This is a genomic window from Rhodococcus sp. BP-261 (assembly GCF_019835205.1).
GTDB lineage: Bacteria > Actinomycetota > Actinomycetes > Mycobacteriales > Mycobacteriaceae > Rhodococcoides > Rhodococcoides kyotonensis_B.
Genome location: NZ_JABUCO010000033.1, coordinates 1 through 47,928, shown reverse-complemented (window position 1 = coordinate 47,928; position 47,928 = coordinate 1). Strand labels below are relative to the sequence as shown.

52 protein-coding genes, 1 tRNA gene and 1 riboswitch are annotated in these 47,928 nt (G+C 64.3%); of the genes, 31 read left to right on the top strand and 22 right to left on the bottom strand.

The window, feature by feature from the left end; genetic code table 11:
* Window positions 1–237: 237 nt before the first annotated feature.
* Both HQ354_RS23615 and HQ354_RS23610 read right to left on the bottom strand, forming a co-directional pair.
* Entirely contained in the window at window positions 238–927 is a 690-nt protein-coding gene (locus HQ354_RS23615; protein WP_222635754.1) for a hypothetical protein, read from the bottom strand.
* A 29-nt stretch (window positions 928–956) separates the two neighbouring features.
* Window positions 957–1,484: a general stress protein CsbD gene (locus HQ354_RS23610; protein WP_068425320.1), complete on the bottom strand. Its 528-nt coding sequence runs from the start codon at window positions 1,482–1,484 to the stop codon at window positions 957–959.
* A 115-nt stretch (window positions 1,485–1,599) separates the two neighbouring features.
* On the opposite strand from HQ354_RS23610, the gene HQ354_RS23605 reads away from it, so the two are divergent.
* Together HQ354_RS23605 and HQ354_RS23600 are read left to right on the top strand one after the other, a co-directional pair.
* Window positions 1,600–2,409 (top strand): alpha/beta fold hydrolase, encoded by an 810-nt coding sequence (locus tag HQ354_RS23605; RefSeq protein ID WP_222635753.1) that lies wholly within the window; start codon window positions 1,600–1,602, stop codon window positions 2,407–2,409.
* A 107-nt stretch (window positions 2,410–2,516) separates the two neighbouring features.
* Window positions 2,517–2,771: an MbtH family protein gene (locus HQ354_RS23600; RefSeq protein ID WP_068425313.1), complete on the top strand. Its 255-nt coding sequence runs from the start codon at window positions 2,517–2,519 to the stop codon at window positions 2,769–2,771.
* On the opposite strand, the gene HQ354_RS23595 is transcribed toward HQ354_RS23600, so the two are convergent.
* Window positions 2,768–4,255, bottom strand: coding sequence for a threonine/serine exporter ThrE family protein (locus HQ354_RS23595; protein WP_222635752.1), 1,488 nt, complete (start codon window positions 4,253–4,255; stop codon window positions 2,768–2,770). The genes HQ354_RS23600 and HQ354_RS23595 overlap by 4 nt on opposite strands.
* Before the next feature lie 89 nt (window positions 4,256–4,344).
* On the opposite strand from HQ354_RS23595, the gene HQ354_RS23590 reads away from it, so the two are divergent.
* Window positions 4,345–4,419: transfer RNA gene (locus HQ354_RS23590), tRNA-Thr, on the top strand.
* Window positions 4,420–4,571: 152 nt separating this feature from the next.
* Here the strand turns inward: HQ354_RS23590 and HQ354_RS23585 are convergent.
* Window positions 4,572–5,489, bottom strand: a complete 918-nt coding sequence (locus HQ354_RS23585) for an SDR family NAD(P)-dependent oxidoreductase (protein ID WP_222635751.1) — start codon at window positions 5,487–5,489, stop codon at window positions 4,572–4,574.
* Between the two features lie 98 nt (window positions 5,490–5,587).
* Between HQ354_RS23585 and HQ354_RS23580 the strand changes: the two genes are divergently transcribed.
* Window positions 5,588–6,199 carry a TetR/AcrR family transcriptional regulator gene (locus tag HQ354_RS23580; RefSeq protein WP_222635750.1) on the top strand — a complete coding sequence of 204 codons (612 nt, stop codon included), beginning with the start codon at window positions 5,588–5,590 and terminating at the stop codon, window positions 6,197–6,199.
* Here HQ354_RS23580 and HQ354_RS23575 read toward each other — a convergent pair.
* Window positions 6,179–6,991, bottom strand: a complete 813-nt coding sequence (locus HQ354_RS23575; RefSeq protein WP_222635749.1) for an MBL fold metallo-hydrolase — start codon at window positions 6,989–6,991, stop codon at window positions 6,179–6,181. The two genes, HQ354_RS23580 and HQ354_RS23575, sit on opposite strands and share 21 nt — an antisense overlap.
* A gap of 86 nt (window positions 6,992–7,077) precedes the next feature.
* Between HQ354_RS23575 and HQ354_RS23570 the strand changes: the two genes are divergently transcribed.
* On the top strand, window positions 7,078–7,377 hold the full coding sequence (locus HQ354_RS23570; RefSeq protein ID WP_222635748.1) for a CGNR zinc finger domain-containing protein: 300 nt from the start codon (window positions 7,078–7,080) through the stop codon (window positions 7,375–7,377).
* Window positions 7,378–7,629: 252 nt separating this feature from the next.
* On the opposite strand, the gene HQ354_RS23565 is transcribed toward HQ354_RS23570, so the two are convergent.
* From HQ354_RS23565 to HQ354_RS23540, 6 genes are all read right to left on the bottom strand, one after another.
* Window positions 7,630–8,079, bottom strand: a complete 450-nt coding sequence (locus HQ354_RS23565) for a hypothetical protein (RefSeq protein ID WP_222635747.1) — start codon at window positions 8,077–8,079, stop codon at window positions 7,630–7,632.
* Window positions 8,079–8,900: an ABC transporter permease gene (locus tag HQ354_RS23560; protein WP_222635746.1), complete on the bottom strand. Its 822-nt coding sequence runs from the start codon at window positions 8,898–8,900 to the stop codon at window positions 8,079–8,081. Before HQ354_RS23560 ends, HQ354_RS23565 begins: the two co-directional genes overlap by 1 nt.
* The gene (locus tag HQ354_RS23555; protein WP_222635745.1) at window positions 8,890–9,753 is read right to left on the bottom strand and encodes an ABC transporter permease; all 864 of its coding nucleotides are present in this window, start codon (window positions 9,751–9,753) and stop codon (window positions 8,890–8,892) included. Before HQ354_RS23555 ends, HQ354_RS23560 begins: the two co-directional genes overlap by 11 nt.
* Window positions 9,750–10,766, bottom strand: a complete 1,017-nt coding sequence (locus HQ354_RS23550) for an ABC transporter ATP-binding protein (RefSeq protein WP_308115282.1) — start codon at window positions 10,764–10,766, stop codon at window positions 9,750–9,752. Before HQ354_RS23550 ends, HQ354_RS23555 begins: the two co-directional genes overlap by 4 nt.
* Before the next feature lie 71 nt (window positions 10,767–10,837).
* Entirely contained in the window at window positions 10,838–11,926 is a 1,089-nt protein-coding gene (locus HQ354_RS23545) for a PotD/PotF family extracellular solute-binding protein (RefSeq protein WP_222635743.1), read from the bottom strand.
* Window positions 11,923–13,236: an NtaA/DmoA family FMN-dependent monooxygenase gene (locus HQ354_RS23540; RefSeq protein ID WP_222635742.1), complete on the bottom strand. Its 1,314-nt coding sequence runs from the start codon at window positions 13,234–13,236 to the stop codon at window positions 11,923–11,925. Before HQ354_RS23540 ends, HQ354_RS23545 begins: the two co-directional genes overlap by 4 nt.
* 253 nt (window positions 13,237–13,489) lie before the next feature.
* Here HQ354_RS23540 and HQ354_RS23535 point away from each other — a divergent pair, with 253 nt between their 5' ends.
* Complete coding sequence (locus HQ354_RS23535) at window positions 13,490–14,230, top strand: GntR family transcriptional regulator (RefSeq protein WP_261769056.1); 741 nt, start codon at window positions 13,490–13,492, stop codon at window positions 14,228–14,230.
* 10 nt (window positions 14,231–14,240) lie between these two features.
* Here the strand turns inward: HQ354_RS23535 and HQ354_RS23530 are convergent, their stop codons facing one another.
* The 4 genes from HQ354_RS23530 to HQ354_RS23515 are packed head-to-tail and all read right to left on the bottom strand — an operon-like array spanning window position 14,241 to window position 17,771.
* Entirely contained in the window at window positions 14,241–14,927 is a 687-nt protein-coding gene (locus tag HQ354_RS23530) for a (2Fe-2S)-binding protein (RefSeq protein ID WP_222635740.1), read from the bottom strand.
* A complete protein-coding gene (locus HQ354_RS23525) occupies window positions 14,924–15,691 on the bottom strand; it encodes an ABC transporter ATP-binding protein (RefSeq protein ID WP_222635739.1) in 768 nt (255 codons plus the stop codon). Before HQ354_RS23525 ends, HQ354_RS23530 begins: the two co-directional genes overlap by 4 nt.
* Window positions 15,688–16,776: an iron ABC transporter permease gene (locus HQ354_RS23520; protein ID WP_222635738.1), complete on the bottom strand. Its 1,089-nt coding sequence runs from the start codon at window positions 16,774–16,776 to the stop codon at window positions 15,688–15,690. The genes HQ354_RS23525 and HQ354_RS23520 overlap by 4 nt, the downstream gene beginning before the upstream one ends.
* The gene (locus tag HQ354_RS23515) at window positions 16,776–17,771 is read right to left on the bottom strand and encodes an ABC transporter substrate-binding protein (protein ID WP_167675121.1); all 996 of its coding nucleotides are present in this window, start codon (window positions 17,769–17,771) and stop codon (window positions 16,776–16,778) included. Before HQ354_RS23515 ends, HQ354_RS23520 begins: the two co-directional genes overlap by 1 nt.
* 118 nt (window positions 17,772–17,889) lie before the next feature.
* Window positions 17,890–17,967, bottom strand: a riboswitch (cobalamin riboswitch).
* A gap of 181 nt (window positions 17,968–18,148) precedes the next feature.
* Here HQ354_RS23515 and HQ354_RS23510 point away from each other — a divergent pair.
* From HQ354_RS23510 to HQ354_RS23500, 3 genes are all read left to right on the top strand, one after another.
* Window positions 18,149–18,349, top strand: a complete 201-nt coding sequence (locus HQ354_RS23510; protein WP_167675119.1) for a hypothetical protein — start codon at window positions 18,149–18,151, stop codon at window positions 18,347–18,349.
* A 76-nt stretch (window positions 18,350–18,425) separates the two neighbouring features.
* Window positions 18,426–19,712 (top strand): MFS transporter, encoded by a 1,287-nt coding sequence (locus HQ354_RS23505; protein ID WP_222635737.1) that lies wholly within the window; start codon window positions 18,426–18,428, stop codon window positions 19,710–19,712.
* The gene (locus HQ354_RS23500; protein ID WP_167675115.1) at window positions 19,688–20,248 is read left to right on the top strand and encodes a peroxidase-related enzyme; all 561 of its coding nucleotides are present in this window, start codon (window positions 19,688–19,690) and stop codon (window positions 20,246–20,248) included. The genes HQ354_RS23505 and HQ354_RS23500 overlap by 25 nt, the downstream gene beginning before the upstream one ends.
* Here HQ354_RS23500 and HQ354_RS23495 read toward each other — a convergent pair.
* Window positions 20,230–20,916 carry a GntR family transcriptional regulator gene (locus tag HQ354_RS23495; protein ID WP_167675113.1) on the bottom strand — a complete coding sequence of 229 codons (687 nt, stop codon included), beginning with the start codon at window positions 20,914–20,916 and terminating at the stop codon, window positions 20,230–20,232. The two genes, HQ354_RS23500 and HQ354_RS23495, sit on opposite strands and share 19 nt — an antisense overlap.
* 450 nt (window positions 20,917–21,366) lie before the next feature.
* On the opposite strand from HQ354_RS23495, the gene HQ354_RS23490 reads away from it, so the two are divergent.
* From HQ354_RS23490 to HQ354_RS23460, 7 genes are read left to right on the top strand one after another with little or no spacing between them, the layout of a single operon-like run.
* Window positions 21,367–22,035 (top strand): HAD family phosphatase, encoded by a 669-nt coding sequence (locus tag HQ354_RS23490; RefSeq protein ID WP_167675110.1) that lies wholly within the window; start codon window positions 21,367–21,369, stop codon window positions 22,033–22,035.
* Between the two features lie 31 nt (window positions 22,036–22,066).
* Window positions 22,067–23,278, top strand: coding sequence for a sedoheptulose 7-phosphate cyclase (locus HQ354_RS23485; RefSeq protein ID WP_068425280.1), 1,212 nt, complete (start codon window positions 22,067–22,069; stop codon window positions 23,276–23,278).
* Window positions 23,275–24,096 (top strand): O-methyltransferase, encoded by an 822-nt coding sequence (locus tag HQ354_RS23480; protein WP_206030501.1) that lies wholly within the window; start codon window positions 23,275–23,277, stop codon window positions 24,094–24,096. The genes HQ354_RS23485 and HQ354_RS23480 overlap by 4 nt, the downstream gene beginning before the upstream one ends.
* Before the next feature lie 6 nt (window positions 24,097–24,102).
* Entirely contained in the window at window positions 24,103–25,395 is a 1,293-nt protein-coding gene (locus tag HQ354_RS23475; RefSeq protein ID WP_222635736.1) for an ATP-grasp enzyme, read from the top strand.
* On the top strand, window positions 25,395–26,420 hold the full coding sequence (locus HQ354_RS23470; protein WP_222635735.1) for a D-alanine--D-alanine ligase: 1,026 nt from the start codon (window positions 25,395–25,397) through the stop codon (window positions 26,418–26,420). Before HQ354_RS23475 ends, HQ354_RS23470 begins: the two co-directional genes overlap by 1 nt.
* Window positions 26,417–27,127, top strand: a complete 711-nt coding sequence (locus HQ354_RS23465) for a TauD/TfdA family dioxygenase (RefSeq protein ID WP_222635734.1) — start codon at window positions 26,417–26,419, stop codon at window positions 27,125–27,127. The genes HQ354_RS23470 and HQ354_RS23465 overlap by 4 nt, the downstream gene beginning before the upstream one ends.
* A 21-nt stretch (window positions 27,128–27,148) precedes the next feature.
* Window positions 27,149–27,700 (top strand): TetR/AcrR family transcriptional regulator, encoded by a 552-nt coding sequence (locus HQ354_RS23460; protein ID WP_261769055.1) that lies wholly within the window; start codon window positions 27,149–27,151, stop codon window positions 27,698–27,700.
* A 93-nt stretch (window positions 27,701–27,793) separates the two neighbouring features.
* On the opposite strand, the gene HQ354_RS23455 is transcribed toward HQ354_RS23460, so the two are convergent.
* Complete coding sequence (locus HQ354_RS23455; protein ID WP_222635733.1) at window positions 27,794–28,612, bottom strand: Fpg/Nei family DNA glycosylase; 819 nt, start codon at window positions 28,610–28,612, stop codon at window positions 27,794–27,796.
* Between the two features lie 88 nt (window positions 28,613–28,700).
* On the opposite strand from HQ354_RS23455, the gene HQ354_RS23450 reads away from it, so the two are divergent.
* From HQ354_RS23450 to HQ354_RS23425, 6 genes are all read left to right on the top strand, one after another.
* Complete coding sequence (locus tag HQ354_RS23450; protein ID WP_222635732.1) at window positions 28,701–28,892, top strand: hypothetical protein; 192 nt, start codon at window positions 28,701–28,703, stop codon at window positions 28,890–28,892.
* Window positions 28,893–29,087: 195 nt separating this feature from the next.
* Window positions 29,088–30,179 carry a spore photoproduct lyase family protein gene (locus HQ354_RS23445; protein WP_222635731.1) on the top strand — a complete coding sequence of 364 codons (1,092 nt, stop codon included), beginning with the start codon at window positions 29,088–29,090 and terminating at the stop codon, window positions 30,177–30,179.
* A gap of 30 nt (window positions 30,180–30,209) precedes the next feature.
* Entirely contained in the window at window positions 30,210–30,551 is a 342-nt protein-coding gene (locus HQ354_RS23440; protein ID WP_222635730.1) for a DUF1801 domain-containing protein, read from the top strand.
* Between the two features lie 49 nt (window positions 30,552–30,600).
* Window positions 30,601–31,491 (top strand): DUF1295 domain-containing protein, encoded by an 891-nt coding sequence (locus HQ354_RS23435; protein ID WP_222635729.1) that lies wholly within the window; start codon window positions 30,601–30,603, stop codon window positions 31,489–31,491.
* 86 nt (window positions 31,492–31,577) lie between these two features.
* Complete coding sequence (locus HQ354_RS23430; RefSeq protein WP_222635728.1) at window positions 31,578–32,594, top strand: Gfo/Idh/MocA family oxidoreductase; 1,017 nt, start codon at window positions 31,578–31,580, stop codon at window positions 32,592–32,594.
* Window positions 32,591–33,376, top strand: a complete 786-nt coding sequence (locus HQ354_RS23425; RefSeq protein ID WP_222635727.1) for a TIM barrel protein — start codon at window positions 32,591–32,593, stop codon at window positions 33,374–33,376. The genes HQ354_RS23430 and HQ354_RS23425 overlap by 4 nt, the downstream gene beginning before the upstream one ends.
* 3 nt (window positions 33,377–33,379) lie before the next feature.
* On the opposite strand, the gene HQ354_RS23420 is transcribed toward HQ354_RS23425, so the two are convergent.
* Entirely contained in the window at window positions 33,380–33,946 is a 567-nt protein-coding gene (locus HQ354_RS23420) for a zeta toxin family protein (RefSeq protein ID WP_222635726.1), read from the bottom strand.
* Window positions 33,943–34,320 (bottom strand): hypothetical protein, encoded by a 378-nt coding sequence (locus HQ354_RS23415; protein ID WP_114328821.1) that lies wholly within the window; start codon window positions 34,318–34,320, stop codon window positions 33,943–33,945. The genes HQ354_RS23420 and HQ354_RS23415 overlap by 4 nt, the downstream gene beginning before the upstream one ends.
* 207 nt (window positions 34,321–34,527) lie before the next feature.
* Here HQ354_RS23415 and HQ354_RS23410 point away from each other — a divergent pair, with 207 nt between their 5' ends.
* From HQ354_RS23410 to HQ354_RS23380, 7 genes are read left to right on the top strand one after another with little or no spacing between them, the layout of a single operon-like run.
* Complete coding sequence (locus HQ354_RS23410; protein WP_222635725.1) at window positions 34,528–34,878, top strand: L-rhamnose mutarotase; 351 nt, start codon at window positions 34,528–34,530, stop codon at window positions 34,876–34,878.
* 44 nt (window positions 34,879–34,922) lie between these two features.
* Window positions 34,923–36,269: an MFS transporter gene (locus HQ354_RS23405; RefSeq protein ID WP_068425253.1), complete on the top strand. Its 1,347-nt coding sequence runs from the start codon at window positions 34,923–34,925 to the stop codon at window positions 36,267–36,269.
* Entirely contained in the window at window positions 36,266–37,435 is a 1,170-nt protein-coding gene (gene rhaI / locus HQ354_RS23400; RefSeq protein WP_068425251.1) for an L-rhamnose isomerase, read from the top strand. Before HQ354_RS23405 ends, rhaI begins: the two co-directional genes overlap by 4 nt.
* 3 nt (window positions 37,436–37,438) lie before the next feature.
* Window positions 37,439–39,496, top strand: a complete 2,058-nt coding sequence (locus HQ354_RS23395; protein ID WP_068425249.1) for a bifunctional rhamnulose-1-phosphate aldolase/short-chain dehydrogenase — start codon at window positions 37,439–37,441, stop codon at window positions 39,494–39,496.
* The gene (locus HQ354_RS23390) at window positions 39,493–40,965 is read left to right on the top strand and encodes a rhamnulokinase family protein (RefSeq protein WP_068425245.1); all 1,473 of its coding nucleotides are present in this window, start codon (window positions 39,493–39,495) and stop codon (window positions 40,963–40,965) included. The genes HQ354_RS23395 and HQ354_RS23390 overlap by 4 nt, the downstream gene beginning before the upstream one ends.
* Before the next feature lie 20 nt (window positions 40,966–40,985).
* Window positions 40,986–42,224, top strand: coding sequence for an alpha-hydroxy acid oxidase (locus HQ354_RS23385; protein WP_068426171.1), 1,239 nt, complete (start codon window positions 40,986–40,988; stop codon window positions 42,222–42,224).
* Between the two features lie 42 nt (window positions 42,225–42,266).
* Window positions 42,267–43,301: a LacI family DNA-binding transcriptional regulator gene (locus HQ354_RS23380; RefSeq protein WP_308115281.1), complete on the top strand. Its 1,035-nt coding sequence runs from the start codon at window positions 42,267–42,269 to the stop codon at window positions 43,299–43,301.
* A gap of 10 nt (window positions 43,302–43,311) precedes the next feature.
* Here HQ354_RS23380 and HQ354_RS23375 read toward each other — a convergent pair whose 3' ends face one another.
* Window positions 43,312–43,677: a RidA family protein gene (locus tag HQ354_RS23375; RefSeq protein ID WP_222635724.1), complete on the bottom strand. Its 366-nt coding sequence runs from the start codon at window positions 43,675–43,677 to the stop codon at window positions 43,312–43,314.
* A gap of 15 nt (window positions 43,678–43,692) precedes the next feature.
* On the bottom strand, window positions 43,693–44,646 hold the full coding sequence (locus HQ354_RS23370; RefSeq protein WP_222635723.1) for a LysR family transcriptional regulator: 954 nt from the start codon (window positions 44,644–44,646) through the stop codon (window positions 43,693–43,695).
* Window positions 44,647–44,735: 89 nt separating this feature from the next.
* Between HQ354_RS23370 and HQ354_RS23365 the strand changes: the two genes are divergently transcribed.
* Entirely contained in the window at window positions 44,736–45,662 is a 927-nt protein-coding gene (locus tag HQ354_RS23365; protein WP_243636627.1) for a DMT family transporter, read from the top strand.
* Window positions 45,663–45,667: 5 nt separating this feature from the next.
* Here HQ354_RS23365 and HQ354_RS23360 read toward each other — a convergent pair whose 3' ends face one another.
* On the bottom strand, window positions 45,668–46,810 hold the full coding sequence (locus HQ354_RS23360) for a MalY/PatB family protein (protein WP_222635722.1): 1,143 nt from the start codon (window positions 46,808–46,810) through the stop codon (window positions 45,668–45,670).
* 148 nt (window positions 46,811–46,958) lie between these two features.
* Between HQ354_RS23360 and HQ354_RS23355 the strand changes: the two genes are divergently transcribed.
* Window positions 46,959–47,651: a DUF3159 domain-containing protein gene (locus HQ354_RS23355; RefSeq protein ID WP_222635721.1), complete on the top strand. Its 693-nt coding sequence runs from the start codon at window positions 46,959–46,961 to the stop codon at window positions 47,649–47,651.
* Window positions 47,652–47,928: the final 277 nt, after the last annotated feature.

The window sequence follows — 47,928 nt, the reverse complement described above, 5'->3', positions numbered from 1 at the left end:
CGAACACCGACGCCGGATCCACTTTCTCCACCACTACCGCGATGAGGACAGCATCGATCAGTTGCATGAGGCGCGCACCCGTTCTGGCCATGGAATCTTCCCTAGCCGATTCAGGTGCCCCACACCTACGACGCCAGCAAGCGTGTCTCACATGTCCGTAGACATACGACTCTCATATGTCTATGGACTGGACATGCAGCGGAGACCGACTATCCGCGCACGGGCGCCGAAGGCGCACTACTGCTTGAACAACTTCTCGATCCGCTCGGCCTCTTCCTTCTTGGCCTCGGCTTCTTCCTGGTGCTCGGCGGCGTCGGCGAGTTCGGCCTCCGCGGGCGCGGAGACGATCTCCTCGACCTTGGCGATCTGCTCGCGCTGCTTCTCCTCGGCCTTGCGGGCTTCCTCGACGCGCGATGCGGCGAGCTCGTCGGCACGCTGCTTCTCTGCGGCCGCACGCTCTTCCGCGTCCTGGGCTGCCTGCTGCTTGCGCTCCTCGGCCTCGCGGCGAGCCTCACGTGCAGCGTCGTCGGCGGCCTCGGCCGCTGCCGCACGCTCCTTGTGCGCGGCCTCGCGGGCGGACTCCAACTTCTGATCCGCTTGGGCCTCGGTTTCGTCGGCGAGCTCGTCGAGTCGGCTCGCGCGGGCGAGATCGTCCGTTCGCTCGACGAGCTTCGACCCGCGCCGCTCGATGTCGCCGGCGCCGAGTGCGCCGCCGATCACCTTGTCCAACGTTCCGACCGTGCGCTCGTACGCGAGCCGCGCCGGGTCTTCCTTGTCCAACGTTCCGACCGTGCGCTCGTACGCGAGCCGCGCCGGGTCTTCGGTGTCACGTCGCTGAACGACGTTGGTCTCGAACAGCTGGAGTGGGATCCGAACGATCTTGTACTGCAGTCTCAGAATGGACATCGGAATGCTGAGCGCGTTCATGGCAAATCTCCTTGTCGACTTCAGGGGTGTCATGCGTTCCGACGCGCCCGATCGGCCTCGGCCCGCAGAGCGTCGGCGTCGGCGATGTCTTCGCTGTGCTCGCGCACGGCGTCGCTTTCTTCCTTGGTGGCCTCGGTCGCGTCGGACCGTCTTTCCGCAGCGGCTTCGATCTGCTCGGCCTGCGCGTCGATCTCGGCTTGCGTCGACGCGTCGGCGATGGCCTGGCTCTTGGCCTGTTCGGCGGCGAGGTGTTGCTCCTGTCGGACACGTCGAGCGTTCGCCTCGACCTCGTCCGCGCTCTCGCTCGCCGCCTCGCGCTGTTCTTCCGCGATGTTCTTCGCCGACGCCAATTCCTCGGCCGCGTCCTGTGCCTGCGCCTCGGCAGCGAGCTCGGCGGCCTTGGCTTCCTTGCGCTCGCGCGCCTGGGCGCTCTGCAGTTGGCCTTCGGTGGTCAGTTCGTCGTTACCGGTGACGGCACCCACGACCTCTTTGGCTTTCCCCTTGGCCGCGTCGAACAGGCTCTTTCGTGCCTGGTCGGATGCTCTGTCATCGCTCATCTGGGCTACTCCTCGCATGGTCGCGATCGGGTCGTGGCAGGACTACCCCGTGGTCGACGACAGAAACCAGCACTAAGCTCTTCGCGAGCACCAGGGACTTATTCGAAGGAGTTACATGCCGATTGCGACCGTGAACGGGATATCGCTGAACTACCAGGTCAAGGGGACAGGCGACCTGGTCGTGCTCATCATGGGCACCGGCAGCCCCGGCCGCGTATGGGAGCTTCACCAGGTTCCCGCACTCACGGCGGCCGGCTACCGCGTCTGCTATTTCGACAACCGGGGAATCGCGCCGTCGTACGAGAGCGCCCAGGGTATGACCATCGACGATCTCGTCGCCGATACCGCCGCGTTGATCGAGCTGGTCCGCGACGGTGACGAGAAGGCGTTCGTCGTCGGAACCTCGATGGGTGCGCGTGTCGCCCAGGAGCTGGCGCTGACGCGTCCGGATCTGCTGCGCAAGGCGGTGTTCCTGGCCGGTCATGCCCGTCTCGACGAGTTCCAGAAGACGCTGGGCGACGGCGAGCGCGCGCTCGCGGACTCGAAGACGGAACTGCCGCCCACGTATGCGGCCGCGGTCACCGCGGTGATGAACCTGTCGCCGACGACGCTCGCCGATTCGCGGGGCGCACGCGACTGGCTCGATCTGTTCGAGTTCTCGACTGCGCCTACATCGCCGGGCGTGCGGGCCCAGCTCGGCATGGACGACCGGTTCGATCGCAGTGCCGTCTACAGCCGGATCACGGTGCCGTGCCTGTCGGTCGGGTTCGAACACGACCGCATGATTCCGGCGTACCTCAGCGCCGAGCTCGCGAAGTCGATTCCCGGCGCACAGTACGTCGAGATTCCCGACGTCGGCCATTACGGCTATCTCGAGCGGCCCGACGCGATCAACGACGCGATCCTGGACTTTCTGCGCAGCTGAGCTGAAGAAGCTGGCGCCCCGGTGCGATACTGTGCGTTGCTAGGGTCGGGGGGCACTTCACAGTGAAGACTGCCGATAAACAACACGTTTGTGACGAGTGAGGCGAGATGAGCACCAATCCATTCGATGACGAAGACGGACGCTTCTTCGTACTGGTCAACGACGAAGATCAGCATTCGCTGTGGCCGACGTTCTCCGACGTCCCTCAGGGATGGCGAGTCGTCTTCGGTGAGGACAGCCGCGCGGCATGCCTGGAGTACGTCGAGAAGAACTGGACCGACATGCGTCCGCGTAGCCTCCGCGAGGCCATGGAGGCCGACGCAGCTGCACGTCAGTCCGCTGAAGGCAAGCCCGAGGCCTAGACCCGGCGCTCCTTCTGAGTGGTCTTTTCCGGAGAACCGCGTCGCCGACGAGTCGTCGGGCGGCGCGGTTCTTCTGTGCGTCGAAGAGTAGGACGCAGAAGCTCTTCCGTGCGCGCGAGAATGCGCGGACGCCGCAGCGTACGGGCTCCCCACTCACCGAGGGTCACCCCTGCGGCGAGTCCGCAGCCGATGCCGAAGGCGGCGAACAACGAGCTGATGCCGATGAGCAACTGCTCGTTCAACATGGCGTACAGGCCGCGGTAGAGCGACAGACCGGGCAGCAAGGGCGTGATGCCTGCGACCGCCACGATCAACGGTGGAATCAATGCTCGACGAGCCATCAGACCACCGGCGAACCCGACGACCGTCGCGGCGAATGCCGATGCGATGATCGGGCCAGTGTCGAGCTGCTGCACGATCAGATAGCCGAGCGCGCCCGCGAAACCGCCGAAGAACGCCGCCGTCAGTGCACGCCTCTCGGCGTAGCAGGCCAGCGCGTAGAACAGCGACGCCGCCGCACCTGCAAGCACTTTCGTCGGCACCTGCGTGATGTCCGGTGGTGGTGTGTTGCTGATCAGCGGCAAGTCCATACCGATGATGGCCGCCAATTTGAGCGACGTCGCCACGCCGGCGATGATGCCGCCCGTCATCATCAGAACTTCGAAGAACCTGGCCGACGCCGTGATCGGTGCCCCGGTGATCGCGTCCTGTACCGAGCCGACCAGCGACAATCCCGACAGCAGTACCGTCACACCGGCGGCGATGACCTGCGACGGGGAAATGGAGATCCCCAGCTGGTCCTGGAAGTTGTAGAGCGTGATGGCAGGCGTCGCGGCGACGAAGCCACCGACGACCTGCTGGAAGAAGAACGGAAGGCCGGCGCGATTCAGGACGCGGCCGATGCGGTCGATCACCATCGTCGTCAGGAAGCTCACGACCGCGACGAGGACGCCGCCACCGAGCAGCACGCCGATGGACGCGGCCATTCCAGCCCACGCGAACGTCGCGATCCAGCGGTTGTACGGGTGGGGAGCCGTCGTGATCCGGTCCAACGTCTCGCGCGCGATCGGTGGCGGAATCATCTTCATGCGGACGCCGCGGATCAGCCGGTCGACGGCCGCCAGACGCGTGAAGTCCATCGAGCGGTAGTGGACGATGCGCATCGTCGTCGACGGCGGACGCGTCGGGCCGCGGTGGGCGCTGAGAGTGATCGAGTTGTACGTGACATCCACATCGGTGCGAGCCAGACCGTACGTCGCGGCGATGAACTGCACCTGCGTTGCAGTATCCGTCGCAGAGGTGCCCGAGGCGAGAAGAACCTCGCCGACGCGCACCGCCAGGTCCAGCACCTCGGCGACGACCGCGTCGTCGGTGAGGTCGATCGGCTGCAGCGGCGACGGTGCTGCAGTGGGCGTATCGATGGTGGCGCGACGCTCACCCGTCAGACGGCTGAGCGTGGCCGTCAAGTCGTGCAGGAAGGTCATGTCCGTTTTCTGTCGCTGGGTTGATCCTCCGACAAGGTACCTGCTGGGACTGATAGTCACGTGAACGGCTATAGTGACTGACGCACAACGCCTCCTTAGCTCAGCGGTAGAGCACTCGCCTTGTAAGCGAGCGGTCAACGGTTCAATCCCGTTAGGGGGCTCCACGAAAAGGCCCCGACCAGGGAATCTGGTTGGGGCCTTTTCTTTTTGGCTTGTCTACAGCCGCTCGTTCCGGGTTCGAGCCGGATTTGGCGGTGGTCGTTCACCTGGGTTTTGCGATTCGCGCGACCCGGGATCTTGCCCGCGGATCGGCAGGTCACACGGAGAGTCGACCGAACTCGACGTCGGTGAGTTTTTCGGAGACGTCCCACAGCCGTTGTTGTGCTTCGAGGTCGTAGGAGGCTTGGGTGGAAGTGACGACGGTGGGGTAGCCGCGTTGCCCGAGGAAACCGTCGGGTCCGTAGAACTGGCCACCGAGGACGCCGGGGTCGGTTGCGGCTCGCAGGCTCGGGAGGGCGGCGCGATCAGCGGGCTGAGCAAGGAGGGGGGCGGTGAGGTTCGTCAGGATTCGAAGGGGAAAAGGCAGATTCCGCGCGAGGTCGGTGTTCGATCCGCCGGGGTGGGCGGCGACTGCGGAGGTGTCGGTACCGCGGAGTCGTCGCTGCAATGCGTAGGTGAACATGAGGTTTGCCAGTTTCGCCTGTCCGTACGCGCCGGTGCGCGTGTAGTCGCGTTCCCATTGCAGATCGTCGAAGCGGATGCCGCGAACGAAGCGGTGCCCCACGCTGCTGACGGTGACGATGCGTGAACCGGGCGCGGCGAGAATGCGGTCCATCAGCAGTCCGGTGAGCGCGAAGTGGCCGAGGTGGTTGGTGCCGAACTGCAATTCGAATCCGTCGGCGGTGGTTCCGTATGGCGTCATCATGATGCCGGCGTTGTTGACGAGCAGATCGATGCGGTCATGATCGGACCGGAGCTTTGCGGCCGCCGTGCGGACCGACGCTAACGAGGACAGGTCCAGTTGCTGCAGGCTGAGCGACGCTGCCGGGTATGCGGAGGTGATGCGGCCCAGGGCCTCGCGGCCCTTGTCGAGATTGCGGACGGCCATCACGACATGCGCGCCGTTCGATGCGAGAGCCTGCGCGGTTTCGAATCCCAGCCCGCTGTTGGCTCCTGTCACCACCGCGGTCCTGCCCTGTTGCGATGGAATGTCCGATGCGGTCCACGACGTCATGGTGTCCTCCGTAAGATGGCTTCATCCGGGGCGCTCGCCCCGCATAACGCCAATATACGGGGCGACCGCCCCGCTTAGTCAAGTCGAGGAGCTGAGAAGTGAGTTCGTCCGGTAAGCCTTTGCGTGCGGATGCGGCCCGTAATCGGGCACGTGTCGTCGAAGTTGCGTACGAAGCGTTCGCGGCCGACGGGTTGAAAGTCTCGCTCGACGAGATCGCGAGGAGGGCCGGTGTGGGAGCGGGTACCGTGCATCGGCACTTTCCTGCGAAGGACGATCTGTTCCGGGCTGTGGTGAGTGAGCGAATGGCCGGTCTGATCGCCGACGGCTATGCGTTGCTCGGCGGATCGACGCCGGGCGAGGCGGTGTACGACTTCGTTCGCGCCTTGGTGCTCCGGTGGGGTGCCTCGGACCGCGGCCTGGTCGACGCGTTGGCGGGCGTCGGGATCGACGTGACGGTGGTCGTTCCCGACGCGGAAGCCGACTTTCTGGCGTTGCTCGACGGTTTGCTGGCCGCAGCTCGGGCAGCGAACACGATACGGTCCGACATCGACACCGCTCAGCTCAAGGTGCTGGTCGTCGGATGTCAGGCCATGCACGGTTACGACCGAGAACTGGGCGCGGTCGCAACCGAAGTGGTGCTCGATGGGTTACGGCCGGTCGACATGGGTCGGCGAGTGTCGAATTCGAGGTCAGCGCGGAAAGAGTCTTAGGGCGCCGAGCCAGATCGCCCACGGGTTGACTCGATCGGGATCGATTGCTTTGACGTCTTGGAAGAAGTGGACAGCGTCGCCCGTGCGGTCGATGACCGGCGCGACACGGTCGAGGTAGCGGCGAGTGTCGTCGATGGTTGTCGGGTCGTCACCTCGGCGTGGGTCTTTGTGACCGGCGACGACGATGTCGGGCCGGAGGTCCGCGACCTGGTCGAGCGCGTGCTGCCACGACTCGAGGCCACCGTCGCGTGTTTCACCGAGGTACTGATGCACGTTGTTGTAGACGACGTCGCCGGCGACGACCAGGCCGAGGTCCGGGACGTGGAGCACGGTGGTGTCGTCGGTGTCCGAATGCCCGACATCCACCGAGAACACTCGACGTCCGTCGAGCTCGAGACCGGTGCCCGGGACGGGGGTTCCGTGAACAGTGACGGGCTCGGGCGGCAGATCGGAGCCGAAGAACGCTCGATACCGTTGCGACACTTGACCGTTCGGGGTCTCGCGCGCGATCCGGTCGAGAACGGCGCGACTCGCCACCACGACCGCATCGGGGAACGTGCGCCGGAGGTAATTCGTAGTCCCGAAGTGGTCGAAGTGAGCATGGGTCAAGTAGATGTAGCGCAACGCGACTTTCCGGCTCCGCAGCCACTCGATCAGTACGTCTGCCTGGGCGCGTGCGATAGGCGGGTCGGTCAGTAGCGCCTCGGATGGTCCGTGGACCAGTACGTGAGACAGCGGCGACCACCGGGATGGAGAGCCGTCGGGTGCAGGTGGGCTCGTGACCGGCGCCATGTCCGAGACAACTCCGCGACAACCTCAGGGCCGGTCTCGTCACGCGTGACGCCGGACGAGTCGACGCCGACACGTCGAATGACTCGATGCCCGAAGCTGATCTTCGAATCAGCCTGGCCCGCAACGGAACTGTCGAAGTGCACGCGTTCCCCGACGGATCGATCGCCGCTCTGACGGGTGTCGTCATGATGGCTGTGTTCGCGGCTCAGCAATCCCGGGAATGGTCGCGAATGAAGTTGTGCCGCAACCCTCGTTGCGCTGTCGCGTTCTGGGACCGATCACGCAACACCAGCGCCGCCTGGCACGATGTACGCACCTGCGGCAACGTCGAGAACCTACGTAAATCGCGCGCCCGCCGAGCCCCGTCGAACCCTGCTCACAAGTGACGCGAAGACTGGGCATTGGTGTTTCCATCCGGGTGTGCTCACGGCGGCTATGTGTTCATGCTGGCCGATAAGACATTCGCTATCTACGCCCCACTCGGTCGGGTGATGTGCTCGTCGCGAAATCCTTTGTGCCCGAAGAGCTATAGGCTTCAACGGAAATGTGAGAAGCAGTTCCAGAATGAGCGCAGGCGGGGTCCGATGAAAATCCTGGACGACGAAAGTAACCGATCGCGAAACTCGCCGGATCACCTGTCATTTCGGTTCCAGGCGCGCCAGATCGACATTACGGCGAGCCTTCACCACGACGTCGATGCGAGTCGTGGCGATCAGCGCGCGATAGATACTGCATTCCTGTGTGTAGAGGGCCGCGAGGTCGGCGGCTTCGGAGTCGGAAATTCCGTGGACTGTCAGGGTGAGGGTGATGGTTCCGAGCCCCGAGGAGTTCTCGTCTCGGTACAGCCGAGCGGAGCCCGCGACGTTGCGGCGCTCGGCGAGCGCAGGTTCGACGGCCCCACTGACGACATTCAATGCGCATGTCAGCAAAGCCCCGAGAAGCAAGTCGGTTGCGCCGGCTGCTTCGCCGGGGCCTCCCGCGGACGTGGAGGCGTCCGTTACCGTGTGGAACTTGTCGCCGCTCAGTATGAAACGTCCGGGGTCATTGGTGGTGTAGCCACCGACGGTGATGTCTGCAGGTCCTGCCATCATGTGTCCTTTGTCGTTGCATCGTGACGGCGACGTTCTCTACGCGTCCAGACCAGGACTCCCACCGCTACGAGGGCGACGGGCACGATGGTGAGGACCGATGAGACGGCCGCGGCCGTCGGATTCTGGTTTTCTTCCAGCTGTGCCAGCAATGTGACCGGAAGGGTGCTTGCGTCGGGAGGCATCAGAAAGACCGAGGCGTCGACCTCGTCGAACGATGCCCAGAAGCAGAACGCGAATGCCAACAGGGCCGGAATCCTGACCGTCGGTACAACCGCGGCCAGGACAGCACCGACCGCAGACTTGCCCAGATCGCGGGCAGCTTCTTCGATTCGGATCGACGACTTCCCGAAAGCTGGAGCCATGAGAGCAACAGCGAAGGGCAGTGTGATCAGCAGGTGAGCACTGACAACGGCGGTCATGGACCCGTGAAGTTCGGGCGCAAACAGTGCGTACGCCGCGAACATGCTGAAACCCAACACTACTCGCGGCAAGCTGAGCGGCGCCATCAAAACGGATTCGGCGGTGCGCGCGGCTTGTGTCGACGACCGGCTGATGCCGTAGCAGGCCAACCCTGCCAAGACAACGGCCAGCGCGGACGACAGGACAGCAATCGACACCGAGAATGCCAACGCATCCACGTATTTCGCGTCGGTGATTGCTTCCCGGTACCACTGGAGGGTAATTCCACGAATGGGCCACGCAGGACTGCTGACCGTGCCGAACGATGTGATGATCGGAACGGCAAGCGGCAGGAGGGAAAATGCAGCGGCACAGGTCAGGAGGAGCGTCCTCGGCCACGTCGAACGGCTAGTGCGCACCCGAATCACCGTCCGAAAGCAGTCGTTGCGTCAAGGATGCCGTGGCGCGCAGTACCGCCATGACGACGAGTGTGGTGAACAGCAGAATCAGGGCCTGGGCTGCAGCTGCGGGCCACGACAGCGTCTGAATGGATTGATAGATCGCCTGGGGCAGGAGATTCAAGCGCCCGCCGCCGAGCAGGGCAGGAACGGCGAAAGAACTGACGGCCATCGCGAAAACGAGTTGCGCTGCACTGAATGCGCCTCGAATGGCAAGCGGCGTCACGATGTCGAGACCGAGAGTGACCGGTCCGGCTCCCAGGTCGCGTGCCGCGTCGTACACGTTCGGCGGAATACGACGCAAGGCGATGTATATGGGTATCACGGCGAACGGCAGAAGCGTATGCACCTGTGCCAGCAGAACTGCAGGCCGGTGGTAGAGCCAATCGCTGAACGCCCCACCCAAAGGGCCACCGGTTCCGAGAATCAGCAGCCATCCATGCGCGCGGATCACGACTGCGACGAGAGTTGGCGCGACGAGTGCAGCGATCCACAATGCCGTGGCGACTGGGCTCTGTACTCGCCACAACGCAACTGCTACAGCCGCCGCTGGAACCAAGGTCAGGACGCTGGCATAGAGCGCCAGCACGACACTGTTCCAGAGTGAAGTAAGTGTGTACCCGTCGCCTAGAACCGACGACCAGGTCTGCAAGCCGAAGCCGGTGAACGGGCGACCACTCGGATCGGCGCTCAGTGAATAACCGATCAGCACCACCGCGAGGACGCCGAACACGGCGACGACAACTACTGTTCCGGGTCCGGTGGTCGACAGCGTTCGTGCCCATGCACGCGTCGAGACCGCCGACGGCGTCATACCGCCGCACCGACATCCATTGCGGCGGAACCGAGACGATGCAGCGCGCCGAATTCCGGAATAGTGATGTCGACGTCGTCGCCGACCGCGTACTGGGGCTGGTGGGCGTCGACGCTCACCGTGACCTCGACTGAGTCCGACTCGACCGAAACTCGGTAGACCACGCGATCGCCTTGGAACGCTGCAGTGGTGATCGTGCCCTTCGTGCTCCGATCTCCGGACACGTCTTGCCGTGTCGACGAGGTAATACCGAACTGGCCGGCCCTCACGACGATTTTCTCACCGCGCACCGCGTCCCCGGAGATTCGCCAGCCGCCCGACACGTCCATGACGCCGAGATCGCTCGAGGTGACCGTCAGCACGGTGTTCTGGCCGACGAATCCTGCCACCATCTCAGTGGAGGGCCGTCGCCAGACGTCGTCGGGGCGGCCTACTTGGACGATCCGTCCGGCATCGACGACTGCTACTCGGTCCGAAATCTCCAGAGCTTCGGCCTGATTGTGCGTGACCCAGACGAACGTCGTGCCGATACGTCGTTGCAGCGCACGCAATTCGGATCGCAATGAAATCTGCAACTGGAGATCGAGTGCGCTGAGCGGCTCGTCGAGGAGCAGGACGGACGGCTCGTTCACCAATGCCCGGGCGATAGCCACTCGCTGTCGTTGCCCACCCGATAGTTCGTGCGGCATGCGCTTGGCGAAACGTTGCAGATCGACGAGTTCGATCGCCTCGGCGGCGCGACGAGCGCTGTCGCGTCGGCGGACACCCGCTGCGCGCAAACCGAATTCGACATTTCCTTGGACGTTCAGGTGCGGAAACAGGGCGCCGTCCTGGAACACCAGATTGGTGGGTCGACGGTGCGGTGGCACTGCGGTGACATCGACTCCGTCGATCATCACCGACCCAGAGGTAGGACGTTCCAGGCCGGCGAGAATGCGCAGAAGGGTACTCTTGCCGCATCCACTTGGCCCGAGAATCGTAACCAGCGAACCACTTTCGATCTCCAGGTCCACGTCGTGCAGGACGTCTTGGTGTCCGTACGACTTCGACACACCCGAAAGCTCGCACCCGCCCCGAGGGCCCGTCACGATTGGCCCTTGACGTCGCGGTTCCAGATCTGTGTGGCGTTCTGGGCGCCTTCGGCAAGCTTGCCGTAGTCGAGCGTGATCGAGTTCTCGACCGCAGCAAGACCGAAACTGGCTCGACTGCGGTACTTTTCGGGCACTACAGCACCTTCGACCAACGGGATCACAGCCGTCGCCTCACTGTAAGCGCTGACATTCGACGGCTCGTAGAGCCGGTTCATCAGTTCGTAGACGACGTCCAGCTGTGCATCGGTGCTGCCCGCGACGATCTGGAAACTTTCCGGGAACGCCTGCAGTCCTTCTCCAGGTGCGACGAATTCGATGGGGTCGCCCTCGTCGATCCAGGGTACGAACAATCCCTGGCTGCCCGACGCGATGACAGCATCACCGGACTGAAGTAGCGATCGCAATTGCGTGTTGGAGGTGGAGTAGGCCAGGAACTGCCCGGACCGGGCAGCTTCGGCGAACAACGCGAGCCCTTTGGACAGGTCGTCTTCGTCCCCACCTTCGAGCTTGTTCAACACTGCGACACCGTTGGTGGAGAAAGCCGGTGCGTCGCCGACGACGATCTTTCCGCGATACTTCGGATCCAGCAGGTCGTACCACGAGCCAGGCGGGGTGGACAGTGCCTCGGTGTTGTACGCCAACCCCATCGCATCCATCACGACGTCGCCTGCCAGCCCGTCGGTCCGTCGATACGCCTCGGTGACTTTCGCGAGGTTGGGGACCTTCGCCAAGTCCGGTGTATGCCAGAGATTTTGCGCAATCCCCTGCGCCAAGCTCTGGCCGTTGAACATTCCGAGGTTGACCAGGGGCTTGCTCGGGTTCAACTGCACGGACGAGACGAGTTTGGGGAAGGTATCACCATTGGTTGCTTCGATCGCGTCGATCGTCACGTCCGGATGTGAAGCCAGATAGTCTTCGATAACTCGCTTGGGTACGACAGCTTGAGAGAGTGGCCAGTAGGCGGCAGTGACCGTTGTCCCGCTCGATCCGCCTGCCCCGCAGGCAGCCAGGAATGCCGCTGCGCCGGCTCCGAGTGCGCCGGTCGCGGACAGTTTCAGAAAATGACGCCGGTCGAGATTCATGCGGGTGCTCCCAGAATGTTGTGCCGTAGCGTGTCGGATCGGTAGTCCTCGCGAAAAATGCCCCACTGACGCAGAAGAGGAACGACGCCGTCGAGGAGTCCGGGCAACGAACCCGGCAAGTGACTGGCTATGACGATGAATCCGTCTGCGGCACGGGATTCGAAGCGTGCTCTCATCGCCGTTGCAACCTGCTCGGGATCTCCGATCGGTGTCCAGTGTCCACGATTGCGAGATTCCAGGTCGATCATCTTGCGAAGCGACCAGCCTTGGTCGACGATCAGTTCGCGGTAATGCTCGAAGCGGCTGCGGAATCCGGCGATACTCGTAGCGTCGGGCAGGAGTTCGGTCGGCACCGGCCGGTCCAGCGGAAGGCCGGAAAGGTCGATTCCGCCGAGTTTGGAAGACAGAGCTGCCAGACCGGTCTCGAGGTTGGACAGTTCGACGAGATCGTCGGCGAGTTTCTGCGCCTCCGTCTCGGTGTCTCCGATGATCGGTGTGATGCCTGGAAGGACGCGAGTTGCGACGTCGGCGCGCCCGGCCGCCGCGGCCTTGGCTTTGAACTTCTCGTAGAAACGACGAGATTCCTCCTCGCCGATCTGAGCAGTGAACACACCTTCGGCATGAAGGGCCGCGAAATCGGTTCCGGTGTCGGATGATCCGGCCTGAAGCAGAAACGGGCTGCCCTGCGGCATCGGTGTAACGTTCAATGGTCCTCGGACGGAGAAGTATTCACCGCGGTGGTCCAGCGTGTGTACCTTGGCTGGGTCGGCGTACCGTCCGCCTGCGACGTCTGCGACGATGGCGTCGGACTCCCACCCGCTCCACAACCCCTTGACGACATCCAGGTACTCGGTTGCTCGTGCGTACCGTTCCGAGTGACCGGGGAGTTCGTCGAGGCCGTAGTTCTCGGCACCCGACGTCGAGGTCACCATGTTCCATCCGGCACGGCCTCGACCGATGTGGTCGATCGAAGCGAACTGTCGCGCAACGGTGTACGGATCGGTGAACGTCGTCGAAAGCGTGGTGATGATTCCGATCTGTCGCGTTCTGGCCACAAGCGCGGACGCCAGAACAATCGGTTCCAACCTCGCACCGGGATAGGTGGCTAGGGAGGCGGCCGTGATGCTCAACGCGTCAGGCAGGACGACAGCGTCGAGCTTGGCGCGTTCAGCGGCCTCCGCGATCTCGACGTAGGGCTGCAAATCGTTGATCCGCTCGGCGAATCCTCCCGGCAATCGCCAGCCCGCATTGTGAAATCCGGTGCCGCTGGCGAAGAGCATCAAATTCATTTGATCTGTACGTGCGGACACTGCTGTGAGAGTTCCTCTCGAAATGGGGCACCACGGAATGCGCAGTGGTGCGAAGGCGTGACGAGTCCACCGGGCACGACACGGGCACGGGTCGTCAGCCGGGTATGGGAAAGAAGAATGTCAGCGCGGACAGCGCGCGGTGCTGTGCTGCATCAGGTCGACACTGATTCGTCGAACCAGCCGTGGCAGATGGACGGGAAAACGGGGCTCGAACACGACGTGTGACATCGAAACCCCTTCCTCGTATTGTCCAATGGTATTCCGCGGTATATCCCAGCATACCGGTAGGAAATATGGAAGACTACGGTGGGCTGAAACACAGGAAAGGGGCAGCGTGGAACATCGACGGGACACATCGGAGGTCGACGGAAACTCTCCGCATTACCTCCGGCTTCGTGCCGATGTAGTCGCTGCTACCTGGCCGGCGGGCACTGTACTCAACCCCGTGACCCTCGCTGATCGATACGGTGTGTCCAAGACTCCGATTCGCGAGGCGCTACACCATCTCGAACACGACGGGTTGCTCACCCGTGGCCCTTCGGGATTCACCATGCGGATATGGACACCGGAGGACGTCCTCGGAATTGTCGACGCCAGAAGCGCTCTCGAGGCCGAAACTGCCGCTGCTGCAGCGGAATACCGAAGCGATCTGGATCTCGAGACGTTACGCCTCATCCAGCACCAGGCTTCGATCGACGCAAGCGAAGCGGAGACGCGGAAACTGAACCACCGCTGGCATCTGACGCTGCGCACCACGGCACGCAGTTCGATCTTCACCGAACTCCTCGAACGATTGGACCTCCAACTCGCCTCGTTCGATGCGACCGTGGACTTCGCCAGCGCCGACCTGAGCGTCGACCTCACCGATCACGCGGACATCACCGACGCCGTCGCACAACGCGACAGCGAGGCGGCACGCGCTCTGATGACCGAACATCAACGTCGTAACCGGGCCCTACGCATCACCGCTCTGGCGTCACGCGCGGCCAGTTGACTTCTGGTCGTCAGACCACGGCTTCCAGCCGCGCCCGACGGTCCTCACGTGCCCGTCGTGGGCAGCTGCTGCATTTGTCGGCGCCGGAGGTTTCGTAGATGAGACAGCAGGAGCAGCGACGGGTGAATCGGCGACCACCTACGTCGACGAATCTGGGTGCAGGCAGAGACGAGGGCATGCTGTCGATCACGGTCGCGGCGAACGTGCTCCCACGCGTCCGATCGCCCAGGGCGGCACCGACATCGAGCGCTCGGTTGGCGATGGAGTCGGTGGTGATCGCCCACAACGCGCGCCTGCGCGCCCCCGACACGGACGCGAGGACATCGATCACAGCGCCCATGGTCTTGTCGAGTGCGGCAGGCAGTTCCGGAAGGCCCACGACATCGTCGGTGTGTACTCCGCCGAGGTACCCGTTCGGTCTCAGGAACGTCCGAGACGTGTGCAGGTCGGGGTTGGCTGCGCGGCCGGTCACCATCGCGGTGGCGACGGCGACGAACGCCAGAGTGGAGCTGGCCGAGTACCACCACAACGTCCCGTTCACACGGTCGTCGGCACAGTTCCACCGCCGCCCAGTGTCGTCGACACGTGCGCGGATCCATGTCGGGTCGAGCATGACCGTGGCGGGGAGGTCGAACGGACCGTCGAGGTAGTCCGCGAGCGCCGGTACCGTCGCGACGGTGGGCGCGTACACGGTCATGCCAGACCCTCGATATCGATGCGGGGGCGAGGGTCCGAGCACACGGTGGCCCGGATCCCGAACACCTCCGCCAACAATCGTTCACCGAGTACGTCGGCCGTCGGACCTGCAGCCACGACGGAGCCGCCGTCGAGAACGGCCAAGGACGTGCAGTATTCGACCGCAAGCCGTAGGTCGTGCACGGTGACCACGATCGCAAGACCTTCTGCTGCGAGCTGCCGAACCGCGTTCATGACGATGAGCTGATGACGGAGATCGAGATGGTTCGTCGGCTCGTCCAACAACAGAATTCGTGGTTGTTGCGCAAGCGCACGAGCGATGGCGACGCGTTGACGTTCGCCACCGGACAAGGCCGCCACGTCTCGGTCGGCCAGGTCTGTCAGATCCACACGCGACAGACATGTCGAGACGATGGCGTCGTCCGACGTGGTCGGGCGGTCGAACCAGCCGCGGTGCGGTACCCGACCCAGCGCAACCGACTCTCGAACGGTAAGGCCCGCAGATGCTTCCGGCTCCTGAGTCCCGACGCCGACTGCGCGGGCGAGCTCGGACCGTTTCATCGTGTGGGCATCGACGGCGTCGACCAGCACGGTCCCGGCCGTCGGGGTCAACGCGCGGTAGCAGCATCGAAGGGCGGTCGTCTTGCCGGATCCGTTGGGTCCGACGAGACCCAATATCTGGCCGGGCTGCACCTCGAAATCTATGCCGTGCAGCACTTCTCGATTGCCGAGACTGACGGCGACGTTGTGAACGGACAGAGTCACCGGACTGCCTTTCCGTACTGGCGGTAGAGCATGAACACGAAGATCGGTGCTCCGACCAGTGCCGTGACGACACCGACCGGCACTTCGGTGCTGCGTGCGATCGAGCGGGCGAGGGTGTCGGCGCCGACCAGTGCGATCGCCCCGAGCAAGGCCGCGACCGGTAGCAGTCTGATCGCGCGGGTGCCGACGATGTAGCCGGCCAGATGCGGGACGAGCAACCCGACGAATCCGATTCCGCCACCGACCGATACGGCTGCGCCGGCCAGCATCGAGACGGCGAGAAGCTGGATCACGCGGAAGCGTCGTACATTCAGACCGAGGGCGGCGGCCCCGTCGTCACCGGTCTTCAGCAGGTCCATGCGTGGCGCGCTGAGCAACAACAAGACGCCGATGACAAGCAGCGCGACGGCGGGGAAGGTGAGTGTCGCCCATCGCGCGTCACCGAATCCTCCCGCAAGCCAATGCAACACACCGCCCAGGGTGTGCTCGTCCGCGAAGACCAGCAGTGTGAACGTGATCAACGCCGAGAACACACTTCCCAGTGCGACGCCGACAAGAACGATCGCCGTCGACTGCGGGTACCGACCGCCGATCAGCAAGGCCAGGAAGAGCGGAATCATCGCTCCGATGAATGCGGCCGCAGGAATGGTGAACACGCCGAGCAGGCCTGCTCCGACGCCCATCGTCATCACCAGCACCACACCGAAACCCGCGCCCGAAGACACCCCGAGGAGATAGGGATCGGCCAGCGGGTTGCGCGTGACAGCCTGTGCGACACCGCCCGCCATTGCGAGCGCGGCTCCGACGACTGCGGCCGTCAACGATCGCGGCAGGCGGGACTCGACGACGATGACTTCCCTTGTCTCGCTCCACCAGGACTCGAACGCGCCGGGCATCGCACGATGCGCGACGATTGCCCAGACGTCGCCGATCGGAATACGCACCGACCCGAACGACACTGCTGCCGCGATCGCCAGCAACAGCGCCGCGATCAGGCCGAAAATCAAAGCTCCGAAGCCGAGCGTGGACCGCCGTGGTGACGCGGTTGTCCGTGCAGCAGTCGGCTTTTCGACAACGGCGGTCATCAGGAGGTGAACCTGTCCGGGTGCAGCGCTCGCGCGATGGTGTCGACGCTGGTGACGAGGCGAGGACTTTCGAAGAAATCGTCGAGTGGCACCACGATGAAGGTGTTCGACTGCACGGCAGGTGTGGTTGCCATGATCGGCTGGTTCTTCAAGTAGTCGATCTTGTCCTGTGCCGTGGTGTCGCCGTAGTCGAGAACGACGATTGCCTGCGGCGCGCGTTCGCCGATGAGCTCCCACGTGGTGTCCAGGTAGGGGCGCTCGCCCTCGGGAAAGATGTTGGCCGCGCCTGCATAGTCACCGATGAGTTGCCCGACGCCGACTCCACCGATCGTGGTGGGTGCGTCTTCGCCGGAGTCGTAGAAGAACGTCGGCGTCGGCGCCGCGCCTGCGAGCGTGTCGCCGATCTCGGTCAGCTGCGCGACGACACCGTCGGTGACCGTCCGAGCTGCGTCCTCGGCGTCGAGCACTTGCCCGAGTTGTGTGTAGTCCTGTTCGAGCATGCCGATGTCGGGAAAGCCGGATCCGCAGTACTCGGAGAACAGGAACGTAGGTATTCCGACGTCGGCGAACGACTCGCGGGATCGACCTTCCTTGTCGTTGAATGCGCTGCGCATGCCGCCGACGACCAAGTCCGGGTCGAGATCGAGAATCTGCTCCTTGGTCGGGTATTCGTCGGCAAGTCCCGGAATTCGGGAGAATGCCTCGGCAGTATCGGGGGTGGGTGTCGCGTTGCGGTAGCCCATGCCGACGATGCGGTCTGCGACGCCCATCTCGATGAGGACTTCGGTGACGTGGTCGTTCATGGAGACGATGCGCTGCGGCGGCGCGTCGAACTGCTGCGTGAGATCGCAGTTGGTGATCGAGACGGGCTCGTCGAACACCGGGGATTCGGACGCGGTGTCGACGGTGTCGCCGCGCGAACAACCGGCCAGAACGAGCGCAAACGATGCACAGAGGGCGGCCGTCTGGACGATGGTGGGGGTGGAACGTGACATGAGAACCTCGCTTGGAGCTCAGAGCCACGAAGTGAGAGTCAGCGCGCAGCACGAATCGCCACGAGCTGGACTGCCGATTCGTAGACCACGACGAATAGGTTGTCGCACACCACTCATCGGGTAATCGGACTCGCCACCCCTGAAAGCTGGGCAGCCCACCGTTGCGGGTCAGCGCCGGATTTCGACCGGCTTCCCCCGATGACTGGCTTGCTTGTGCAGACCTGCAGTATGCATGAGCAATCCCTTTCCGAACACCCGGGGCTGCACAGTCCGCCGTCCGAGGCCGATGCTTCCGATGGTCAGCGAGAAGACGACTCGCCGCTGCTTAGTATGAGTCCTGATGCCGTCGGCAGCGTGCGGCCGGAACGGAGTGCGACATGGACGACGACTTCGTGCCCACTGTGGTTCGTTGGGTCGACAGCGGCGGCACGTGGCGGTTCTTGTCGAACACCGGTAGTTCGGTGTCGATCGCGTTGTGCACATGCGACGGTGGCGAGGACATGCAAATTTTGACCAGTGACGATCCAGTGGACATCGCATGGGTCACGGCCCACGGCGGCAACTGCAGCCCCGAGTGACGTATCGATTCGGCGCCGGTCCCGCACCTCCGCTGAAAGCCGTCGATAACTAGGATACATCATGTATCCTAGTTTCATGGTGAAGAGCCGACGGCTCGGTGCCGGCGTGGGTCGAATCTTCCCGGCCGTGCTTGCTCTGCTCTTCGTCACGGGGTGGGCGGCGAATCATTTCGCTGCCGTCATGCCCGTTCTGATCGTCGAAGAGGGGTTGTCGCGAGCGTTCCTGTCGGTGGTGTTCGGTGTCTACGCGCTGGGGTTGCTACCGGGTCTGCTCGGTGGGGGAATGCTCGCCGACCGGCTCGGGAATCGCGCGGTGGCGTTGGCGGGCGCGGCCGTCGTGCTGTCCGGTACTGCGTCGATGGCGTTCGAACACGGTCCTGCCGGCTTGCTCGTCGGTCGGCTGGCTGTAGGCGTCGGTGCCGGATTGGTGATGGTTGCGGGCACTGCCTGGGCGGGTTCGCTGAACGAGACATCAGGAACTACGTCGGCCGGTGTGGCCCTGACCGCGGGATTCGCTGTCGGACCGGTGATTTCGGGCGGTCTCGTCGAACTCGGGCTACACGTCACGCATGTTGCATTTCTTCTGTCCGCTGTGTCGATCTGCTGCATGCTCGTCGTCACGGCCGTCGCGAGCAGACACCGGAGTTCCCCGTACCCCGTGACTGTGGGGGATGCGAGCGATGATCGAACGTCGGATCAGGACCGGCCTGTGACGGTGGCGCTTGCCTACGCTTTGCCGCAGGCACTGTGGATCTTCTCGTGCGCGACAGCCGTTTTCGTCGTTCTGCCGACCAGATTGCCGGACACAGCCTTGTCGCCGTCGATGACGACCGGACTCGCTGCAGCTCTGTGTCTGGGCAGCGCGATGATCGTACAAACTGTGGCACGCGTTCTCGATTGGGGTTCCTGGATCGGTGTCGTCGGCCCTGCCGCGGCGTGCGTGGGGATGTCGGTCGTCGGCTTCGGCGGCGCGAGTGCGAGTTTCGCGGAACTGGGAGTGTGCGGCGTGCTTCTGGGCGCCGCGTACGGTTTCTGTCTGCGCCGAGGGCTTCTGGACATCAGTCGATACACCCGTCCGCATCGACGCGCACGAGCATTGGGCGTCTTCTATGTCGTGTCCTATCTCGGATTCGGATTGCCCCTCCTCGCAACGCAATTGGACCCTGACGGCAACGATCCGTCGGTATGGGTCGCCCTGGCGGTCCTCGCTGGGTGCACGGCATTGTGCCGATGGGGGATGAACTACGGACAACGCAGAGCAGAAAGGAGAACCGCGGCGAGCACGGCGTCGGGCGCGGGTATTTCAGTACGAGAAGGTCGACCATCAGAAAGGCTCACATGTCCATCAGCAGATTCCCGGTAGTCAATCTTTCCGATCTTCCATCGGACCTACGCGAAAGAATCGAAGGTATTGCCGAGAAGTCCGGTTTCGTTCCGAACATCTTTCTCGCGCTCGGCCATCGCCCGGACGAACTACGCGCATTTCTCGATTACCACGACATCTTGATGGATCGGAACGACGGCCTGACGAAGGCCGAACGTGAGCTGATCGTAGTGGCGACATCCGGTCTCAACAGATGCGAATACTGTGTCGTCGCCCATGGCGCGATTCTGCGGGTACGCATGAAGGACGCGTTGATCGCCGACAGTGTGGCGACGAATCCCGAACGTGCTCGGCTGGAGCCCCGCCACCGCGCCATTGTCGATCTGGCTCTGGCGTTGACTCGTGAACCCGAGCGATTCGCGTCGAAGGACATCGATGCCGCGCGCGAAGCAGGGCTGACCGAGGACGAAATCTGGGATATCGGCTCCATCACGGCGTTCTTCGCTGCGTCCAACCGAATTGCTCATCTCGCGGCACTGCGACCGAACGAAAAGTTCTATTCGATGGGTCGTTGAGGATCCGAGCGAACGGTCGCCGAAGCGACGGACGAGCCCAGGCTGACTTCTGCGATGTGGCTTCGCAACACGTCGGCGAAAGCGGCCTCGTCGCCTTCTCGGAGAAGGCTCGTGAGCTGTACGTGTTCGTCGATGATGTGGTTGCAGCGGGCGCGAAGTCGATCACCGGCGGCGAACAACAGGAACCGATGCCGGTCGGACAGTCGATCGTAGAGTTCCAGTAGCACGTCGTTCCCGCACGCCTCGACGAAGCCGCGGTGGAACCGCAGCGTCAGTTCGATGAACGCACGCAGATCCTCGCGCTCGAATGCGTCCCGCTGCTGCGCGATGGACAGTTCCAGACGATCGGCGAGGCTGCTGCGCTGATGTGGTGCAGCACGTCCGACCGAGGTGGTCTCGAGCAGAAAGCGTGCGTCTGCGAGTTCGACGGCCGCTCGCTCGGTCAACCCGTTCACCAGCGCGCCGCGCTTGGGGTACACGGTGATCCAACCCTCGTCCTGTAGCCGGGCGAGCGCGACCCGAACGGGCGTCCGGCTGACCCCGAGGCTCGAGGCCAGCGTGGATTCGCCCAACATCGTTCCGGTCGAATGAGTGCCGTCGAGAATGTGATCGCGAATCACTCGATACGCGCGGTCGGACGCGCTGTCGGCCTCCTGGGGGTTCACCATCGTCGAATTCCCTGAACTCCTGTCATGCACCGATCGTCGTGACCGACGCGGTCAGTCTAGAGGGTAGGGAACCCGGCAACGCGCATCGCGCGCACGTCGTTGGTGCAAGGCGTGCCGCGCGAACGGTGCTGCCGGCTGCTGATTGAACCGGCAGCACCTGGCCGCGAGCCGTTCCCGGGAACAGTCCGAGGTTGTACAAGCTGTGCCCGTGAACGGTCGATTCGAATCCTGGTCGCTCCGACGCACCCGCGAGGGCCGTTATCCGGCCGTGACATTTCGTGATGCATCCGTGATGTTCGCAGGCGTGATGCCGACACTCGCCGCCGACAGAGTGGGCTTGAAGCAGTTGGTCGGTGATCGACGAAAACGCATTGCCGGCTCTATCCGAACACGCCGTGTCACGACGGTGACCAGAACGACCCGGTTCACAACTTCCTCGAGGACTCACACATGACTGCACTACTTTTCGGATCCATCAGTACGCTGGCCGACACGTCCGAGCTCCAGCGGCGCGCGTTCAACGACGCGTTCGCCGAACACGGCCTGGACTGGAACTGGTCACGCGAGGAATACTCCGAGATGCTCACCAGCAACGGTGGCGCCGCACGTATCGCCGACTACGCGTCGTCTCGCGGCCAGGAAGTCGATTCCGCCGCAGTGCATTCGACCAAGTCCGAGCTCTTTCGCAAGCTGCTTGCCACGGAGGGTATCGAACCGCGCCCGGGCGTGCTCGCCACCGTCGCCGCTGCACGTGACCACGGTTTCAAGCTGGGACTGGTGACGACCACGTCGCCGGACAACGTGTCCGCGTTGCTCGATTCGTTCGAAGAGCTCAGCGCGGCATCGTTCGACATCGTCGTCGACAAGACCACGGTGGCCGAGGTCAAGCCCGATCCGGATGCGTACCGGGTCGCCGTCGACGGGCTCGGCGAGAACGCAGCCGATTGCATCGCCATCGAGGACAACGTCGGCGGAGTCGAGTCGGCGTCGGCCGCGTCGATCCGATGCGTTGCATTCCCGAACTCGAACACAGGCGGAGGGGACTTCTCGGCCGCGGTGGCCACCGTCGACCGCCTTGATCCGGACCAGCTCGTTCGGTGGGCAGAAGGACGCGAGTGAGATCCGGTCGCGGACAAGAGAGGACTGTTTCATGAGCAACATGCAAGCCCAGGTCACGGCAACCGACCGCGCCTTTCACGTCGAGGGCTACGAGCGGATCGAATACGACCTGCTCTACGTCGACGGTGTCTTCGACGTCGCGAATCCCGAACTGGCAGAGAGCTATCGACAGTACGGACGATGCCTGATGGTCGTCGACGAGACCGTGCACGCGCTGTACGGCGATCGTGCGCGCGCCTACTTCGACCACTACGAGATCGCACTGACCGTCGTACCGGTCACGATCGCCGAAACCGCGAAGTCTCTGGAGACGTTCGAGCGGATCGTCGGTGAATTCGACGCATTCGGACTGGTCCGGACCGAGCCGGTGCTGGTGGTCGGCGGTGGACTGACCACCGACGTGGCGGGCTTCGCGTGTGCCAGCTACCGTCGAAACACGCCCTACATCCGTATCCCCACCACGTTGATCGGTCTGATCGACGCCAGCGTGTCCATCAAGGTCGCGGTCAACTACGGCAAGCACAAGAACCGACTCGGTGCATATCACGCGTCGCAGAAGGTTCTGTTGGACTTCTCGTTTCTCGCCACGTTGCCCGAGGATCAGATTCGGAACGGCATGGCCGAGCTGATCAAGATCTCCGTCGTCGGCAACAGCGCGATCTTCGACATGCTGGATCAGCATGGCGCAGAACTGCTTTCCACGAAGTTCGGCCACTCGGGCGGCACCCCCGAGCTGCGTGCCGTGGCTGATCGCCTGACGTACCAGGCAATCGAGACGATGCTCGAGCTCGAAGCGCCCAACCTTCACGAGATCGAGCTCGACCGTGTCATCGCCTTCGGACACACGTGGAGTCCCACCTTGGAGCTCACGCCTCCTGCGCCGTTCTTCCACGGTCACGCGATCAACATCGACATGGCGTTGTCGACGACGGTCGCCGAGCAACGCGGTTTGATCTCGACGTCGGAGCGCGACCGCATTCTCGGTGTCATGAGCCGACTCGGCCTTGCTCTCGACAGCGATCACCTGACCCCCGAGCTTCTCGCCGACGCCACCGCATCGATCCTGAGGACTCGCGACGGCATCCTGCGCGCCGCGGTTCCCGATCCCATCGGATCGTGCCGGTTCCTCAACGACCTGACGACGGAAGAGCTGTCCGACGCGCTCGCCCTCCACAAGAAGATCTGTCTCGAATTCGACCGTGGTGGAGCGGGAATCGACATGTTCACCGGTGCCCACACATGACCGACGGTGCCGTCCGCACCTCCCGCCCGGTGACGCCGACGACCATTCTCGGGAAAGAACTTCGCGAGCTCGTGGAGGCGTTGGACGCCGGTGATGTCGGGGAGGAGTTCGCCCGCCGGCTGCGGCGGGCGCGCGACCTCGCCGACGGACTCGACCCGTATCTCGACCGGCACACGACGCGCGAATCGTCGGCGTTGGCCGAGTTGTCCCGTCGCACACTCGGATTGGACTGGGACTCACGGACCGTCGTGTCCGGTTCCGGCCCGCTCGAACAGGAGATGTTGTCCGGCCATGTGGAAGGCCAGGCGCTGAAATTCCTGGTGCACATGACCAGAGCTCGGCGGGTGCTCGAGATCGGGATGTTCACCGGCTATTCGGCTCTGGCGATGGCCGAAGCTCTTCCCGACGGCGGCGAAGTGGTGGCGTGCGAAGTCGACCGATTCGTCGCGGACTTCGCCCGGGAGTGCTTCGCCCAATCACCGGCCGGTAGCCGAATTTCGGTCGAAGTCGGCCCGGCCCTCGAGACGCTGCACCGGCTTTCCGGTCGGTTCGATCTCGTGTTCATCGACGCGGACAAGACGGGCTACCTCGACTACTACCGGCACCTGATGGACAGTGATCTGCTGGCCCCGGGCGCCATCGTCGCGGTCGACAACACCCTGCTCCAGGGCACTCCGTACGCAGATGCGGCGTACCGAACCGCCAACGGTGATGCGGTCGAGGCGTTCAACACGTTCGTCACCGAGGACCCGCGCGTCGAGCAGGTTCTGCTTCCGTTACGAGACGGCGTGACCTTGATTCGGCGAGTGGAGGCGTAACCGACCATGCAGTTCGCAGCGATGGCTCGGACGGTCGGTGCGCTCGGCGCACTGGCCGTCACGATGCCCGTCGACTTGGCCGTCGTCGGCCTGTCACTTCTCGATCGACGACGGGTAGCCGCTCGCCCGTCGGGACGCACGGTGATGGTGAGCGGCGGGAAGATGACCAAGTCGTTGAGTCTGGCCCGCGCGTTCCACCGTGCGGGCCACCGTGTGGTTCTAGTCGAGTCGGCCAAATACCGGCTCACCGGCCACCGGTTCTCGCGTGCGGTGGACGCGTTCCACTGCATCCCCGATCCGACGGATCCCGGTTACGCCGGCGCGTTGCGTGACGTCGCGCTGCGCGAGGGCGTGGACGTGTTCGTGCCCGTCGCGAGCCCCGCCGCCAGCGTCCACGACGCCGACGCCAAACACGTGCTCGACGACGTGTGCGAGGTGGTTCACGGCGACTCCGAGATCGTCCGCATGCTCGACGACAAGTCGACGTTCTCGGAAACCGCTGCTGCCATGGGGCTTTCCGTACCGGACTGGCGACGCATCACGAGCCCGGAACAGATCGCGGAATTCGATTTCCCACCGGGGCGCGAGTACATCCTCAAACGCATTGCGTACAACCCCGTCGGCAGAATGGATCTGACGCGGCTGTCGGATCGAACTCCGGAGCGCAACCTCGAATTCGCCCGCAGCCTCGATATTTCCGAGGACGACCCGTGGATTCTGCAGGAGTTCGTCTCGGGTCAGGAGTACTGCACCCACGGAACGGTGCGCGACGGGGCCCTGACGGTGTACGCATGTTGCGAATCGTCCGCGTTCCAGGTCAACTATGCGATGGTGGACAAGCCCGAGATCCGTTCCTGGGTCGAACGTTTCGTCAGCGGGATCGGGGTGACCGGGCAGCTGTCGTTCGACTTCATCGAGAGCAGCGACGGCCGGGTGTACGCGATCGAGTGCAACCCGCGCACCCACTCTGCCATCACGATGTTCTACGACCACGACGAGTTGGCGAACGCATATCTCGCGAAGAACGACGAAGCGGTGGTCCCGACGCCGCAGTCCAAACCGACGTACTGGATCTACCACGAAGTGTGGCGACTGCTGACTCAGCCGAACCGCTCGCACCGCTTGCGCATCATCCGAGAGGGAACGGACGCGATCTACGCGCGCTGGGACCCGCTGCCGTACTTCCTGGTGCACCACCTGCAGATTCCGACGCTACTGCTGAAGAATGTGCTGGCCGGCGGTAGCTGGTCTCGCATCGATTTCAACATCGGCAAACTCGTCGAACTCGGAGGGGACTGATGACGACGACCGTGCTCGCGCTGGTCGGTTCGGCCGTCGACCGGTTTCATGCCGATCTCTCGGCGGTGTACGCCACAGGGTTTCTGGACGCCGTGTCCGACGACCCCGAGTATCGCGTCCACATCGCCGTCGTGACGCCCGGCGGACGGTGGCAGTTCGTCGAGAGTCTCGATGCTGCCGTGGACGAGGGGAACCTGACCGTCGCGCAGGCCATCGAGCGGATCGCGTCGTTGCACATCGATGTCGTTGTGCCGCAGATGTTCTGCCTTCCGGGCATGACCACGTATCGATCGATGTTCGATCTGCTGTCGGTGCCGGTCCTCGGGAACCGCCCGGCCGTGATGGCCATGACCGCCGACAAGAACATCGCGCGAGCCGTCGTGGCTGCGGCAGGAGTCTCGGTTCCGCAGGGTGAAGTGCTACGTGCCCCCGGCGCGACGACGGTTCCGTTTCCGGTCGTCGTCAAGCCGGTGGATTCCGACAATTCCGTCGGCGTCGATGTCGTCGAGGATAATTCGAATCTCGATGCCGCGGTACGCGAGGCGCTTCGGTATTCGGACGCCGCGTTGGTCGAAGCGTACGTACCGCTCGGCCGGGAGGTTCGCTGCGGGATCATCGAACGGGACGGCGAACTGGTGTGTCTGCCTCTCGAGGAATATGCCGTCGACGACGCCAACCCGATTCGTAGTCGGGCGGACAAACTGGGCCGTTCCGCTGACGGCGACCTGTACCTCGTTGCGAAGAATTCGACCAAGGCGTGGATCGTCGACGCGGACGACCCGGTCACCGAAAGCGTGTGGGCCGCAGCGCGAGCGGCATACGATGCGCTCGGATGCAGGCACTACGGTCTGTTCGATTTTCGTATCGACCCCGACGGCAATCCGTGGTTCCTCGAGGCCGGACTGTATTGCTCGTACTCACCGGGAAGCGTGATCGCGGTGATGGCGTCGGCTGCCGGCATGTCCGTCACCGAACTGTTCGCGCTCTCGCTGCGGGAACTGAAGAACGAAAGGCCAGGGCGATGAAACACGAAGCACTGCACCCCCTCGGAGTATGCGTATCCGGCATCTCGGTGGGAGCGCTGAACCCGCGGGACGCCGACGAGCTACGCACACTTCTTGCCGAGCACGGCGTCGCGATTCTGCCCGACCAACACGTCGGAAACGACGAATTCCTCGCGTTCGTACAGTCTTTCGGTGATCTGCAATTCACCGACGGAGAAACCCCCGTCGACGGCTTTCCCGATCTGAACGTCGTCACGAACGTCGGCCGGAGCACACCGCCCAAGTCGACGTTTCACGTCGACACCACCTATGTTCCCCATCCGCCGGCGTACACGGCGCTCCGCGCGGTCGATGTGCCCGAGCAGGGCGGGCAGACCCTCTTCAGCAACCAGTACCGCGCCTACGACACTCTGTCGGCCGACGACAGGAAAATCGTCGACGGGGCGAGTGTCACCCATACCGTCACCGGTCTCGCCGGGATCGAAGGTTCGGCCGATCACCCCCTGGCGCTCGAACATCCGGTGACCGGCCGCTCCGCCCTGTACCTCACTGCGCCTGCGCGTTGCCGGGCCGTGTCTTCGATGACCGCGGAGCAGGCGTTCGAATTCATCGCTCGTCTCGTCGACCAGGCTGTTGCTGTTCTCTCAGTGGTGCTCATGGGTTCCTATCTCGAGTGGATGGCGACCGGGATCTGTAGTGGTCGCTACAAAACGTTAGCACATCTGTAGTGATCGATATACAATTCGAAGATGGGCCGACCTCGGAGTTTCGATCGGGATGCTGCACTCGACAAAGCGATGCGCATGTTCTGGGAGCGCGGTTACGAGCTGACCTCGATCAGTGATCTGAGTCGGGGGCTCGGGATTTCGGCTCCCAGTCTGTACGCGGCTTTCGGGGACAAGCAGACGCTCTACGCGGAGGCTGTTGCGCGCTACGAGGCCAGTCCGGAGTCGATCACCACCGCCGGAACGGCCGGGACGAGCCTGCGTGGGGTGCTCGAAGCGATGTTCGACCGCGCGTCGCATGAGTACGCCAGTGCGGAACATCCGAGGGGATGTCTGGTGAACACCGAGCCGAAGTTGGCGAAGAACCGTGAACAGAACCGTGCAATCACCGCTGCCCGGTTGAGGGACGTGGCAGGCAGTGGTGAGGGAACGGTGGACGCGGACACCGTTGCGGCCTTCGCACATGTGGTGCTGGTCGGTTTGTCCTCGTATGCCCGCGACGGCGCCAGCGAACAGCAATTGCGTGATGTGGCCGAGCTGGCTCTGGGCGTAGCGGATTCAGCTGCTCTGTCGTGAAAACCCAGAGGTCGACGGAGGTCGTCACGAAGTCGCGTCGGCCTCAACGGCTTTCACGTTCGCATTCTGCGCCGAGCTGTGTTGCCCTGCCTTTCACGATTGTTCGTTCGAACACCACCAGGTGGTTCGCCCGCCCACGGTTCCGCGGGCCATCGGTGATCCGCAGCGAGGGCAGGTGGCGTCGGCCTTGCGGAACGGAATGATCTCGGCGGTATGGACGCCGCCCTTGCGGATCGCGGACCTGATGGCCCGCCGCAGCACCACCCGTAGCTCGTCGAGCTCGTCCGTCGTCAAGGTCTTGGCACGGCGAGACGGGGAGAGAGCGCACTGCCAGAGAATGTCGTCGGCGAGCAGGTTGCCGATCCCGGCGATGACCGCCTGGTCGAGCAGTCGTGCCTTCACCGGTGCTGCGCTGGAGCCGATTCGCTCTCGGAAGTCGTTACGCGAGATCTCGGCGGCATCGGGTCCCAACGCATCGATGTCCGGTTCGAGCCGTACCCGGCCCAGTCGTCGCTTGTCGAACAGTCGGAGCTGACCACCGTCATCGAACGTGATGGCGAACCGCGTCCACTCCGGCTTGTCGGTGTCACGTTCACCGACGTGCGGGTCGCCACCGCCGTATGTCGACGACTGCTCCCCGTCGGGCGCGGTCACGATGATGCGCCCGCCCATGCCGAGGTGGATTCCGAGGGTAGGCCCGGCCTCGCCGTCCGCTGTCTCGGTCTCGCACCACATCGCCTTACCGCGTCGACACGCCTCGGTGAGCATCCCGCCCTTCAGTGCTCGTTCGATGTCACCCGGATTGTGCGGCCGGCATTCGAAGGTATCCGTGTCGTCGATGTCGACGATGACCCTGCCCAGTGCCTTCTCGACGACTTGGCGGGCATTCTCTACTTCCGGAAGTTCGGGCACCGTAGCCAACTACCCCCTAGTTCGGCTCCCTACGCGTCACACGGAAAAGCAGTGTGTTACTTCGTCCGGGTCGGGGTATGGATGCGGAATGGACACCGGCGACCGTTGTCACTTCACTGCGGGGGCGAACACTGTCGTGGTCACCGTGCGTGAAGTACGCGACGACGGTCTCGTCCTGGTACAGAACGAATCACACGGCAGCGGGGCGTATCCGTTTCTCGTTCGAAGCGACATGCTCATCCCTGAACTCGTGGACCCGGTGGACGCCGACGCGGTGTAACGGCTGCGGCGCACTTCACAGTTCATCGGCCTGTAGTGCGGAATGCCGACGCGACCGTTGCCGTTGAACAACTCGACGGTGCCCGATCCAATGCCCCGGGTACCACCCCAGAATTGCCGCCACGAGCGGCCGCTTGCCGAGAGGCGCACTGGCGGGCACCGTCCCTCAAGACTGCCGAGAGTGTTGAACGAGGCAATGACTCAGACACTGATTGTGCCCACCCGAATCTGGACTCCGAAGCACGTCCTGATCACCGCGGCCGCCGCAGATCTACCGCACACGGCGGAGATCGTTCGGCGTTGCGAGGCGGCAGGCGTCGCCGACATCGACTTCTTGACCTCGAACCGGCTGACCGGCCTCCGCGGTGAGACCGAACGCGAGACGTACGCGCGCGCCAAATCCACCCTCGCCGTCGTCGTGGCGCCTCCGAGCGCGCTGAAGCCGCAGCCGATTCCACCCAGCGCGGATTGGCGAATCGACCTCGCCAAAGGCTGCCCCGCGCACTGCCAGTACTGCTATCTGGCGGGGTCGTTGTCCGGCCCGCCCGTGACGCGGGTGTTCGCGAATCTCGACGACGTGTTGGCGCCCATCGCGACCCACGCGGGCCGCGGCACCCTCACTTCCGGCACCACCGAGCGCGGACATGAGGGCACGACATTCGAAATGTCCTGCTACACCGATCCACTGGGAATCGAGCACGTGACGGGCTCGCTCGCGGCCGCGATCTCCAGGGTCGGCGCGGGTGAGTTCGGCAACGACGTGTCCCTACGTTTCACGACCAAGTTCGACGACGTCGCCGAGCTGGTGACGCTCGACCACGGTGGCCGCACCAGAGTTCGGGTCTCGGTGAACGCCGCCGACATCGGCAACCGCTTCGAGGGCGGAACCGCGCGAATGCCCGCTCGGATCGAGGCTCTGCGCTCGCTGGCGCTCGCCGGTTACCGCGTCGGGCTGACGATCGCGCCCATCATGCCCGTACCGGAATGGCGTGAGCAGTACGGCCGCCTGCTGTCCGACGTCGCCGACGCACTCGCCGACGTACCGGACGTCGATCTGACGGTCGAGGCCATCACGCACCGCTTCACGCCGTCGAGCAAGGACGTCCTTCTCGGGTGGTATCCCGGCACGAAGCTCGAGATGGACGAGGACTCGCGGTCGGCGAAGCGGTCCAAGTTCGGGGGCGTCAAGTACGTCTATCCGCGAGAAATCATGAGCGAGATGCGGTCGTGGTTCTCGGGCGAGGTGGACCGCGTTCTGCCGCAGGCTCGGATGTTGTACTGGACGTGAACGAACACGAGAGCACTACAGTGATCGCCCATGAGCGATGACTGGCGAGCAGAGACCGTGTCGAAGATCCGCACCCTGATCGAGGCCGCCGCACCGGGCGTCACCGAGGAAGCCAAGTGGAAGAAGGCGTCGAACCCCGACGGTGTGCCCACCTTCTACCTGGGTGGTCTCCTCTGCACGGTCGAGACCTACAAGGACAAGGTCAAGGTCACGTTCGCCAAGGGTGCGTCGCTCGACGACCCGGCCGGAGTGTTCAACGCCAGTCTCGACGCGGGGACGCGTCGGGCGGTGGACATTCGTGAGAACGACATCCTCGACGCCGACGCCTTCTCGGCTCTGATCAGCAGCGCGGTCGAGCTGAACCAGCGCTGACGGTCGCGATTCGGCCGTACGAGCACGGACCGCGCACTACAGTGCGTCCATGAGTCGGGTCGTCTCGCTCGGTCGAATAACGATGGCCTACGCCGTCGCGATCGCGGCGGGATACGTCTGGCTCGTATGGGGTCCGGACACCGGCCTGCTGTGGCTCGACGGCCTCATCGCCGATCTGATCGCGACGGCGATCATCTTCGTGGCCAGTCGGCTGTATCGGAATTCCAGTGTCTACGACGCTTTCTGGAGCGTCATCCCGCCGCTTCTGGCGTTCTACTGGTGGCTCGACGCGGGCTCCGACGTCGACGCGGTCCGCTGGTGGCTGATGATGACGGTCATGCTGGCCTGGTCGATCCGGTTGACCGGCAACTGGATTGTCGGCTTTCGCGTTCTGCAGCAGGAGGATTGGCGATACCCGCTGCTTCGTGCGCGTGCGGGACGGTTCGGTCCGATCGCGGATCTCGTTGCAATTCACATCTTTCCGACGCTTCAGGTGTTCGCCGGCCTGATCCCGGTCTACGTCGTCGCGACGCGCGCGGGTGAGCCGTTCGGTGTGCTCGACGTCGTCGCGTTCGTCGTCGGTGTCGGGGCGTTGTCCATCGAAACCATTGCGGATCTGCAAATGCGGCGCTTCGTGGCACGGAGGTCGCCGGGGCAGGTCATGGATCGCGGGCTGTGGTCATGGTCGAGGCATCCGAACTATTTCGGCGAGTTCGGGGTGTGGTTGTCGTTCGGTCTGTTCGGGCTCGCGGCCTGTCCTGGTGCGTGGTGGGTGCTGTCGGGTGCCGCCGTCATGCTGGCGATGTTCCAGGGCGCGAGCATTCCGATGATGGAACAGCGCAGTCTCGAACGTCGCCCGGAATACCGCGACGTCATTCGTCGAGTGTCGCGTTTCGTTCCTCGTCCGCCTCGGAACGTGTCGGGGCGAGCCCGGTCTTGACCGGACCGATCAGCAGCCCTAGCATCGTCCACTAGAACGTAACAGTAGTACGTTCTAGTCCTTCTTCCCGAGTGTCGGAGCAACTGATGTCCAAGAAATCCCCGGTGCGTATGGCACTGATCGGCGCAGGCCGGATCGGTTCGAGCCACGCCGAGCTCGTCGCGAACCATGTCCCCGGTGCCACGTTGGTTGCCGTCGTCGACCCGACGCCCAACGCCGAGCGTCTCGCCGCCGATCTCGACGTGGACGTCGTCGAGCGGTCGGCCGACGCCGTGCTCGCGCGCCCGGACGTCGACGCAGTACTCATCACGACGCCCGCCCGCACCCACACGGACCTGGTCGTTCAGGCTGCTGCGGCCGGCAAGCACGTGTTCGTCGAGAAGCCGATGGCCGTGACCCTCGCCGACGCGGACCGAGCGATCGCCGCAGCGAAGGAAGCAGGCGTCGTCCTTCAGGTCGGGTTCAACCGACGATTCGCGCCGGGATGGATCGCGGCCCGCTCCGCGATCGATGCGGGACGCGTCGGCACTCCGCAGTTGCTCCGCTCGGTCACCCGCGATCCCGGACCGTTCTCCGCCGATCCGGCGCGTATCCCACCGGGAACGATCTTCCTCGAGACCTTGATTCACGACTTCGACGCGCTGTGCTTCCTGAACCCGGGCGCGCGCCCCAAGCGCGTGACAGCGATCGCCGACGCGTTGATCCGTCCCGACGCCAAAGCGGACGGTCATCTCGACACCGCGGTGGTGACGGTCGAGTTCGACAACGGCGCAATTGCCGTGGCGGAAGCGAACTTCAGTGCCCTGTACGGCTACGACGTGCGCGGTGAGGTGTTCGGATCCGGTGGCATGGTCACCATGGGAGATTCGTTGACGAGCAACATGACGTACTACGGCCCCGAGGGTATCGGTATCGACACCGCACGCCGCGACACGGATCTGCTGCGCAGCGCGTACCTCGGCGAGTTCATCGCGTTCGTCGACGCGATCCGGAACGGAACGCAGGCCCAGGTCACCGGCGAGGATGCCCGCATCGCGCTGAGTATCGCGCTCGCCGCGATCGACAGCGCCGCAACAGGACAGGCTGTCGAGGTGTCCGCATGAGCGGAGTGACGCTCGCCGCGTGCGCGGAGATGATCTTTTCGGACCTGCCGCTGATGGACCGCATCGAGCGCATCTCCGAACGCGGTCTGCTCGTGGAGATCTGGGACTGGTCGAGCAAGGACATCGATGCGCTCGCCGGATCCGGAGCCGAATTCTCGTCGATGACGGGTTATCTCACGGGGAACCTGACCGAGCCGGACGGTATCGAGGAACTGCTCGCGACTGCAGCGCAGTCCTTGAAGGTCGCCGACAAGCTCGACTGCCCACGGTTGAACCTGCACGGCACGGGTCTCGGTGACGGAGGTCTTCCGGTTCGGCCGGTCGAGGTCGTGACGCCGTCGATGTGGCTCACTGCCGCAGACACTTTGGGCAAGATCGCCGAGTTGGGCGCCGCCGCCGGTCGGACGTTCGTCCTCGAGAATCTCAACCTCGCGGTCGACCACCCCGGTACTCCCTTCGCGACCGCGTCGGACACCTTGGCGTTGGTCAAGGCAGTCGATCACCCGAATCTGCGTCTGAATCTCGACCTGTACCACGCGCAGATCGGAGAAGGGAACCTGATCGAGTTGGTCACCGAGGCCTTGCCGTACATCGGTGAGATCCAGGTCGCCGATGTACCGGGCCGGTGCGAACCGGGTACGGGCGAAATCAATTACAGCGCAGTGGCATCGGCGCTGAAGAAGATCGGCTACTCCGGTGTGGTCGGAATGGAAGCCTGGGCGTCCGGAGATCCGGACGCCGCGTTGGACGCGTTCGAAGCGGCGTTCGCACCGGCTCGCTGAGTTCTACGGTCGTAGCTCTGCGGGTGCCCATGTAGGCCAAGTGGTGTCACCGACAAGATCGCCCTCGACGAACCTCGCTGCGATGCGGGTGACGTCGGGGGCGGAATTGTCGTACACCGTGGCATGATGCGAGCGCCGAATCGCTTCGGCTACCAACGCCCACAACCGATCGAAGCGTTCGCGGATCTTGTCCTCCGGAACGTCGTGCCCACCCTCGGTGACGCGTACCGCGACGCGGGCGACGGACAGTTCGACGGGAACCATGACCACGTGCAGCACGACGACATAGCCCGCCCGGCGGGCCTTGTCGAGAAAGTCGAGTTTCGACGGGTGGGAGAACACCGTCTCGGCGATGAACGATTCGCCCTGTGACACGAGGCCGTCGCGAATGGTCGACGCGATCCTCGCGGCCTCGTAGGAATGCGCCTCCGGCGCATCGGGCCAGCGCTGCCGCGCGATGACGTCGGCATTCACGAACGCACTTCCCGGAAGCAACGGCGCGAGGCGCTGTTCGACGAACGTCGTCTTACCGGAACCGTTCGCGCCGACGACGAGATCCAGTCGTCTCACAGAACGATCTGGCTACCGTCGGGCAGATGCTTGACGACGCGTCCCTGCTCGTCGAGCGAGACCGTGACGCGCCCCTGTGCAGCGCGATCCGCGACGTGATCGCCGGTAGCAAGCGACTCTTCGAGAGCGCTGGCAACCTCGGCGTTGAACACGACGCCCTCTTCGTCGGAGAGCGCACTCAGCGGTGTCCGGCCGGCCAGCGCGGCTTCGACGCGTCGACGTGCGACCTGCCGCTGATTCGATACCTCACGGCCCACCCGAGCCCAGTGTTCGAGCTGTTGCCTGGCCGAGCGGTTCTCTCGCTCGCCTTCTGCTGCTGCGGCGTCGACCAGTTCGGACGAGAACCGCGTGACCCTGTCGGCGACGTTCGTCATGATTCGCTCCCTCGATCGGCACGCGACACCCAGTGTAGCAATGTGCTACAGCGAACGGCCGGTGTTCTCGGGACTACCCGAGCCGGATCAGGGGGTTGACGTAGCCCACGAGCGAGCCCTAATGTGAGCCAGGCCATTGATTGAAACGTTTCAATCCGCGTTTCGATCCACCGGGACGGCTCACCGTCACTACGTCGCTGGAGAGTCATGACTACCGTCGCAGACGCCGACAATGCGGAGCTCCACAGAGTGTGCTTCCTGCTCAAGCTCAGGCCGGATCGCGTACAGGACTATCTGGCGGCTCACGAACACGTCTGGCCCGACATGCTCGATGCGCTGCGTGACACCGGATGGAAGAACTACTCCCTGTTTCTCCGTCCCGAGGACGGACTCGTCGTCGGCTACGTCGAATCGAAGGATCCCGCCGCGATGACTGCGGCGATGAGCGCGACCGACGTCGACGCCCGATGGCAGCGAAACATGGCCGAGTACTTCGAGCCCGCAGCGCGCCCGGATGCGCCTCTCGAATTCCTGACGCACTACTTCCATCTGACCTGAATTCTTTCGATCCCCCTGACCCCACACATCCTTTCGGAGCCCTCATGAAGATCGGCGCCAAGTCCACCACCGGGTGGCGCGCGACCATATCGGTCGCGATGAGCAACTACATCGAAGCCGGCTCGATCATTGCGATCGCCACTTCACTGACGTTGTGGCAGAACGAGTTCGGCATCAGCAACCTTGCGGTCGGACTACTCGCGGCGTTCAGTGCGAACGCGTTCGGCGCCGCCATCGGTGCCGGTATCGGCGGGCCTCTGTGTGATCGATACGGACGCAAAGCCATCTATACCTACGATCTGATCGTGTACATGGTCGGTGTTCTCATCGCTGCGTTCGCGATGAACTTCGCGATGCTGTTGACGGCCTTCGTCATCACCGGCGTCGCCGTCGGAGCAGGCGTCCCTGCTTCGTGGACGTACATCGCCGAGCAAGCACCGTCGCGCGAACGAGCCCGGCACGTCGGAACAGCGCAACTTGCCTGGTCCGTCGGCCCGTTCATCGGCTTCGCTCTCGCCGCGCTCCTCGCGCCGCTCGATCTGCTCGGATCGCGCATCATCTTCGTGCATCTGTTCGTCGTGGCTGCGGTGGTCTGGTGGATTCGGCAGGGGTTGCCCGAGTCGGCCATCTGGAAGGACGAGGCCGCCGACACTGCAAGCGCTGCTACTCGCGAGAAGACCTTCGGCGCAGCAGGTTTGAAGGGACTGTTCACCAAACGAGTGAACATCACCGCACTTCTGGTGCTCATCGGCATCTACGGCTTCTGGAACACTGTCGCCGGCCAGGCGGGTATCTTCATGCCGCGCGTCTACGAGAGTGCCGGAGTGGAGAGTGCCGTCGAACAGAATCTTCTGCAGGTTCTCGTGTGGGGATGCACCGTTGCCGCGACGTACTTCGGGTTCATGAAGTTCGCGGATCGCATGTCGCAGCGACTGCTGTACTCGATCGGCGCGGCACTGGGCATCGCCGCGTGGGCCATCTTGGTGTTCTTCACCGACGCGGGTATGCCCACCCTGTTGATCTTCGCGATCACGTGGGGCATCTCCAGCGGAATCGGCGCGCAGGCGTTCTACAGCCTGTGGGCGAGTGAGCTGTTCGCGACGCCGTACCGCGCCAGCGCTCAGGGCTTCATGTTCTTCGTCGTGCGGACGGCCACCGGACTGCTCAGCTACTTCTTCCCGACGCTTCTGGCCGCCACCGGGCTCACCACAGTCGGACTTCTGCTCATCGGCCTTCTCACGGTGGCACTGGCGATCGGCGCAGTGTTCGCACCGAACACGCGCGGAAAGTCGTTGCCCGAGATCGAGATCGAGCGCTATGGAACCGTCGTTTCCGACGACCTGACCACCCCCCGCCAGACCCCGAGCCCCACCCCGGAGCGTGCACTGTGACAACACATACCGTTCGACCCGACAGCATTCTCGACGCGCTCGCCATCGAACTTCCGTCCTGGGCCTTCGGGAACTCCGGAACTCGCTTCAAGGTGTTCGGTACACCCGGCACGCCAAGGACGATCCAGGAGAAGATCGCCGACGCGGCGACCGTGCATCGTCTGACGGGACTGGCTCCCGCTGTGGCCCTGCACATTCCATGGGACACGGTCGACAGCTACACCGAATTGAAGTCGTACGCTGCCGATCTGGGAGTGCGTCTGGGAACTGTCAACTCGAATACGTTCCAGGACGACGAGTACAAGTTCGGCAGCCTGACCCACACCGACAAGACGGTGCGGCAGAGAGCGATCGACCACCACCTGCGGTGCCTCGAGATCATGACCGAGATCGGTTCGCAGGATCTGAAGGTGTGGCTGGCCGACGGCACGAACTACCCCGGCCAAGGGGACATCCGCGGTCGCCAGGACAGGCTGGCCGAATCGCTCGCCGCGATCTATCAGCACGTCGGCGAAGGCCAACGACTGGTGCTCGAGTACAAGTTCTTCGAGCCCGCGTTCTACGTCACCGACGTTCCGGACTGGGGCACCTCGTACGCGCACACGGTTGCTCTCGGCGATCGCGCCGCGGTGTGCCTCGACACCGGGCATCACGCACCGGGGACCAACATCGAGTTCATCGTCGCGCAGCTGCTGCGCCTCGGAAAGCTCGGATCGTTCGACTTCAATTCCCGTTTCTACGCGGACGACGACCTCATCGTCGGTGCAGCGGATCCGTTCCAGCTCTTCCGAATTCTGTTCGAGGTGATCCGTGGGGGCGGTCTTGCACCCGACTCCGACCTGGCGTTGATGCTCGATCAGTGCCACAACGTCGAGGCGAAGATTCCCGGTCAGATCCGATCGGTTCTGAACGTGCAGGAAATGACGTTGCGTGCGGCGCTCGTCGACACCGCAGCATTGACGGCCGCGCAGGAAACGGGAGACGTGCTGGCTGCCAACGGGATCTTCATGGACGCGTTCTACACCGACGTTCGCCCGCAGCTGGCGTCGTGGCGTGAGGGCCGCGGGCTGCCGGCCGATCCGATGCGTGCCTACGCCGAATCGGGCTACCAGGAGAAGATCGAGGCCGAACGCGTCGGCGGAACCCAGACGTCCTGGGGTGCGTGAACCATGACAACAGAGCAGGAAGTGACGATGAACCCGACCGTTCGAGACCTTCTGTCCAGATCGAACCGTCTCGGCTCCGATCCGAGCAACACCAACTACGCAGGTGGCAACACCTCCGCCAAGGGCACCGACATCGATCCGGTCACGGGTGCCGACGTGGAATTGATGTGGGTCAAGGGATCCGGAGGCGATCTCGGCACGTTGACAGAGGCCGGGCTGGCCGTGCTCAGACTCGACCGGCTCCGTTCGCTCGTCGACGTCTATCCCGGCGTGGACCGCGAGGACGAGATGGTCGCGGCGTTCGACTACACCCTGCACGGCCGCGGGGGTGCTGCGCCGTCGATCGACACGGCGATGCACGGACTCGTCGACGCACCTCACGTCGACCACCTGCATCCCGATTCGGGTATCGCGATCGCGACCGCTGCCGACGGCGAGGAGCTGACCCGGAAGATCTACGGCGACACCGTCGTCTGGGTTCCGTGGCGACGTCCGGGTTTCCAGCTCGGACTGGACATCTCGGCGATCAAGGCGGCCAACCCGCAGGCCATCGGCTGTATTCTCGGCGGCCACGGCATCACCGCATGGGGTGAGACGTCCGACGATGCGGAAGCGAACTCGCTCCACATCATCCGCACGGCCGAGGCGTATCTGGCCGAGCACGGCACGGCCGAGCCGTTCGGCGCACCACTCGACGGCTATGCCGCGCTCCCGGAGGCCGAGCGCCGCGCGAAGGCAGCGGCACTGGCCCCGCACATTCGCGGCCTTGCGTCGACCGACGAACCGAAGGTCGGGCACTACACGGATTCGCAGGTCGTACTGGACTTCCTGGCCGCGAGCGAACACCCGCGCCTTGCCGCCCTCGGCACGAGCTGCCCCGACCACTTCCTGCGCACCAAGGTCAAGCCTCTCGTTCTCGACCTGCCGGCGGATGCACCCGTCGAACAGTGCGTGCAGCGCCTGCAGACGCTGCACGAGGCCTACCGCAAGGACTACCAGGCCTACTACGAGCGCTTCGCGACCGAGGACTCTCCGGCGATGCGCGGCGCCGATCCCGCCATCGTCCTGATCCCCGGTGTCGGCATGTTCAGCTACGGCGCCAACAAGCAGACCGCACGCGTCGCGGGCGAGTTCTACGTCAACGCCGTCAACGTCATGCGCGGCGCGGAATCGGTGTCGACGTACAGTCCCATCGACGAATCCGAGAAGTTCCGCATCGAGTACTGGGCGCTGGAGGAGGCCAAGCTCGCACGGATGCCGAAACCCAAGCCATTGGCGACGCGCATCGCGCTGGTCACGGGGGCCGCGTCGGGAATCGGGAAGGCCATTGCGCGCCGGCTCGCGGCGGAAGGCGCGTGCGTCGTCATCGCGGACCTGGACGAGCAGAAGGCGGCCGACGTCGCGGCCGAGATCGGCAGCACCGACGTCGCGATCGGTGTGCGCGCCGACGTCACCGACGAAGCTGCGGTGCAGGCGGCTGTCGACGCGACGGTGTTGGCATTCGGTGGCATCGACCTCGTCGTGAACAACGCCGGCCTGTCGCTGTCGAAGCCGCTGCTGGAGACGACCGTCGCGGATTGGGACCTGCAGCACGACGTCATGGCACGGGGATCGTTCCTGGTGTCCCGCGCGGCTGCGTCGGCGCTGATCGCGCAGAAGATGGGCGGTGACATTCTGTACATCTCGTCCAAGAACTCGGTGTTCGCCGGCCCGAACAACATCGCGTACTCGGCGACCAAGGCCGACCAGGCGCACCAAGTTCGTTTGCTCGCAGCGGAACTCGGTGAGCACGGCGTCAAGGTCAACGGCATCAACCCCGACGGTGTCGTGCAGGGATCGGGCATCTTCGCGGCCGGCTGGGGCGCCTCGCGCGCCGCGGTCTACGGTGTCGAGGAGAAGGACCTGGGCAAGTTCTACGCGCAGCGCACGCTGTTGAAGCGTGAGGTGCTGCCGGAGAACATCGCGGGTGCTGCGTTCGCACTGTGCACGTCGGACTTCTCGCACACGACGGGCCTGCACGTGCCCGTCGATGCAGGAGTCGCGGCGGCATTCCTGCGATGAGCCTGTCGACGGTCGCGGCAGTCGACCTCGGCGCGACGAGCGGTCGCGTCGTGGTCGGCGTGGTCGGCACCGACGCCGCAGGACGGGATGTGCTGGATCTCGACGTCGTGGCGCGTTTCCCCAACGAACCCCTGCGGTTGTGGAACGGAACCAGGACTGCACTGCACACGGACGTGCCAGGCTTGTTCGGGCACATCCGAAAGGGGCTGGCCGACGTCGTGCGGCAGTCGGAGAACCTGGTGAGTATCGGCGTCGATTCCTGGGCCGTCGACTACGGTCTGCTGCGCGGTGGGCGACTGCTCGGCCTGCCGCATCACTACCGTGACGAACGGTCCGAGCGCGGCGTCCAACTGGTCGAATCCGTCGTCGGCCGTGAAGAATTGTTCTCTCGCAACGGTTTACAGTTCTTGCCGTTCAACACGGTGTATCAGCTTGCGGTCGAGAAGGAAGACGGACTGCTGGGCGTCGCAGATCGGGCTCTGCTGGTGCCGGACCTCGTCTCGTACTGGTTGACCGGACGCGAGGTCACCGAACGGACCAATGCATCCACGACGGGCCTGTTCGGAACCGACGGGGTGCCCGATGTCGATCTGATGGCACGGCTCGGACTCGACCCGTCGCTGTTCGCGGACGTGGTCGACCCTGGGACCGTGTTGGGTCCGGTACTGCCCGGCGTGCTCGACGTGGACACGAGTGCTGTCGTCACCACGGTCGGTTCGCACGACACGGCGTCGGCGGTTGCGGCAGTTCCGATGGATCCTTCGTCGTCGGTGTACATATCCTGTGGCACGTGGGGACTCGTCGGAGCGGAAACCGCGGCCCCGGTGCTCGGTTCAGCCGTGCGCGAGGCGGGATTCACCAACGAGGCCGGGGTCGACGGCCGAAACAGACTGTTGCACAACGTCATGGGACTGTGGCTGCTGTCGGAGACCGTGCGAGAGTGGAGCCGGTCCGACGGAGCGCCGGTCGATCTGCCGACGATGCTCGCTGCCGCGGCCCAATGCCCATCGCCTGCGCACGTCTTCGACGCCGACGACCCGGTGTTCCTGTCCCGCGGCGACATGCCGCGGCGGATCCGCTCCTGGTATCTGGAGCGAGACCTCGACGCGCCGTCGTCGCGAGTGGAGATGGTTCGCGCCGTCGTCGAGTCGTTGGCCGCGGCATTCGCCCGTGCGGTGCACGACGCGGCGTCGCTCGCAGGCTTCTCGGCCCGGCAGATTCACGTCGTCGGCGGCGGAGCCCAGAATTCGCTGCTGTGCAAGATTCTGGCGGATCGGTCGGGTATCCCGGTCCTTGCTGGACCGGCGGAAGCAACGGCGTTGGGTAACGTCCTGGTACAGGCACGTGCCCACGGTTCGATTCACGGTGAACTCGACCGGCTGCGTCGTATCGTTGCAACCACGTTCCCGCCGACGCAGTACACACCAGCGGTCTCCCGCACCTGTTCGCAGCGGGCGAGAACGGCATGAACAACGAGAAAGGATCAGCAATGGTCAAGAGGCAGGTCCCGAAGGTGCGCGATCTCGCGCCCCTCATGCAGTTCAAGAAGCCGCAGCTGAACGCGAAGAAGCGCCGTCTCGACGCGGCCCTGACGATCGAGGATCTTCGAAAGATCGCCAAGCGTCGCACTCCGACGGCCGCCTTCGACTACACCGACGGATCGGCCGAAGCCGAGTTGTCGATCACGCGTGCGCGACAGGCGTTCCAGGACATCGAATTTCGCCCGTCGATCCTGCGCGATGTGTCGAAGGTATCGACCGGGTGGGACGTGCTCGGTGCACCGGTCGCGCAGCCATTCGGCATCGCGCCGACCGGGTTCACACGCATGATGCAGACCGAGGGCGAGATCGCCGGGGCGCGCGCTGCGGCCCGTGCGGGAATTCCGTTCTCGTTGTCGACGATGGGAACGCACTCCATCGAGGATGTGCGCGACGCGAATCCGCACGGCCGCAATTGGTTTCAGCTGTACATGTGGAAGGACCGCGAGCGCTCGATGGCTCTCGTCGAGCGGGCGGCGAAGGCGAATTTCGACACCCTGCTCGTCACCGTCGATGTCCCGGTGGCGGGTGCACGGCTGCGCGACAAGCGCAACGGTATGACCATTCCGCCTGCGCTGACGCCCGGGACGGTGATGAATGCGCTCCCTCGGCCGCAGTGGTGGATCGACTTCCTCACGACCGAGCCGCTGTCGTTCGCGTCGATCGACCGCTGGTCCGGCACCGTCGCCGAACTGCTCGACACGATGTTCGATCCGACGGTCACCTTCGAGGACCTCGCCTGGATCAAGACGCAGTGGCCAGGAAAGCTGGTGGTCAAGGGAATTCAGACGCTGGACGACGCGAAAGCCGTCACGGACCTCGGAGCGGACGGCCTCATCCTGTCCAATCACGGTGGGCGACAGCTCGATCGCGCCCCCATCCCGTTCCATCTGCTGCCCGATGTCGCACGGGAGGTGGGTTCGGACACCGAGGTGATGCTCGACACCGGCATCATGTCGGGCGCCGACATCGTCGCGTCCATTGCGCTCGGCGCCCGATTCACGCTGGTCGGGCGTGCGTACCTGTACGGGCTGATGGCGGGCGGTGAGGCAGGCGTGAACCGGGCGATCGACATTCTGTCCGAACAGGTCGAGCGCACGATGCGGCTGCTCGGCGTCACGTCGCTCGAAGAACTCGAACCGGGCCACGTGACGCAGCTCGAGCGTCTGGTGCCGCGGCCCCGTTCCTGATACCGCGTTCGCCGACATACGCGGAGCTGGAAGACTGCTGTCGTGGCAAAGAGCATGAAGCAGGTGGCCGCCGCGGCCGGTGTGTCCGTCGGCACGGTCTCGAACGTGCTGAACGCGCCGGACAAGGTGGCGCCTGCCACCGTGGACCGGGTCATGGCGGCCATCGACGAATTGGGCTTCGTACGCAACGACGCCGCCCGGCAACTGCGCGCGGGACGGTCGCGATGCATCGGTCTCGTCGTCCTCGACCTGGGGAACCCGTTCTTCACCGACATTGCTCGCGGCGCGGAAGCGAATGCGTTCGAACGCAATCTGATGGTCCTGTCGGCGTCGACCGACGACAAGCCCGACCGTGAGCGGCTGTACCTCGACACATTCGACGAACAGCGGGTTCACGGGGTGCTGGTGTCACCGGTCGGCGAGAATCTGTCCCGGCTCGAGCTGTTGCAGTCGCGCGGAACTCCGGTGGTGTTGGTCGACCGGGACGGCACGGGTACGCCGTTCTCGTCGGTCGCGGTGGACGACGTCGCGGGCGGCGCGATGGCAGTGCGTCACCTGTGCGAGCAGGGGCGCAGGCGACTGGCCTACGTCGGCGGGCCGTCGAGTCTCAGGCAGGTCGCGGACCGCCTGCGTGGTGCACGCGCCGCCGCACAGGAATTCGACGGAACCGAACTCGAGGTCGTCGACACACCCGACTCGAGCGTCCTCGCGGGCAGGGCCGCCGCGGCCGCCATCGTCGACCGTGCTCCGCAGGACAGGCCCGACGCGATCTTCTGCGCGAACGACCTTCTCGCACTGGGTGTTCTGCAGAGTCTGGTCCTGCTCGGTCGCTCGGTGGTACCGGACGACATCGCCGTCATCGGGTACGACGACATCGATTTCGCGGCGTCGGCTGTCGTCTCGCTGTCGTCCGTTCGTCAGCCGAGCCGCGACATCGGCCATGCCGCAGTCGATTTGCTCGAGCGATCGGTAGCAGACCCGTCGGCACCCCCGAGGCATGTTCGGTTCAAGCCGACGCTGACCGTGCGGGCGTCGACGACTGCGGCCACGCCTCCCGCCGACACGCGGAAGGCGTAGCCGTCGGACGTCAGGAAATGATCGCGTCGGCCTCGATCTCGACCAGGAGGGCGTCGTCGATCAGTGCATTCACGCCGAGCAGCGTGGTGGCGGGCCGGATGGCTCCGAAGATCTCACCGTGGACGGCGGCGACGTCCTGCCACTGCGACACGTCGCGCAGGTAGATGCGAGTGCGGATGACGTCCTGCAGGGATGCGCCCGCGTCGACGAGAGCTGCTTCGATGGTCGCGAGGGCAGCGCGAGTCTGGTCGGCGACGGTCTCGCCCGGTGCCGTCGTGCCCGAGACCGCGACGGTGTTACCGATGCGGACGGCGCGGCTGTATCCGATCTTCGGTTCCCACTCGGAGCCGGACGAGATGTTGGTTCTGTTGCTCATGGCTGCAATCTTCCTTCAGCGAGTGGGGGACGCCGGATCCGGGGCGAGAATTTCACCGACGCTGTCGACGGGGGTGCGCGACGCCGACGCCGTCGCCAGTGCGGCACGGAAGGCGCGGACGGCGGGATGGCGACCGCGGCCTTCCCGGACAGCGGTGTAGATCGTGCGCTGAGGTCGTCCTGGCAACGTGCTGAGCTCGAGACCGTCGGACTGGTCGGCGGCGATCAAGGCGGGAATGAACGCGGCCGCATGGCCGGTCCGGACGAGGTGCGCATGCATGAGCGGGTCGGGGCTGACGAACGTGACCCTGGGTTCGAACCCGGCTGCCCGGCACACCGAGCGCCCCCAGATGCCGGTCGGGGTGTCGGCCGGGTCCATCGCCCACGGCGCGTCGGCCAGATCGACGAGTCGCCGTCCGGGCGACAACCAGTCCGTGCCGTCGGGCACTGCGAGCATCAGTAGATCTGCGGCGAGATCGGCCCGATCGACGTTGGGCCTGACCTCCTCGGGCAGCCCGGGGTACTCCTCGCCGAGGATCAGGTCGTACGTATGCGAGAGCAACCCGTCGTACGCCTGTCCCATGTGGTGCTGATCGAACTCGACGGACAACGACGGATGCTCGACGGCCAGAAGATCCAGGACGGCGGGAACGATCGCGAACACGACGGTTTGGAACGACGCGACCCGCAACGTCCCCTGGACTGCCGACTGCGCGGCAGCCAGATCCGATTCGGCCTCTTCGAGCTGCCGAAGGACAACCTCGGCGTGTGCGGCGAGACCGACAGCCGCGTCGGTCAGCGTGACGCCGCGTCCCACCGGCTCCAGCAGGCGCACGCCCACCTCCTTCTCGAGCAGCGACAACTGCTGAGAGACGGCAGACGGCGTGTACGAGAGCGCGCGTGCCACGCCTGCGAGTGTTCCCCGACGCTGCAGTTCGAGCAGAACGCGCAACCGCGGGACGTTCAACATGCGATCTCCCTGATAGGTAAGTAACTGTGATCGATATTGGTAAAAATGATTCGCTGGACTTACCTTAGACGGTCCGCAAAGCTGAATCCATGGCAAGTTTCAGTCGAATGCAAGGCACCGGGTCCGCAGTGGCGATGATCGTCGGATCGTGTGTGTCGTTGCAGTTCGGCGCCGCGCTGGCGGTCCAGATATTCCCGCTGGCCGGGTCCTGGGCGGTCACCGCCGCCCGTCTCGCCATCGCAGCCGTGTTGCTCGCGGTGTTCGTTCGTCCCCGAGTCCGGCAATGGTCGCGGGCTCAGTGGAAGGTCGTCTGCGCGCTCGGTGCGTCGTTGGCGGCGATGAACGGGTCGTTCTACGCCGCCATCGAACGAATTCCCCTCGGTGTGGCCGTGTCGATCGAGTTCCTCGGTCCACTGGTTCTCGCGGCGGTGTTGTCGCGTCGGCGCGTCGACCTGTGCTGGGCAGGTGTCGCCCTGGTGGGAATGGCGATGCTCGGGATCGAATCGGCCGTGCATTCGACGTCGCTCGACCCGATCGGCGTACTGTTCGCGCTCCTCGCGGCCGGATTCTGGTCGCTGTACATCCTCGCGAATGCACGTGTCGCGCAGGATGTTCCGGGCACCGGCGGCCTCGCCGTCGCACTTGCTGTCGGCTCGATCTGCATCATGCCGATCGGCATGATGCAGGGCATCGAGGCGTTCGCCGATCCGAAGGTGTTGGCGATCGTCGCCCTGGTGGGGCTACTGTCGTCGGCCATACCGTATTCACTCGAACTTGCTGCCCTACGGCGCATTCCGCGCAACGTGTTCGGAGTGCTGCTCAGCCTCGAACCGATCTTCGCGACGCTCGCAGGTTGGCTGCTGCTGCATCAGAGTGCGGGTGTTCTGCGCCTGTCGGCTATTGCTCTCGTCATCGTCGCCACCGTGGGAACTGTTGTGACCGCGGAGAAGAAGCAGTCGTCGACGATCGATCCCACCGACGAGCTGCAGCGTCCGAGTCAGCCCTCACCGGTGTAGCGGGCTCACAGTGCGCGGGCGAGGCGGTCGATCGCCTCGACGATCGTGTCCGGTGCGCAGGCCAGGTTCATCCTCGCGAAGCCCCTACCTTCCGTGCCGAAGCTGATGCCGTCGGACAGAGCGAGTTTCGCGTGGTGGAGTGCACGGTCGGCAGGGTCGTCGCCCCAGCCGAGGCCGCGCAGATCCAACCATGCAAGGTAGGTCGCATTCGGCCGTCGTAGCGTGACGTGCGGAAGCTTCTCCGCGAGTTGTTGTTCCAGGACGGTGAAGTTGCGTTCGATCGTCGAGATCGTGGCGGCGAGCCATTCTCGACCGTGTGTGAAGCCTTCGCGCGTAGCCATGAGTCCGAGTAGTCCCGCGCGGAAGGCCACCTCGTCGGGTAGGCCCCGTATGAGGTCGGTCATGCGGTCGGATTCGGCGACGAACAGCGCGCTCATCAATCCGGCGAGATTGAATGCCTTGCTACCGGATTCGGCTGCGATACCGTGTTCGCGCGCCTCGTCGGACACCGTCAGGTAGGGCGTGAACGTCGTGCCGTGGTGCGTCAGTGGGGCATGAATTTCGTCGCTGACGACCACCGCATCGTGACGAGCGACGATGCGCGACAACTCGGTCAGTGTTTCACGTGAATGCACCAGTCCGACGGGGTTGTGCGGGCTGCACAACAGGAGTGCACGGGCTCCTTTCTCGAAGGCGCGGTCGATGCCGTCGAGATCGAGCGAGTACTGCCGACCGTCGTCGGACAACGGTACTTCGACGACGCGACCACCTGCTTCGGGGACAAGCTCGAAGAACGGTGGGTAGATCGGTGGGTTGATGATCACGCCGTCACCCGGTTCGATGAGTCTGCGCAGGGACTCGACGATGACGACACTGACGTCGGTGGCGTACCCCATACGTTCCGGGTTCGCATCCCAGTTCCAGACATCCGAGGCGTACGACGCGAAAGCCCGTGCAGCACTGGCGTCGTGTGGATCGACGTACCCGGTGTCACCCGCGTCCAGCGCAGCGTGCAGCGCCGCTCTGATCGGCGGTGCGAGTGGAAAATCCATCTCGGCGACGAACATCGGCAGCACATCGTCAGGGTGGGTGCGCCATTTCTCGCTGGTGCGCTTGCGGAGCGTTTCCATCGAATCCGCAGATGTCATGGTCCGGCCTCCTCGATGCTGTGTGGGCACTGTCCCAGGCTAGCGGGGCGATCCATGACATCCGTCATGGCCGATCAATGGCGTCGTAACTTCATCTCATGGTGGTCTGCACTGTTGTGGGCACGTCGTCGCGACGACAGTGGAGAACATGAACGACAACGCCACAGCAACGATCGACGAGGAGGGCACGATGACGACGCCGGACCCAGCTCAGGAGCAAGCGAAGGACGTCGATGCCACGCAGGTACTGCTGAACAGTCTCGGCGGTGTCAGCGGCATCATCTACACAGCGATTCCGGTCGTGGCCTTCGTGACCGCCAACGCGCTCGTCGCACTCCCTGCCGCGATCGGCATTGCCGTCGCTGTCGCGCTCGTCATCACCGTGGTTCGCATGCGACGAGGTGAACCGATCTCACAAGCGATCGGCGGACTGATCGGCGTTGTCGCCGCTGGAGTTGTCGCCGCGTGGACCGGATCCGGCAGCGGATACTTCCTGATCGGTATCTGGACGTCGCTCGGCGGTGCGGTGATCATGCTCGCGTCGGTTCTGGCACGCCGGCCGTTGACAGGAATACTCTGGAGCGCGCTGCACGGCAACAGGTTCCGTTGGCGCGCAGAGCGCACTGTTCTCCGCGCGCACGACGTCGCCACGCTGACGTTCGCCGTGCTGTTCGGCGCCCGCTACATCGTGCAGGACTGGCTGTACGACACCGACGCCACGGGATGGTTGGCATTCGCGAAAATCGCAATGGGCACACCGTTGTTCGCGCTGTCCGTACTCGTCACGGTGTGGGCGTTCCGTCGGTCGACCAAGCATCTCGCGGAGCCGGCACGGGTGTGAGAACGTTGTAGTTACCGACAGACTCGCCGACGGAAATCCGTCGGCGAGTTTTGGTTTTGGCCGAATCTGTAATCGGCTGTGGCGGTGTGGGTCTGCCTCGAACCGGTGTTCCGGAACTTGTCGGTGGGTGCGGCTATGGTGTGGTTGATGGTCGTGGGGGACGAGTCGATGGGGGCGGTTTCGGTGAATGCTGTTGGTGGGGGCGTTGATTGGTCGTCGGAGGTGCCGTCGGTGCCGGAGTGGTATGTGTCCGATGCGGAGGCGGAGGGGGTGTCGT

Excerpts from the sequence above, each read along its gene's own strand:
- HQ354_RS23510 (WP_167675119.1), top strand. The coding sequence starts at position 18,149 with ATGGACGACGACTTCGTGCCCACTGTGGTTCGTTGGGTCGACAGCGGC.
- HQ354_RS23440 (WP_222635730.1), top strand. The coding sequence starts at position 30,210 with ATGAGCGATGACTGGCGAGCAGAGACCGTGTCGAAGATCCGCACCCTG.
- HQ354_RS23505 (WP_222635737.1), top strand. The coding sequence starts at position 18,426 with ATGGTGAAGAGCCGACGGCTCGGTGCCGGCGTGGGTCGAATCTTCCCG.
- HQ354_RS23375 (WP_222635724.1), bottom strand. The coding sequence starts at position 43,677 with ATGAGCAACAGAACCAACATCTCGTCCGGCTCCGAGTGGGAACCGAAG.
- HQ354_RS23410 (WP_222635725.1), top strand. The coding sequence starts at position 34,528 with ATGACTACCGTCGCAGACGCCGACAATGCGGAGCTCCACAGAGTGTGC.
- HQ354_RS23390 (WP_068425245.1), top strand. The coding sequence starts at position 39,493 with ATGAGCCTGTCGACGGTCGCGGCAGTCGACCTCGGCGCGACGAGCGGT.
- HQ354_RS23470 (WP_222635735.1), top strand. The coding sequence starts at position 25,395 with ATGACGACGACCGTGCTCGCGCTGGTCGGTTCGGCCGTCGACCGGTTT.
- HQ354_RS23395 (WP_068425249.1), top strand. The coding sequence starts at position 37,439 with ATGACAACAGAGCAGGAAGTGACGATGAACCCGACCGTTCGAGACCTT.
- HQ354_RS23485 (WP_068425280.1), top strand. The coding sequence starts at position 22,067 with ATGAGCAACATGCAAGCCCAGGTCACGGCAACCGACCGCGCCTTTCAC.
- HQ354_RS23435 (WP_222635729.1), top strand. The coding sequence starts at position 30,601 with ATGAGTCGGGTCGTCTCGCTCGGTCGAATAACGATGGCCTACGCCGTC.
- HQ354_RS23405 (WP_068425253.1), top strand. The coding sequence starts at position 34,923 with ATGAAGATCGGCGCCAAGTCCACCACCGGGTGGCGCGCGACCATATCG.
- HQ354_RS23545 (WP_222635743.1), bottom strand. The coding sequence starts at position 11,926 with ATGAATCTCGACCGGCGTCATTTTCTGAAACTGTCCGCGACCGGCGCA.
- HQ354_RS23450 (WP_222635732.1), top strand. The coding sequence starts at position 28,701 with ATGGACACCGGCGACCGTTGTCACTTCACTGCGGGGGCGAACACTGTC.
- HQ354_RS23500 (WP_167675115.1), top strand. The coding sequence starts at position 19,688 with ATGTCCATCAGCAGATTCCCGGTAGTCAATCTTTCCGATCTTCCATCG.
- HQ354_RS23595 (WP_222635752.1), bottom strand. The coding sequence starts at position 4,255 with ATGACCTTCCTGCACGACTTGACGGCCACGCTCAGCCGTCTGACGGGT.
- HQ354_RS23555 (WP_222635745.1), bottom strand. The coding sequence starts at position 9,753 with ATGACGCCGTCGGCGGTCTCGACGCGTGCATGGGCACGAACGCTGTCG.
- HQ354_RS23360 (WP_222635722.1), bottom strand. The coding sequence starts at position 46,810 with ATGACATCTGCGGATTCGATGGAAACGCTCCGCAAGCGCACCAGCGAG.
- HQ354_RS23365 (WP_243636627.1), top strand. The coding sequence starts at position 44,736 with ATGGCAAGTTTCAGTCGAATGCAAGGCACCGGGTCCGCAGTGGCGATG.
- HQ354_RS23430 (WP_222635728.1), top strand. The coding sequence starts at position 31,578 with ATGTCCAAGAAATCCCCGGTGCGTATGGCACTGATCGGCGCAGGCCGG.
- HQ354_RS23445 (WP_222635731.1), top strand. The coding sequence starts at position 29,088 with ATGACTCAGACACTGATTGTGCCCACCCGAATCTGGACTCCGAAGCAC.
- HQ354_RS23490 (WP_167675110.1), top strand. The coding sequence starts at position 21,367 with ATGACTGCACTACTTTTCGGATCCATCAGTACGCTGGCCGACACGTCC.
- HQ354_RS23565 (WP_222635747.1), bottom strand. The coding sequence starts at position 8,079 with ATGGCAGGACCTGCAGACATCACCGTCGGTGGCTACACCACCAATGAC.
- HQ354_RS23425 (WP_222635727.1), top strand. The coding sequence starts at position 32,591 with ATGAGCGGAGTGACGCTCGCCGCGTGCGCGGAGATGATCTTTTCGGAC.
- HQ354_RS23615 (WP_222635754.1), bottom strand. The coding sequence starts at position 927 with ATGAACGCGCTCAGCATTCCGATGTCCATTCTGAGACTGCAGTACAAG.
- HQ354_RS23460 (WP_261769055.1), top strand. The coding sequence starts at position 27,149 with ATGGGCCGACCTCGGAGTTTCGATCGGGATGCTGCACTCGACAAAGCG.
- HQ354_RS23475 (WP_222635736.1), top strand. The coding sequence starts at position 24,103 with ATGCAGTTCGCAGCGATGGCTCGGACGGTCGGTGCGCTCGGCGCACTG.
- HQ354_RS23355 (WP_222635721.1), top strand. The coding sequence starts at position 46,959 with ATGAACGACAACGCCACAGCAACGATCGACGAGGAGGGCACGATGACG.
- HQ354_RS23385 (WP_068426171.1), top strand. The coding sequence starts at position 40,986 with ATGGTCAAGAGGCAGGTCCCGAAGGTGCGCGATCTCGCGCCCCTCATG.
- HQ354_RS23575 (WP_222635749.1), bottom strand. The coding sequence starts at position 6,991 with ATGGCGCCGGTCACGAGCCCACCTGCACCCGACGGCTCTCCATCCCGG.
- HQ354_RS23370 (WP_222635723.1), bottom strand. The coding sequence starts at position 44,646 with ATGTTGAACGTCCCGCGGTTGCGCGTTCTGCTCGAACTGCAGCGTCGG.
- HQ354_RS23570 (WP_222635748.1), top strand. The coding sequence starts at position 7,078 with ATGCCCGAAGCTGATCTTCGAATCAGCCTGGCCCGCAACGGAACTGTC.
- HQ354_RS23610 (WP_068425320.1), bottom strand. The coding sequence starts at position 1,484 with ATGAGCGATGACAGAGCATCCGACCAGGCACGAAAGAGCCTGTTCGAC.
- HQ354_RS23495 (WP_167675113.1), bottom strand. The coding sequence starts at position 20,916 with ATGGTGAACCCCCAGGAGGCCGACAGCGCGTCCGACCGCGCGTATCGA.
- HQ354_RS23605 (WP_222635753.1), top strand. The coding sequence starts at position 1,600 with ATGCCGATTGCGACCGTGAACGGGATATCGCTGAACTACCAGGTCAAG.
- HQ354_RS23600 (WP_068425313.1), top strand. The coding sequence starts at position 2,517 with ATGAGCACCAATCCATTCGATGACGAAGACGGACGCTTCTTCGTACTG.
- HQ354_RS23480 (WP_206030501.1), top strand. The coding sequence starts at position 23,275 with ATGACCGACGGTGCCGTCCGCACCTCCCGCCCGGTGACGCCGACGACC.
- HQ354_RS23530 (WP_222635740.1), bottom strand. The coding sequence starts at position 14,927 with ATGACCGTGTACGCGCCCACCGTCGCGACGGTACCGGCGCTCGCGGAC.
- HQ354_RS23520 (WP_222635738.1), bottom strand. The coding sequence starts at position 16,776 with ATGACCGCCGTTGTCGAAAAGCCGACTGCTGCACGGACAACCGCGTCA.
- HQ354_RS23535 (WP_261769056.1), top strand. The coding sequence starts at position 13,490 with ATGGTATTCCGCGGTATATCCCAGCATACCGGTAGGAAATATGGAAGA.
- HQ354_RS23465 (WP_222635734.1), top strand. The coding sequence starts at position 26,417 with ATGAAACACGAAGCACTGCACCCCCTCGGAGTATGCGTATCCGGCATC.
- HQ354_RS23415 (WP_114328821.1), bottom strand. The coding sequence starts at position 34,320 with ATGACGAACGTCGCCGACAGGGTCACGCGGTTCTCGTCCGAACTGGTC.
- HQ354_RS23585 (WP_222635751.1), bottom strand. The coding sequence starts at position 5,489 with ATGACGTCGTGGACCGCATCGGACATTCCATCGCAACAGGGCAGGACC.
- HQ354_RS23515 (WP_167675121.1), bottom strand. The coding sequence starts at position 17,771 with ATGTCACGTTCCACCCCCACCATCGTCCAGACGGCCGCCCTCTGTGCA.